This window comes from Jiella avicenniae (assembly GCF_021390325.1).
GTDB classification, from domain to species: Bacteria; Pseudomonadota; Alphaproteobacteria; order Rhizobiales; family Rhizobiaceae; genus Jiella; species Jiella avicenniae.
On record NZ_JAJUWU010000002.1, the window covers coordinates 1 to 54,506 of the forward strand.

The window sequence follows — 54,506 nt, forward strand, 5'->3', positions numbered from 1 at the left end:
ACGGCCCTGCGGGGGCGTTTTGACGACGGGCGGGTTATCTGGGGCGGTGCGCGGGGCTCTGGTCCCCCGGCGATCGGGCATCGGCAATCGGGGCGCCCCGCCGCTATTGTCTAAGTCGCTGCGCGCCTCTACCTGCCAGGAAACATCTCGAACCCGGAGACGACCATGCCGACGAACCGAGCCCCGAACCGCCTTCTCGACGAGTTCGCCCGCGTGATGACCGATGCGGCCGGGACGGCCCAGGGCATGCGCCGGGAGGTGGAGACGCTGTTCCGCACCCAGGGAGAGCGCTTCTTCAATCAGCTCGATCTCGTCCAGCGCGAAGAGTTCGAGGCGGTCCGCGAAATGGCGATGAAGGCGCGGATGGAGAACGAGGCGCTGAAGAAGCGGCTCGCCGACCTCGAGGCGAAGATGGGCGGCGCCGACGGCTCGGGTGTCTGACCCGCTTTTCCACAGGGTTTCGACAGCCTCGCCGGCACCATCCGGCGGATTTCGCGAGTCGGAAACGCCTGCTCGCAGAGTCGCTTAACGGCCGGACGATCGACGATTCGGTGCGCGAGGATGCGCATCGAGATGAAAATACGGTTAACGGCCTTAGCGTGAAGACTCCCCGACTGTATGCTGATTCTCAAGGGTGATTCGTCGGCGGCGGCGAACAAATCACCCTGCGGGCGGCTGCCGCGGCGGGCGGCTGCCCGCCCATCTTTCATACGGGGAATCCTTCATGCAGTTCGATGAAATGACGATCTTGCGACAATCGAACCCGGTCGACGTGATCGAGTGGGTGGCGACGTCGCGCGAATGGGCGTTCGAGCGCTCCTGCGACGACGAACTCGCCGTCGCGGTCACCGGCGTGTGGACCGACTATTCGGTCTCCTTCTCCTGGCTCGACGACATGGAGGCGCTGCACATCGCCTGCGCCTTCGATCTCAAGGTCCCGCCGCACCGGCAGGCGGAGATCCAGATCCTGCTCGCGCGCATCAACGAAAAGCTGGTGGTCGGCCATTTCGACCTCTGGCGCAAGGAAGGCGCGGTGATGTTCCGCCATTCCCTGCTTTTGTCGGGCGGGCTCGACGCCACCACCGGCCAGGCCGAGCGCATGCTTGCCATGGCGCTGGAAAGCTGCGAGCGGTTCTATCAGGCGTTCCAGTTCGTCATCTGGGCCGACAAGTCGGCGGAGGCGGCGCTGGAGGCGACGATGTTCGAGACGGTCGGAGAAGCCTGAGACGATGATCGATGCGCGCATTCTCCTTCTCGGCGGCGGCAACATGGGCTCGGCCCTTCTCGGCGGCTGGCTGGAGAAGGGGCTCGACCCTTCGAAGGTCACGGTCGTCGATCCGGCGGTCGGGCCGGCGCTGCAGCCGCTGATCGAGAAGGGTGTCGTCCATCGCGCCGGCGTGCCGGAGGGGGCGTTCGACATCGTCGTCCTCGCGGTCAAGCCGCAGATGATGACGGCAGCGGTGCCGCCCTTGAAGGCGGCGATGCGGCCCGAGACCCTGGTCGTTTCGATCGCGGCCGGCACGACGATCGCGGCGATCGAGGACCTTCTCGGCCCGCATCCGGTGGTGCGGGCGATGCCCAATACCCCGGCGCTGATCGGCCGCGGCATCACCGGCGCCTATGGCAACGAGCGCACCGGCGAGCGCGATCGCGGCGCCGCGACCAGCCTGCTGGAGGCCTCCGGGCCGGTCGAATGGGTCGAGGCGGAAGCGCTGATCGACGCGATCACCGCCGTTTCGGGCAGCGGCCCGGCCTATGTCTTCCACCTCGCCGAATGCATGGCGAAAGCCGGCGCGGCGCTCGGCCTGCCGGCCGATCTCGCGATGCGCCTCGCCCGCCACACGGTGGCGGGGGCGGGCGAGTTGATGATCCGTTCCAACGACGAGCCGGCGCAGCTGCGCAAGAACGTCACGTCCCCCAATGGCACCACCCAAGCGGCGCTCGACGTCTTGATGGGCGAGGAGCGGCTTGAAAAGCTGATGGACGAAGCGATGCGGGCGGCGCGGGATCGGGCGGAAGCGCTCGCCAAGGGCTGATCGCCGATGGCGCGAGAAAGCGTTGAGTTTTGAGATGACGAGAACAGGCCATGGCAGCTAGCGAGCGCGCACCCGAAGTCAGCTTCGACGATTTCATGAAGGTCGACATCCGCGTCGGCACCATCGTCGAGGCGGCGCCGTTCCCCGAGGCGCGCAAGCCGGCGATCAAGCTGATGATCGATTTCGGCGGCGAGATCGGCGTGAAGAAGTCCTCCGCCCAGATCACGGTGCACTACACGCCGGAAGAACTCGTCGGCCGTCAGGTGATCGCCGTCGTCAATTTCCCGACGCGCCAGATCGGCCCGATGCGCTCCGAGGTGCTGACGCTGGGCGTGCCGGACGAGAACGGCGAGGTCGTGCTGCTCGGGCCGGGACACGAGGTGCCGAAGGGCGGGCGGATGTTCTGAGGGGCGAACTGCCGGTGATCGTGGAGTGGAATGACCGGGCGTGATCGCGCATGTATATCCCGACTGGATATACTGCCGGAGTGACTGCCATGGCCAGTTCGACCATCTTCACCAGCAATCGCAGCCAGGCCGTGCGCCTGCCGAAGGCGGTGGCCTTTCCCGAGAGCGTCCATCAGGTCGATATCCTCAAGATCGGTGACAGTCGGATGATCGTGCCTGGAGGCAGACGGTGGGACGATCTGTTCCTCGCCGGCCCGCGCGTCAGCGAGGATTTTTTGGAGGAGCGGGAGCAGCCCCCGGCGGAGGAGCGCGAGCCGTTCTGATGCTCGCCTACATGCTCGACACCAATATCTGCATCTATGTGATGAAGACCTATGCTCCCCATGTGCGCGAAAAGTTCAACGCCCTGGCTGAGCAACTCTGCATATCGAGCATCACGCTGGGAGAGTTGCATTACGGCGCCCAGAAGTCCGCGAGACGGGAAGAAAACCTGACGGCGATCGAGCAATTCGGGGCGCGGTTGGATGTGCTGCCATTTGCCGACAAGGCGGCTGCTCATTATGGGCAGCTCCGTGCCGAATGGAAACGGGCTGGAACGCCGTGTGGCCCGCACGACATGCAGATCGGAGCCCATGCGCGCAGCGAGGGGCTGATCCTCGTCACCAACAACCGGCGGGAATTCGACCGGATGCCGGGTCTGCGGGTGGAGAATTGGGTGTAGCAGGCGGGCCGCGCCGAGCGTCTCGCACTTCGAGGCTCGCTTCGCGAGCACCTCACGATGAGGGGCTACCGACAGGTCGCCGATCATTGTCGGTCCGCCTCAGCTGTAAGCCCGAAGCCGCCGTTGAACGAACGAAGCCCCTCATCCCGAGGTGCCACCGCAGGCGGCCTCGAAGGGCGCGAGGGGCCTCACCCGCAATCGTCACACGTGCAGCGCCTTGCCGAGCGCCCCCAGCGCCGCTTCCTGAAAGCTCTCGCCGAGCGTCGGGTGGGCGTGGATCGTGCCGGCGATATCCTCCAGGCAGGCGCCCATTTCCAGCGCCAGCGAGAAGGCGGCGGAGAGTTCGCTGACGCCGGCGCCGACGGCCTGAATGCCGAGGACGAGATGATTGTCGGCCCGGGCGACGACGCGGACGAAGCCGTCCTCGCGCCCGAGCGACATCGCCCTGCCACTGGCTGCGAAGGGGAAGCGGCCGACGGTGGTTTCGATCCCTGCCGCCCTGGCATCGGTCGGCGACAGACCAACGGAGACGATCTCGGGATCGGTGAAGCAGACGGCGGGAATCGCCCGGTGGTCGAAGACGCGGCGGTGGCCGGCCGCGATCTCGGCGACCATTTCGCCCTCCGCCATCGCCTTGTGGGCGAGCATCGGCTCGCCGGCGACGTCGCCGATGGCGTAGACGCCGCGCATCGCCGTGCGCCGTGTCTCGTCGGTGCGGACGAACGCCCCGTCCATGTCGAGCACCAGTTCCTCCCGTCCCCAGCCTTCGGTGACCGGCCGGCGCCCGACCGTGACGAGGACGGTGTCGCAGGGGATGCGTCGCTCCTCGCCCTCGGCGGTCTCGACGAGGAGGTCGCCGTCTTCGCCGGCAAGGCCTTGTGCCTTCGCCCCGGTCATCACCGTCACGCCGAGATGGGCGAGGCGCTGGCGCACCGGCTTGACGAGATCGGCGTCGTAGAGCGGCAGGATCTCGCCTGCCGCCTCGACGATCGTCACCACCGAACCGGCCTTGGCGAAGGCGGTGCCGAGTTCGACGCCGATATAGCCGCCGCCGACGACGGCGAGGCGTTCGGGCGGCGCTTGCAACGAGAGGGCTTCGGCGGACGAGACGACCTTGCCGCCGAAGGGCAGGGCTTTGAGTTCGACGGGCTCCGAGCCCGTGGCGATCACCACCGTCTCGGCGGTGATCCGTTGCTCGCCGGTCTCGCCGCTGACGATCACCGTCTTGCCGTCGAGAAAACGGGCGCGGCCCTCGACGAGCTTGACGCGGGACTTCTTGAACAGGCCGGTGACGCCGTTGTTGAGGCGGTTGACGATGCCGTCCTTCCAGCCGATCACCTGCGCCCAATCGAGGCCCGGCGCTCCGGCGGTGATCCCGGGAATCGCGCGGGCGGCAGCTGCTTCCTTCATGAGGAAATATTCGTCCGCCGCATGGATCAGCGCCTTCGACGGGATGCAGCCGATGTTGAGGCAGGTGCCGCCGGGCTTGCGGTCGTCGACGACCACCGTGTCGAGGCCGAGCTGGCCGGCCCGGATCGCCGCGACGTAGCCGCCCGGACCGGCGCCGATGACGAGGAACTGGCAGGTGATCTCGTTCATGCCGCCTCCTCGACGAAGATCATCGCCGGATTTTCCAGAAGCGCCTTGATGCGCTGGACGAAAACGGCGGCGTCGTGGCCGTCGATCACCCGGTGGTCGAAGCTCGAGGAGAGGTTCATGCGTCGCCGGGGAATGAACCGCGCCCCGTCCCAGACCGGACGGACCTCCATCTTGTTGACGCCGACGATGGCGACCTCCGGGTGATTGACGATCGGCGTCGTCGCAAGGCCACCCAGGGCGCCGAGCGAGGTGATGGTGATGGTCGAGCCGGAAAGTTCCTCGCGCTTCGCCGAGCCGGTCTTCGCGGCCTCGGAAAGCCGGGCGACCTCGGCCGCGCAGTTCCAGACGTCGCGGGCTTCGCAGTGGCGGGCGACGGGCACCATCAGTCCGGCGCCGGTCTGGGCCGCGATGCCGATATGGACGCCGCCATACTGACTGAGGATGCCGGCTTCGTCGTCATAGAGGGCATTCATCGCCGGCTGCTCGCGGACCGCGATCACCATGGCCTTCATCAGGAAGGGCAGGAGGGTGAGTTTCGGGCGGTCTTCCCGCCGGTCCTCGTTCATCGCCGCTCGCAGCTCTTCCACCGCCTCCATGTCGATTTCGTCGACATAGGTGATGTGGGCGATGCGGCGGCTCGCCGTTTCCATCTTCTCGGCGATGCGCCGCCGCAGCCCGGCGATCCTGACCTCGGTGACCGTGGTATCCGCGTGGCGGCCGCGACCGGCCGGCGCCTCGGCGCCGCCCTCGAGATAGGCGGCGAGGTCGTCGGCGGTGATACGGCCGGCGGGGCCGGAGCCGGCGACACGGCGCAGGTCGACGCCCGCCTCCATCGCCCGGCGGCGGACGGCGGGGGAGGCGAGGGGCTTTTCGCCGGGCTTGCGGGCAGCCTGGGAGGTTGACGAGACCTTTGCGGCTGGCGTGATCTCCCCCCTTGAGGGGGGTCTGGAGGACGGGCGAGACCCGTGGCTCGCCCTGGCGGGCGGCAGCCCAGAGGGGGGTGTGCCGGCGCCACGGTTCCGCGCGTCGAATTCAGGACGCTTGTGCCCTTCGGCGCCCCCCTCTGCCCTGCCGGGCATCTCCCCCTCAGGGGGGGAGATCGGCGGCTTGGAGGGCGTCACATCTTCTGAAGCGGCCGAGTCGCCCGAATTCTCGTCCGGCTCGCTCGTCCCGCCCGGACCGTCGACGTCGAGCCGTACCAGCGGCGAGCCGACGGCAAGGGTGTCGCCGACCTCGCCGCCGAGCCATGTCACCGTGCCGGCCGCGGGCGAGGGGATGTCGACGGTCGCCTTGTCGGTCATCACGGCGGCGAGCGTCATGTCCTCGGTGACGGGATCGCCGACCGTGACGTGCCATTCGACCAGCTCGGCCTCGGCGACGCCTTCGCCGACATCCGGGAGCTTGATGGTGAAGGTGCCCATCTCAGCCCTCCAACACGCGCTTCATCGCCCCGCCGACCCGCGCCTGGCCGGGAAAATAGTCCCACTCCTGGGCGTGCGGATAGGGCGTGTCCCATCCCGCCACGCGAACGATCGGCGCTTCGAGGTGATAGAAACAGGCGTCGGCGACGACGGCGACGAGTTCGGCGCCGAAGCCCGAGGTCAGCGTCGCCTCGTGGACGACGAGGCAGCGGCCGGTCTTTTTCACCGAAGCTTCGATCAGCTCGACGTCCAACGGAACGAGGGTGCGCAGGTCGACGATCTCGGCATCGATGCCGAGCGCGTCCGCCGCGGCTTCGGCGACATGCACCATGGTGCCATAGGCCAGGACGGTGAGAGCCGAGCCCTCGCGGCGGATCGCGGCCTTGCCGAGGGGGATGGCGTAACGGCCCTCCGGCACCTCGCCGAGCGGATGCTTCGACCAGGGCGTGACCGGCTTGTCGTGGTCGCCGTCGAAAGGCCCGTTGTAGAGGCGTTTCGGTTCGAGGAAGATCACCGGATCGTTGTCCTCGATCGCCGAGATCAACAGGCCCTTGGCGTCGTAGGGATTGGACGGCACCACCGTCTTCAGCCCCGAGACGTGGGTGAACAGCGCCTCGGGCGACTGGGAGTGCGTCTGGCCGCCGAAGATGCCGCCACCGGTCGGCATGCGCACTACCAGCGGGCAGGTGAAGTCGCCGGCCGAGCGGTATCTCAGCCGTGCCGCCTCAGAGACGATCTGGTCGTAGGCGGGATAGACGTAGTCGGCGAACTGCATTTCGACGACCGGGCGAAGGCCGAAGGCGGCCATGCCGATCGCCGTGCCGACGATGCCGCTCTCGTTGATCGGCGCGTCGAAGCAGCGGTTCTTGCCGAAGGTCTCCTGCAGGCCCGCGGTGCAACGAAAGACGCCGCCGAAATAGCCGACGTCCTCGCCGAAGACGACGACGTCCTCGTCCTCCGCCATCTTCACCGCATGGGCATCGCGGATCGCCTCGATCATCGTCATGCGGGGCATGGTGACGGTCCCCGCTCAGCTGAGCCGCAACTGGTCTCGGAGAGGCCAGGCTTTCCCGCTTCGTCATCCCGGGCTCGACCCGGGATCCATGCCTCTGCGCCGATCTCACCAGAATCGGTCACGGGCAAAACGCCTGTTCCGCCACCGTAACGGCGGCCTTGCCGGCTTGGAATGGAGCCCGGCTCAAGGCCGGGATGACGAAGGGAGAGTACCGAGGCCCCCTCCGGCGATGCCGAGGCGAATGGAGGCCTGGCGTCGGCAGGCACACGCTCGGAGCAGTACGGCATCGTCATCTCAAACCCCCGCCTTCTGCCGCTGGCGCCGGAGATGGGGCGGCATCACCTCGTAGACGTCCTCGAAGATGTCGCGGACCGAAGGCTTCGGCCCCGTGTGCAGCGTACCGTGGCTTTCGGCCTCCTTCTGGGCGGCGAGGATTTCCGCGTCGACTTCGGCCTCGGCCTGGACGTGGCGCTCCTCGCTCCAGGCGCCGCGCAGGACGAGATGGTTCTTCAGCCGCTTGATCGGGTCGCCGAGGGGCCAGGCGTCGCTCTCCTCCTTCGGCCGGTAGGCGGAGGGATCGTCCGAGGTGGAATGGGCGGCGGCGCGGTAGGTGACCCATTCGATCAGCGTCGGGCCGAGGTTGCGCCTCGCCCGCTCCACCGCCCATTTCGCCGCCGCATGGACGGCGAGATAGTCGTTGCCGTCGACCCTGAGCGAGGGAATGCCGAAGCCGAGGCCCCTCGCCGCGAAGGTGCCCGAGCCGCCCTTAGCGATCCCCTGGAAGGTCGAGATCGCCCACTGATTGTTGACGATGTTGAGGACGACGGGCGCCTTGTAGGTCGAGGCGAAGACCATGCCCGAATGGAAATCGCTCTCGGCGGTCGAGCCGTCGCCGATCCAGACGGCGGCGATGCGGTCGCCACCCTTGATCGCCGAAGCCATCGCCCAGCCGACGCCCTGCACGAACTGGGTCGCGAGGTTGCCCGAGATCGAGAAGAAGCCGTGCTTGCGGGCGGAATACATCACCGGCAGCTGCCGGCCCTTCAAAGGATCGCGGCGGTTGGAATAGATCTGGCACATCATGTCGACGAGCGGATAGTCGTCGGCGATCAGAAGGCCCTGCTGGCGATAGGTCGGAAAGTTCATGTCGCCGGGCTCGAGCGCCTTGCGGAAGGCGCAGGCGATCGCCTCCTCGCCGAGACACTGCATGTAGAAGGACGTCTTGCCCTGGCGCTGGGCCATCAGCATGCGCCGGTCGAAGGCGCGGACCCGCATCATCGTCTTCAGGCCGGCGAGCAGTTCTTCGTCGGTGAGCGTTCCCGCCCACTCGCCCACCGCCTCGCCGGCGCGGTTCAGCACCCGGACGATCGAATAGGCCATGTCCCGGATCTCGGCGGGATCGACGTCGACCGGTGGCCGGCGCACCGAGCCCGCCTTGGCGATCTTCACGCCGGAGAAATCCGGCGTGCCTCCCGGCCGCACCTCGGGCTCGGGAACATGCAGCTTCAGTCTCCCGTCCATGTCGGCCCTCCCTCACTTGCCTGCGGGCTCAACTAGATCGCCGGGTGGGGATAGACAGCGCTCCTTCGCCCGATGTCGAAATTTCCGGGTATCGAACCTGCGGCGACCGAAGACGACAAATTGTCGCGATGCCGAAGGTTCAAAACTGGTGATAAAGCCACGCATTCCAACAATATTCGTCTTGCACAACACTGGGTCGTCATGCTCATTGTTGAACTTCAATCGTCAGCCGGCGTCACGCCTGCCAGACTGGTTTGCCCATGGCAGGACACGAACCATATAAAAATCGACCGCTGGTGCCGGTGGGAGGTGTGCAGTGCGATGATGTTCTTACCGGATCCTCAGGGAGCCTTGCGACTTTCGCAAGATATCAACGAGCGTCTTGCCGATAGTCTCGATGCGATGGCCAAGGCCGTCTCGAAAGCTGGCGTCTTGTCGCACAAGGCGCTCACGGTCGGGCGATCGATCCGGGCACGGCGCAGGATCGCACCGGATTATTTCGCGCGGTACTTCGAACTCCTGAAGGCGGTCGAGGCCGACGATATCCCACGCTCCATCCGGCTGTTGGAGGATATTTCCGAGGCCGTCGAGCACGACCCGGAGCAAGCGCCCACCGCCAATCGACGCCACGCCGGCGTCGGTTCGCCCGAAGTCTTCTCCTGGGCGGATCTCGATCCGACGCGGCGCCAGCGCTACGCCGGTTTCTTCGAAGCCGGAGATGCCGACACGCTCTCGCTCCTTGCGCCACCGGTCGAGGACGTCGAGCGGATGCGCGGGGAAATCGACACGGCCTTGCAACGGCTCGACCGCCACCTTCCGGCCTTCGGTGCCGAGATTCGCGTGCTCTTGAGCGAAATCGTGATGTGCCGGGGTGAAGAACGGGAGAGCAGCTTCGCCGGCGCCTCGACCTTCTACATCTGGGGCGCGGTCTTCATGAACCCGGCGGCTTACCCGGACAGCCTCGCGGTGCTCCAGGGGCTGGTGATCGAGAGCACCCATGCTCTTCTGTACGGATTGTCGGAGGGCGGCTCCTTCCTGCGCGATCAGGCGCCGAAGGTCGCCCGTCTTGTTGGCGGCCAGGAACCCGATCCGGTCGACGAGACGTTTCACGCCGCCGTGGTTTCGGCGCGCCTGCACTACGTTCTGCAGCAACTGACGGACAGGCGCGCCCTCGACGGGGCCGAGGCCTTACGCGCCCGCCAGCTTTCGGCCCACTCGCTCAATCGCTTCGTCGAGTGCAACGCGGCGCTGGGAGACGAGAGCCGGTTCGCCGATGTCGGTTGCGCCATGCTGCAGGAAACCCGGCAGCAATTGCAGGTCTCGTCTTCGAGGGCAGCCTGAGGACACAGCCGCATCGTCGGGGCGATGCCACATTCTGAGACGCTAGTTCGCAGGCCCCGGGGCCCGACTGCGAACGATGCCTCATCGGCTGCAGCGCCATTCGGGAAAGCGGATTGGCGGTAAAAATTACGTTAGGGAATGAAAACGCGACATTATCCGGCTCGCTGGCCTTCATCGCGCTATAAGACTGGTCCATAGTGAGTCCTTGGTGGTCGAAGAGACGGAACGTCCAAGGCACGAGACCTGAGCGCTGCCGGGAACACGCAAGGGGCAACGGAACGGAGAAGAAAATCATGTCGTTGTTCAAGCTTTTTCGGCGCTCTGGTTCGGGGATGGACGAGGAACGTCCGGATCCGACGCGGCGCAGACTGTTGACCGGGCTTGGCGTCGCCGCCTGCGCCGCTTCAGTCGGAGTCCTGTCGTTCGATACGCGGGCCGAAGCGGCGACGTCGCCGTTGGAAGACGGGGACCTGCTCGACAGGCTCGACGCACTCGCGGATGGTGAGGCGGACGAGATGGAAGTCGCGCACTACACCGGCTACCGGCACAACCATTACCGCCGCCGGCGTCGCCGGCATCGCCGGGGCAGCTGTAGGGATCGCTGGTTCCGGCGCCGTCATCCCCGCGCCTGCGGGATCCGGACGCGGCGCCGGCATCGGCGCAGGTATCGCCGCGACTGCTACAGGGTCGGCCACGTGACGGTCTGCCGCTGAGGGGCCCACGCCTGAAACCTTGATGGAATGTGGCTCGGCCGCCGTGGCGCCATCGGGTGCCGCGGCGGCCGTTTGCCGAGCATCGACGAGGGCGTGGCGACGGGCCGCCGGCCGTTCATGCCGCCGGGCCGATTGCGTTCTTGACATGTTCTCTTCATGCGCCTACCCGCGATGGGAGCGGGCGCCGACGGGTGGCCCGAAAACATACGGGACGCCTGGTCCCGGCGGGGCGGCGCAGATGATCGGCAAACTCAAGGGGAGCATCGACGAGATCGGCGAGGACCATCTGATCGTCGACGTTCACGGGGTCGGCTACGTCGCCTATTGCGGGGCGCGGACGCTCGCCTCGCTGGGCGGCCCCGGCGAGGCCGTCGTCCTGTTCATCGAGACGATCGTGCGAGAGGACATGATCCGGCTCTACGGGTTCGCGACGACGGCCGAGCGGGAGTGGTTCCGGCTGCTCCAGACCGTCCAGGGGGTCGGGTCGAAGGTCGCGCTCGCCGTCGTCGGGACGCTGTCGCCCGGCGATCTCGCCAACGCCGTCGCCCTGCAGGACAAGGCGATGGTGGCGCGGGCGCCCGGCGTCGGGCCGAAGGTCGCGGCGCGCATCGTCGCCGAACTCAAGGATCGCGCGCCGGCGTTTTCCGGCCCCGGTGCCGAAGCGAGCTTCGGCCTCAAGCGGGACGTCGGCGGCGGCACGGCGGCCGCCCCGATCGCCGATGCGGTCTCGGCGCTCGTCAATCTCGGCTACTCGCGCGATCAGGCGGCGAACGCCGTCGCCACCGCAGTTGCGGAGGCGGGCGAGGGCGCCGAGAGCGCGAAGCTGATCCGGCTGGGGCTGAAGGCGCTGAGCCGGAATTGAGTTGCAGGGATTTGAGAGACCATGCTTACCATCGGCTTGGACACAAGGAGATGGCGATGTTCGAGGTGATAGTCGATGCTGAAGGCCGGGTGACCATTCCAAAGCCGATCCGCGATACTCTGCATCTTGAGGCAGGAGACCGACTAGCTTTCGTCGAGGTGGATGGCTCCGTCGTCCTGCAACCGCGCAACGGTAGCGTTGCAGCGATTTATGGCGCGCTGTCCTCCTATGCTATCCCGGAAACCACCTTGGACGATTACGACGCCGCTGTCGGTGAAGGGATTTCCGATCACGTCGAGGGCCGGGAAAAAGGAATACGCCAAGGCCGATCGGCGTGACGCATGCGAGGCATCGATACCAACGTTCTTCTGAGAGCAGCTCTTCAGGACGATCCGATTCAGTCACGCAAGGCGATCGCGTTTCTTTCCAAGTTGACGACCAAGGATCCCGGTTACGTGTCACTGTCCGTCGCGCTCGAGTTCCATTGGGTTCTGACAACGCGGTACAGAATCCCGCGCAAGATCGCCGCTTCGATTTTTTCGCGACTGCTAGCTTCCGAGACGATCCAGTTCGCGGAATTCGGCACGCTCGTCGAAGCCGTGCATCGGATGGAAACGCTGAATGCCGATTTTGCCGACGCCGTCATTGCTAGTCTGGGACGACGGGCTGGCTGCCAGTCATCGGTGACTTTCGACCGCAAGGCGGCGAACAGGCTACCAGAGATGGAACTCCTCGAATGAGCGACACCGCGCGCCTGATCTCGCCCGACAAGCGCGGCGAGGACGTCGATGCGACGCTGCGGCCGCAGCGGCTCGACGACTTCGTCGGCCAGGCCGCCGCAAGGGCCAATCTCAAGGTGTTCATCGAGGCGGCGAAGGCCCGGGGTGAGGCGCTCGACCACGTGCTCTTCGTCGGGCCGCCGGGCCTTGGCAAGACGACGCTCGCCCAGATCATGGCCAAGGAACTCGGCGTCAATTTCCGCTCCACCTCCGGCCCGGTGATCGCCAAGGCCGGCGATCTCGCCGCGCTCTTGACCAATCTCGAAGAGCGCGACGTTCTGTTCATCGACGAGATCCACCGGCTTTCCCCCGCCGTGGAAGAAATCCTCTATCCGGCGATGGAAGATTTCCAGCTCGACCTGATCATCGGCGAGGGCCCGGCGGCGCGCTCGGTGAAGATCGACCTGTCGAAATTCACCCTCGTCGCCGCGACGACGCGGCTCGGCCTCCTGACGACGCCGCTTCGGGACCGTTTCGGCATTCCCGTGCGGCTCAACTTCTACACCGTCGCCGAACTGGAACACATCGTCACCCGCGGCGCCCGGCTGATGGGCCTGCCGATGGGAAAGGACGGCGCCGAGGAGATCGCCCGAAGGTCGCGCGGCACGCCGCGCATCGCCGGGCGGCTCTTGCGCCGGGTGCGCGACTTCGCCCATGTCGCCGGCGCCGAGACGGTCGACCGCAAGGTCGCCGACGCGGCTTTGACGCGGCTCGAGGTCGACAGTCTCGGCCTCGACCAGCTCGACCGGCGCTATCTCGACCTGATCGCGCTCAATTTCGGCGGCGGCCCGGTCGGCATCGATACCATCGCCGCGGCGCTCTCCGAGCCGCGCGACGCCATCGAGGACATCGTCGAGCCCTACCTGCTGCAGCAGGGTTTCCTGCAGCGCACGCCGCGCGGCCGGCTGCTCACCCAGCATGCCTTCCGCCATCTCGGCTTGGCGGTCCCCGCTGCCTATCAGGGGGTGCAGGCGAGCCTGTTCGAGGAAGGCGGCGAGGGCTGACGCGATGGCGGGCCGCGATCGCATCCGGTTCAGCCGCGACCCTTCGAATGGGGTCGAGGCGATCTCGGCCCGGTTCTTCGGCCATGCCTACGACATGCATCATCACGACGACTGGCTCGTCGGCGTGACCGATCACGGCGTCCAGGATTTTTTCTGCCGCGGCGCGCGGCGGCAAAGTACGCGGGACCGCATCATCCTGATCGAGCCCGGCGAGATGCACGACGGACAGGCAGTCACCGAAGACGGCTTCGCCTACGAGATGCTCTACGTTCCTCAGGCCGTGATGCGCGAAGGGCTCGGCGATCACGCCCGGGAGGAGGGCGGCTTTCGCCAGACCCTGTCGGACGATCCGTTGCTGGCGGGGGCGATCCGGAGCACGTGCGCCGCCATTGCCGAGCCGAGAGGTCGGCTTGCGCGGGAGGCCGGGCTCGACCGCGTGATCGACCGGCTTCGCGCCCATCTCGGCTTTTCCGGACGAACGGGTTCGCCGGCCGAGGCGGCGCCGGTGATCGCCCGGCGCGCCCGCGAAAGACTGCACGACGAAATGGCCGCCGAGATCGGCGCGGACGATCTTGCCGCGGCGTCCGGTGCGGCCAACCGGTTCGCGCTCGCCCGTGCCTTCCGCGCCGCTTATGGCAGTTCGCCGCATGCCTATCTGGTGCGGATCCGGCTCATCGAGGCGCGGCGGCTTCTGGCGGAGGGCGAAAGTCCGGCTGCCGTGGCCGCCGCCTGCGGCTTTGCCGACCAGAGCCATCTCGGTCGCTGGTTCCGCCGCGCCTTCGCCATCACGCCGGGAGCCTATCGCGCCGCCTGCACGGGCGTTCCAGACGAACGGGTCGTCTGAGACGTAAGGCCTCGTCGGGGCCGCATTCGACGAGAAGGGCAGAGCGGTGACATTCGAGACCAAAGTGGCGATTCTCGTGAAGGAGGATCTGGCGATGTGGCAGAAGCTGAACGTCACGGCGTTTCTGGCGACGGGCATCGCGGGCGCGGCGCCGGCGGCGATGGGCGAGCCTTACGAGGATGCCGCGGGGCGGCGGCATGCGGCCCTCCTGGGCCAGCCGGTGATGATTCTTGCGGCCACCCGAGAGGTGCTGCAGCGCGCCTTTCACCAGGCGATCCAACGGGGACTGCAAAGGGCCGTCTATGTCGAGGCGATGTTCTCGACCGGGCATGATGTGGCCAACCGAGAGGCCTTCCTCGCCGAACCGGCCGACGCGCCGGATCTCGTCGGCATCGCCCTGTTCGGCCCGCGGAAAGACGTCGACAAGGCGGCGAAGGGCGCGGGGATGCATCCCTGATCCGGCTCCGCGGCAGGCTTCCTTTATCGCTGGGCCGCTGCCAGCGTTTGCGCCTGTTGCCGCAGGTCGGCGGCGCATTTGTCGAACGGCTGGGTGCCGGGCGTGAAGCCGAAGCGCGCGCATTCCGCTTCGGCCGTGGACGGCTTCCGGACGGCCGTCGAGGTGGCGGTTGATGTAGCGGCGGAGGTGCAGCCGGAGAGAGCGGCGACGGCAGCGAGGATCAGAAGCGATTTCATTGCGATTCCATCACGACGAACTGAAGGCTGAAGCCAGCCGGTCCTTGACGACCATGACATAGCGTTCCGTCACGCCGGAAAAGGGCAACCGTCGGCCGGCCGGGTTCGGCCGGGCGTTTCGAGCGGGGCGCGGCGGAGATCGGCGGACCGACGAAGAGAATGGGTCGAGGATGGCGCGAAACCGCCGGTGCGCGAGGCCGGCCCGGCGGCGCATGCGAGTGAAGGCGCGGCCAGACGATCGGCGCTGAGGCTGTCAGCCGGTCGCCAGCACCCGGGCTGCAGCCGCCTCGACCGTCGCCAGCGATGCGCCCGAGAGCGCCTCGCGCGACATGTCGAGGAACCGGCTCGCCTGAAGGTGCACCGCCCGTCGCTGGTCCTCGGTTCGGCAGGCCGGCATGAGTTCGCCGAGACAGGTGAGGAAATGCTGGCCGGCGATCATGTCCGAGGCGGCGTATTGGCGGAGATGGCCGAAGCCGATCTCGATGAAGCTGGTGAAGTCGCCCGCCTCGATGATCGCCCGCAACCGTCCGTCCGCGTCGACGATGTAGGGATCGCCGGGAGGGCGGGCGGCGATCGCGGCCATCGCGGCCTTCAGCCAGTCGAGGCAGGTGATCGCCGTGTAGGGATCGTTCACCCCGGGCGAGAGTGCCCGGCCGGCGATCTCGACCAGTTCGTCGAAGAGGAAGTTGATGTCCTGGCGCGGGCTGCGGCTGTTCCCGGCCGCGATGGAGGAAAGGAGCCGATCGCGGATGTCCTCGCCGCAGCGTTCCGCCGGCCAGACCTGAAACAGGGTCCGTCCGTGATGGACGAAGACGCCTGGACTGCAGGTGAGCCGGACGACGACGTCGGCCGCTTTCGCCGCCTCGATCAACGACCCGCGATCGATGATCTGCAGGTAACCGGTCCTGTCGGATGCGATTTCGCCGAAGGGCCGGGCGCCGTCGTCGCCGGACCCTTCCTGCCGTTCCCACGCAACCCGCTTTCCGGCCTTCCGGTCGCCCTCTCCGCGAAAACACGGCGGCACCTGCCAGCGGACGTTGTCGTCCTCCTCCGCGCTGCGGTTGGGCTCGGCCGGGAACTCCTGGTCGATCCGCTTGAGCAGTCCCTGACCGACCCCGGCGATGACGTTGGAGATGTGGATGTTCGAGGGAACGTGATGGATGAAATAGATCAGAACGCCGATCGAGAAGATCGCCAGGATGATCGCACCGAAGATCGCGAGGTTCGGCACGAACATCTGACCGAAGACGCTTTCGTCGCCGCCGTCGCGCACGCTTCTGAGCACCAGCATCGAATAGACGAAGGTGGCGACGAAGACGCCGAGGGTGACCTGATTGCCCCGGTCGTTCATGAAATTGGTCAGGAGCCGCGGACCGAAGCTGCCGGAGGCGAAGACCACCGCCGCCATGGTGACGGAAAACACCGTGCCGGCGACGCCGATCATCGAGCCGCCGATGGCCGAGAGAATCGCCCGCGCCCCGTCCGGCTGGGTGGCATAGAGAAACGGGCTCGAACCCAGCGCGTCGTTCGGCACGAGGCCGTCGAGCTCGATCAGCACGAAGGCGAGGATCGCCGCGACGATCGCCATGACGGAGGGAATGAACCAGTAGCTCGCGCTGATCCGCTCGTAATATTGCAGGATGAGTGCGCGCATCGGTTCCGGTCGCAAGTTCTTCGGGACAGGCGCATCTATGGGAGAGCGGGGGAAGAACCAGTGCCGGGCCGCCGCGTCAGGGACCCCGGGAGCAACGGACGGCGGTACGCAGGGAGAACGCCATGGCAAAGTTCGTCGTCCTCTCCGGCTGCTCCGGAGGCGGGAAGACCACGCTGCTCGACGAACTGGCGGGGCGCGGCCACCGCGTCGTCGAGGAACCGGGACGGCGCATCGTCGCCGAGGAACGGCGAGGGGACGGATCGGCCTTGCCCTGGGTCGATCTCGCGGCCTTCGCGCGCCGGGCCGTCGCGCTGGCCCGAAGCGATTGCGAGGCGGCGTCCGCCTTCGACGGCATCGCGTTTTTCGATCGCGGTCTGATCTATGCCGCAGCGGCTCTCGAACATGCGACGGGCGAGACTTGCCTGACGGAGATTGCGGCGGGCGCAAGCTTCCACCGCCGCGTCTTCATGACGCCGCCCTGGCCGGAAATCTTCGCCCGCGACGACGATCGCAGACACGGACTGCCCGAAGCCGTGGCGGAATATGAACGGCTTCTGGCCGCCTATTCCGGCCTCGGCTACCGGATCGACGTCTTACCGAAGACCACGGTCCGGGACCGCGCCGACCACGTTCTCCGCGCTCTGCAGCGGGACTTTCTGCTCGCGGCCGACGCCACCGCCGACGCCGGCAGGCCCGTCACCCCGCATAGGTGACGAGGAGGTCCTTCGCGTCGATCTGCGAGCCTGCCTTGACGTGGACGGCCTCGATCGTGCCGTCGCGCTCGGCGTGGATCGCGGTCTCCATCTTCATGGCTTCGATCGACAGGAGGACGTCCCCGGCCGTGACCTCCTGGCCCGCCGCGACGGCGAGCGTCGAGACGACGCCCGGCATCGGCGCGCCGACATGGTTGGCGTTCGTCGGGTCGGCCTTGGGCTTCACGCCGTTGCCCGAGGCGCCGTGGGCGCGGTCCGGCACCTTGACCCGGCGCGGCTGGCCGTTCAGTTCGAAGAACACCGTGCGCATGCCCTTCTCGTCGGTCTCGCCGAAGCCGAGGCAGCGGATGACCAGCGTCTTTCCGCGCTCGATCTCGACCAGAACCTCGTCGTCCTGGGCGATGCCGTAGAAGTAGTTCGGCGTCGGCAGCATCGAGACCGGGCCGTATTTCTCCGCCGCCAGCGCGTATTCCGTGAAGACCTTCGGATACATCAGATAGGAAGCGAATTCCGCGTCGCTCACCTTGCGTTCGATCTTCGTCTCGATGGTCTGGCGCTCGTCCGCAAGGTCGGCGTCGGGGATCAGCGAGCCGGGGCGCACGGTGATCGGCGTCTTGTCCTTCAGCACCTTCTTCTGGATGTCCTTCGGCCAGCCCGAGGGCGGCTGTCCGAGATCGCCGTGCATCATCGAGACGACGCTGTCGGGGAAGGCGAGTTCGCGTTTCGGGTCCATCACGTCGGCGACGGTGAGATCCTGGGAGACCATCATCAGCGCCATGTCGCCGACGACCTTGGAGGAGGGCGTGACCTTGACGATGTCGCCGAACATCGCGTTGACGTCGGCATAGGTCTGGGCGACCTGATGCCAGCGGCTTTCGAGGCCGAGGGAGCGGGCCTGCTCCTTCAGGTTGGTGAACTGGCCTCCCGGCATCTCGTGGAGATAGACCTCCGAGGCAGGCCCCTTCAGGTCGCTTTCGAAGGCGGCATACTGGGCGCGCACCGCCTCCCAGTAGAAGGAGATCCGCCGGATCGCCGCCGCAGACAGGCCCGGATCGCGATCCGAACCCTTCAGCGCCTCGACGATCGAGCCGAGGCAGGGCTGCGAAGTGTTGCCGGAAAGCGCGTCCATCGCCGCGTCCACCGCGTCGACCCCTGCCTCGACGGCGGCGAGCACGGTGGCCGCGCCGATGCCGGAGGTGTCGTGGGTGTGGAAGTGGATCGGCAGGCCGACCTCCTCCTTCAGCGCCTTGAACAGGACGCGGGCAGCGGCGGGCTTCAGAAGACCGGCCATGTCCTTGACGCCGAGAATGTGCGCGCCGGCGGCCTCCATCTCCTTGGCGAGGGCGACGTAGTATTTGAGGTCGTACTTCGACCGCGCCGGGTCGAACAGGTCTCCGGTGTAGCAGATCGCGCCTTCGCAGAGTTTGCCGGCTTCCTGTACCGCGTCCATCGAGACCCGCATGTTCTCGACCCAGTTGAGGCAGTCGAAGACGCGGAAGAGATCGACGCCGCCCTTGGCCGCCTCGGCGACGAAACGTTTGACGACGTTGTCGGGATAGTTGGTGTAGCCGACGCCGTTGGAGCCTCTCAGCAGCATCTGCAGCAGGATGTTCGGCGCCTTCTCGCGCACGAGGGCGAGCCGCTCCCACGGATCTTCGGTGAGGAAGCGCATGGACACGTCGAAGGTCGCGCCGCCCCAGCATTCCAGGGACAGAAGCTGCGGCAGGCCGCGGGCATAGGCCTCGGCGATGGCGACGATGTCGTAGGTGCGGGCACGGGTCGCGAGCAGCGACTGGTGGCCGTCGCGCATCGTCGTGTCGGTGATCATCACCTCGGGCTTGTCGCGCAGCCAGTCGGCAAAGCCCTTCGGCCCCAGCTCGTCGAGCTTCTGGCGCGAGCCGGGCGCGATGGGCGCGTCGAACAGCGGCGGCACCGGCGGGGCGTGATCTTCGCTCGGCTGCGGCCGGTTCTTCGTCTCGGGATGGCCGTTGACCGTCACGTCGGCGAGATAGGTCAGAAGCTTGGTCGCCCGGTCGCGGCGCTTGACCTGCTGGAACAGCTCCGGCGTCTCGTCGATGAACTTGGTGGTGTAAGAATTGTCGCGGAACTTCTCGTGGCCGATGATGGCTTCGAGGAAGGTCAGGTTGGTGGCGACGCCGCGGATGCGGAACTCGCGCAGCGCCCGGTCCATGCGGGCGATCGCCTCCTCAGGCGTCGGCGCCCAGGCGGTGACTTTTTCGAGCAGCGGATCGTAGAACCGCGTGATCACGGCGCCGGAATAGGCGGTGCCGCCGTCGAGGCGGATGCCGAAGCCGGTGGCGCCGCGATAGGCGGTGATGCGGCCGTAATCGGGGATGAAGTTGTGCTCGGGGTCTTCGGTGGTGATCCGGCACTGCAGCGCGTGGCCGTTCAGCTTGATGTCGGCCTGTGCCGGAACGCCGGATTCGGGCGTGCCGATCGCCGCGCCGTCGAGAATGTGGATCTGCGCCTTGACGATGTCGATGCCGGTCACCTCCTCGGTGACGGTATGCTCGACCTGGATGCGCGGATTGACCTCGATGAAGTAGAAGGCGCCGGTGTCGGCATCCATCAGGAATTCGACGGTGCCGGCGCCGACGTAGTTCGTCGCCTCGGCGAGTTTGCGGGCATGAGCGGCGAGTTCGCGGCGCTGTTCGTGGGAGAGATACGGCGCCGGGGCGCGCTCGACGACCTTCTGATTGCGCCGCTGGATCGAACAGTCGCGCTCGAACAGGTCGACGACGTTGCCGTGGGTGTCGCCGAGGATCTGCACCTCGACGTGGCGGGCGCGCTCGACCAGCTTTTCGAGATAGACCTCGTCCTTGCCGAAGGCGGCCTTGGCCTCGCGTTTGGCCTCCGTCACCTCGCGCTCAAGGTCCTTCTCGGCGCGGATGACGCGCATGCCGCGCCCGCCGCCGCCCCAGGAGGCCTTCAGCATGACCGGAAAGCCGACCGCGGCGACCATCTCGCGGACCTTCGCCATGTCGTCGGGAAGCGGCTCGGTGGCGGGGACCACGGGCACGCCCACCTCGACGGCGAGGTTGCGGGCGGCGACCTTGTTGCCGAGCCGGCGCATCGTATCCGCCGAGGGCCCGATGAAGGTGAGCCCGGCCTCATGGCAGGCATCGACGAATTCGGGGCTTTCCGACAGCAGGCCGTAGCCCGGATGGATCGCATCGGCGCCGGACAACCGCGCGACCCGGATGATCTCCTCGATCGACAGATAGCTCTCGATCGGCCCCATGTCCTTCGCAAGATGCGCGCCGTGGCCGACCTGATAGCTCTCGTCGGCCTTGAAGCGGTGCAGCGCCAGCTTGTCTTCCTCCGCCCAGATCGCGACCGTCTTCAGGCCGAGTTCGTTGGCGGCGCGGAACACGCGGATGGCGATTTCCGAGCGGTTGGCGACGAGTATCTTGCGGATGGCCACGGAATGCGTCTCCCGAACAGGTCCGATGGGGCCGCCGACTTATAGTCACGTCCCGCCGATGCACAAGATTGCGGCGCGTCGCGCGATTTCGCAAGTGCGAAACGTTTACGGCGGTAGCCTGGCTCGGGCAGGTGGAGCGGCCGGACTAACGGTTGCGGACCAGCGGCGTCTTCTCCGGCCAGACGGTCTTTTCCTTTTCGCGCACGAAGGTGAAGAGGCCCGAGACGGCGACCAGCGCCATGCCGGCCATGGCGATCCCGTCGGGAAACTCCTCGAAGAACATCGCGCCCATCACCGTCGCCCAGACGATCTGGCTGTATTGCGTCGGCGCGACGCGGGCGGCGGAGGCAAAGCGGGTCGCGAGCACCAGGAGCAGATGGGCGACGCCGACCACGAGGCCGCCGAAGACGAGCAGCGGCCAGAGATCGCGCGAAGGCGCCACGTATTCCGGCAGCATCAGGACGCCGTTGACGAGGATCGCGGCGAAGAGGACGGCGCCGATCAGCGTCACCCGCCGCTCGCTCGGCCCGAGGACGCGCAGCACGATGACGGTGATCGCCCCGCAGACCGCGACGCCGACGGCGGCGAAATGGCCCGGAAGGACCTCGCGAAACCCAGGCCTGACGACGAGGAGGACGCCGAGGAGACCGCCGAGGACGGCCAGCCAGCGCCGCCATCCGATCTCCTCCTTCAGCACCAGCCAGGAGAACACCGTGACGAAGATCGGCAGGAGGAAGATCAGCGCATAGGCCTCGGCAAGCGGCAGGGTGGTGAAGGCGACGACGCCGAGAATGCCGCCGAGCGTGCCGCTCGCCATGCGCACGAGGAGAAGCCCGGGCCGCTTCGGGACGAAGACGTTCGACCAGGTGTCTTCGGGACGCTTGGTGAAGAGGGCCGGCAGCAGCGCGATCAGCGACAGGAAGAACCCCACCTCGAAGACCGGCAGACGCCCACCGACCGCCTTGATCGTCGCATCGCCGCAGGCGAACGAAAAATAGGCCGCGAAGGCCAGAATGATGCCGGTCTGCATGGGAGGTTGTCCGCGCGGGAAACGGGGTTCGGCGATAGCGCCGAACCGGCCGCCGGAGCAAGCGGAGTTTGCCGCGCGCGCAAGATTGCGTCGCTGCTGTGTCGTTTCGGGAAGGTGACGAATGACCTGCAGACACGAAAAAGGGCAGCGAGGGGGGAGCTGCCCTTTTTCGTCTGCATGCTGCGATCGAGGGGGATGATCGCTTGGGGGTGCCTGAATAATGCGCCGGTCGAGGGGTGGTTCCCGGGCGACGAATCTTTTTTTCGAGGCCGTCCGATTTTTTTGCTCGCGTCGGCGGGCGGAGGAGCAGCGGTGCCGAGACACTTCACGCCAGGACGCCGCATCGGCGGGACAGGGGCATGACGGGCGCGATCTCGATTACCGAAATGTAACCCACCGTCATCTGCCGCATCGCATTTTGATCTTGGCGTGCTGCGGGGGCGACGTGCATAGTGGCCGCGGGACGCTTTTGCCAAGCGAAGCCGCTGGAGGATCTTTTGGTCGCGACGTTTCATTCGCTGGTCGACGGGGATCGGGATCTGCAGGGCTGGCCCTGCCGGATGCATGTCTGCGGCCAGTCGGAAGCGCGGCGGTTTCAGGCCGATCTCGCGGCGACGCACGTCCTGTCCGTCGTCACCCCCGGCCGTTCCTATCTCGGACCGCGGGACGTCGCGCCGGACCACCACCTGAAAGTCGAGTTCGACGACGTCGAGGATGCGGGCCGCGCCGGTGCCCCGAGCCTCGAACTCGTGCGTTCGATCGGCGAATGGACGGCCACCCTGCCGGACGACGCGCGATTGTGTCTGCACGGTCTGCAGGGCGTACGGCGCGCTCCGGCGGTCGCCCTCGGCATTCTCGCCGCACGGGTGCCGCCCGCCGACGCGGTCGCCGCCCTGGCCCGCTTCTGTCGGCATGCACCGGATCCGAACCTCCTCGTCGTGCGGTTGTTCGACGAGGCGCTCGGCCTCGGGGGCGCGTTGCTGGCGGCCTGCCAGACCCGCTTCGCCGGTTGCGGCTCGGCGCTGCGGCGACGCGACCAGTCGGAAGGACAGGACTTCAACTTCGACATGCTGGCGCTCGACGGGGAGCGGGCCAGGGGCGGCTGACCTCGTCTGCACTTCGGCCTCTGCCGTCCACCGCGGGCCGGCGCGGTCCGTCATGCGTCCGTCGTGCGGGTCCTGACCGTTCCGCCTCGGCCGGCCGCTGCCGCCGCGATGTCGCGCCTGCGGTAACCTTACGCCACGTCCCGATTTCAATCACGTCTTTGGCAATTGATTCAGCGAGCTGTTCGACTTAGGCTTTTTCGGGGCGAAAAAACGACGACGTTTTGGCAGGAGTGGTGTTGTGAAAAAGTTTGCTCTGGCGATCGCGTTGACGGTCGCGTCCTGTTTTGCGGTGGTCACGGGTGCCGAAGCCGGCATCGTCGCGAAGGTCGATCTCTCGTCCCAGACGCTGACCGTCATCAGCAACGGCAAGGTGATGTATCGCTGGCCGGTGTCGACGGCGCGCCGAGGCTATCGCACGCCGACCGGCAGCTGGAAGCCGAAGCGGATGCACCGCATGTGGTATTCGCGCAAGTACGACATGTCGCCGATGCCCTATTCGGTGTTCTATTCCGGTGGTTACGCCATTCATGGCACGGGCGCGGTCAGCCGGCTCGGTCGCCCGGCCTCGCATGGCTGCGTGCGGCTCCATCCGGCCAATGCCAAGGCGTTCTACTCGCTGGTCAAGCAGGCCGGCATGGGCAACACGCGGATCGTCGTCCAGCGCTGAGCCGCGTCGACGACGCCTGAAAACCGACACCGGCCCGCCCGGAACTTCGCCCGGTGGGGTGGTGTCGGCATTCCCGCTGGGAAGACCCGCATGCAGGCGCCCGGTTTCGCCGGCGCGGCCCCGGCGTGATCGGATGCCGGCGGGATCGGCGGAGGTCCGCAGTGCTTGGTGAAGTGCCGGGCGAAACGTCGAAAAGTGGAACGCGGTTTTCGGCGCCCCGGCTCCCGATCGAACCGGCCGAGAGCATCGGCGATGCGACGTGATCGCCGGATGCTTCGAGCGGGCGGCTACAGCGCCTTGCGCTTCTTTCGCTTGCCCGCGATGGCCCAGCGGTCGTGGAACCACATCCACTGGTCCGGATGCTCGCGCACCCACCCTTCGACGACGTCGTTGAGCGCCTGGCAGCTCGCCTCGACGTCGATTTCGCCAGAGGCGTCGCGGGGCAGGTCGAGCCGCGGCTGGAGTTCCAGCCTGTAGCGGCTGTTCGGCAGGCGGATGCAGCGGGCCGGATAGACCTCGGCGCCATATTGGCGGGCGAGCTTCGGCAGGAGCGGGTTGGTCTTCACCGGCAGGCCGAAGAAGGTGGTCTTCACACCCTTTCGGAACTTCTGGTCGACGAGGACGCCGACCGAGCCGCCGCCCTTGAGGATGCCGGCAAGCGACCAGACGGCACCGGCCTTCGACGGGATCAGATGGCCGCCGGCGGTGCGCCGCGCCGCCTGGACGCGCCGGGCGACATAGACGTTGTTCGGCTGGCGGAAGAGGGCGGTGAATTCGAGACCGTAGGCGGCAGCCCCGATGGGCAGAAGCTCGAAGCAGCCGAGATGACCGGTGAAGAAGACGAACGGGCCTTTGCGGTCGCGCAGTTCGATGAAGGTCTCGATGCCGGCGACCTCGATCCGCCCCTCGTTCGGCCGATCGGGGTCGAAGTCGAAGAGATCGTCGAGATAGACGAATTCGGCGGCGATCCGGCCCATCTGGCCCCAGTTCGCCAAGGCGGTCGCCTCGATCCAGGCCTCGTCCTTCTCGGGATAGGCGCGGGCGAGGTTCTTCTTCGCCAAGGCATGTCGCGAGGACAGGGGGCCGAGCAGCCGCGCCGCCCGGTCGGCGAAGGCGAGGCCCGCCGGCGCCGGGAGAAGCCGCAGCACCCTCAGCACCGCAAACAGCGACTTGGCGACGAGGAAATCGCCGGCGCGCTTCGCCCTGAGCGCCAGTTTCAAGACGCGCGGGTTCATGCAGCGGTGGCTTCGCCGCCTCCGCCAGCCTGATCCGAAGCGCCGTCGTCGAGCCTGAGGATGATCTTGCCGAACACCTCGCGGCCCTCCATGCGCTTCAGCGCGAGGTCGATGCCGTCGAATCCGATCTCGGTGTCGATCACCGGATGGACGAGGCCGCGCGCGATCTTCTCCATGGCGTTCGCCATGTTTTCCATCCGGCAGCCGAAGGAGCCGAGAAGCTTCAACTGCTGCTGGAAGAGCTGCATCAGGTTGATCTGAGTCGAGACGCCCGAGGTCGAGCCGCAGGTGACGAGCCGCCCGCCGCGCTTGAGGCAGAGCATCGAGCCCGCCCAGGTGTCGGCGCCGACATGCTCGAAGACGACGTCGACGCCCTTCTTCTTCGTCAGCTTGCGGGTGACGCCTTCGAAGCGGTCGGCCCGGTAGTTGATGACGTGGTCGGCGCCGAGCGCCTTGGCCTTTTCCGCCTTGTCGTCCGACCCGACGGTGGTGATCACCGTGCAGCCCATGCGCTTGGCGAGCTGGATCGCCGCCGAGCCGATGCCCGATCCCCCGGCGTGAACGAGGATGGTCTCGCCGGGCTCGAGCCTGGCATTGTCGAACAGCATGTGCTCGACGGTTCCGAAGGTGACCGGCGCGAGCGCCGCGCCGACGGCGTCGCAGCCGGGCGGGGCGGGGACGAGCAGGCGGGCCGGGACGTTGATCTTCTCCTGGGCGAAGCCGTCGAGATGGAAGCCGTAGACCCCGCCGACGTTTTCGCAGAGATTGTCGCGGCCGGCCCGGCAGTGCCGGCAGAGGCTGCAGGTCTTGGCGCCGTAGATCGACACGAGCTGGCCCGGCAGGATGTTGGCGACGCCCGGGCCGATCGCCTCGACGACGCCGGAGGCTTCCGCGCCGATGGTCAGCGGCAGCTTGCGCTTGGCAAAGGCCATGCCGCGCCAGCCCCAGACGTCGATGTGGTTCAGCGCGACGGCTGCCACCTTCAGCGTCACTTCGCCGGCGACCGGCGGGGGAGGAGGGGAAACGTCGACGGCTCGAAGGTCGCGATCGGCGACGAGCTGGAGTGCGCGCATGAAAGATCGGTCCTGAAATATGCTCCGGTCGTCTTCAGGCGCCGGGGGCGCGGCCGAGGACGAGGCAGGCGTTCTGCCCGCCGAAGCCGAAGGAGTTGGAAAGAACCGTGCCGATCTCCTGCCGCCGTGCCGTGTTGGGAACGACGTCGAGTTCGATGGCCGGGTCCGGAGTGTCGTGGTTGATCGTCGGCGGCAGGATGCCCTCCTTCAGGGAGAGGATCGAGAACACCGCCTCGATGGCGCCGGCGGCGGTCAAGGTGTGGCCGATCATCGATTTGTTGGAGGAGATCGGCGTCTGCTTCAGCTGCTCGCCGAAGACGGCGGCAAGGCCGGTCGCCTCCATCCGGTCGTTTTCCGGGGTCGAGGTGCCGTGGGCGTTGATGTAGTCGATGCCCTCCGGCGAAAGTCCCGCATCGGCGAGCCCGGCCTTGATCGCCGCGATGATCGGCGAGCCGTCCGGCTTGGAGCGGGTGCGGTGGAAATCGTCGGCGCGTTCGCCGCAGCCGAGGATGAGACCGTGGATCGTCGCGCCGCGCGCCTTGGCCGAAGCCAGGGATTCCAGCACCAACGCCCCGGCGCCTTCGGCCATGACGAAGCCGTCGCGATCCTTGGAGAAGGGCTTGGAGGCCTTCTCCGGCACGGCGTTGTTGGTGGACAGCGCCGAGAGCAGCGAGAAGCGGATCAGCGATTCCTGGGTGATCGAGCCGTCGGTGCCGATGGTGATCGCCCTGTCCGTCTCGCCGCGGCGGATCGCCTCGACGCCGAGCTGGATGGCGCTGGCGCCGGAGGCGCAGGCGGTCGACAGCGTGATCGGCAGGCCTCTCGTCCCGAGCCGGTCGGCCAGCAGTTCGGAGATCCGGCTGCACTGGGTGAGGTGATAGATCGACGGATCGGGATGCTTGCGGGCGATCTGGAGCAGCCGGTCGTAGCCGGCGGCGTCGATTGCGCTGCCGTCCATCGCGTCGAGCTTCAGCCGGTGCTGCCATTCCATCTCCACCGGCGGCGCGGCGAGGAAGAGCGGGGCGCCGAAATCCTCGTCGTCGAGCCCCGCCATCCGGATCGCTTCCGAGCCGGCGGCCTCCGCCATGGCATAGGAAAGGCCCGTCGACGTCTCGCCCATTTCGCCCATGAAGTCGACGCTGCCGGAGATCGTCGTCCTCAGGCCTTCGGTCGAAAAGCGATCGATGCGGTGGATGCCCGAGCGGCCGGAGGTCAACGCCTCCCAGTTGGTCTCCACGCCCTTTCCGAGCGAGGAGACTATGCCGACACCGGTGACTGCGATGATCGGCCGGCCGAGAAAATCGGTGTCGCTGGTGCTCATGGACAATTCCTCGAATCGATCGGACTTGCGACTTTGCGGACGTGACCGGCCGGCTGCCTCACGGCGACATGGCCGGCCCGACCATCACGAACCGGCACCTTCGATGGCCTCGAGGTGACAGACGCCCTCGCCGTGGAGATGGCCGATACTGGTGACGACGACGTGGCGCGGCGCGCTCTCGGCCGGCCGCTCCTCGCCGCTGTCGAAGGGCGGGATCGCGCTCCGGCGGGCGAGAGCCCCGGCGGCGAGGGCGACGCCGGCGGGCATCTGCGCCTCGAAGGAATGGCCGAGCATCGTGCCATAGGCGCGCACCGGCGCGTTTGGCAGGCGCTCGGCGAGCACGCTGCGCTCGATGTCCACGAGGTCGCCGAGCCCGGTGGCGCCGGACAGGACGAGGATGTCGTCGCCCGCCTGCGAGACGTCGGCGAGGAGCTCGGCGAAGCGCCTTTCGGTCCGCTCCCGCTCCCGGCGGCCACGATCGCCGGTCGCCGAGACCAGCTTGGCATAGGCCCGCGCGGCGCGCCTGGCGGCATGCTCCGGCGATTCCAGGACGAGGAAGGCACCGACGCTGCCGATCGCGATGCCCTGATGGTCACCGGAGCGGGCGAAGACCGGCCGCCATTCGTCCTTCAGCATCAGTTCGGCGAGATCGAAATTGAGGATCAGATCCTTGCGCTCGGCCGAGAAGGCGCCGCCGACGAGGCAGATCTCGCTCTGGCCGGAGGCGATGCGGGCCCTGGCCGAATAGAGCGCCGAAATGCCGGCCGCTTCTTCGCCCATGAAAGTGCGGGACGAGCCGGTGACCTTGTGGACGATCGAGATGTTGCCGGCGAGAAGGTTGGAAAGCTGGGCGAGAAACAGCGTCGGCCTGAGTTCGGTCGACAGCGTCTCGTTGATCACCGCCCCGACGTCGTTGGCGCCGCGCGCGCGCTCCATCACCATCGCGTCGACGGCCGCGTCCCGCTCGCCGCCGCCGGCCGCGACGATCATGTCGATCTCGCCGCGCACGGCTTCGTCCATCGGGATTCCGGCGTCTTCCAGCGCCAGCCCGGCCGAATAGGTGCCGAGCTTCTGCCAGGTCTCCATCTGGCGCTGGTCGCCCTTCTTCGGGATCTGCCGGGACCAGTCGATCGGCGGCAGCCCGTGGACGAAATACGGCGCGTATCCCTCGCTCTTGATGTTGGGCTGCAGACCCGGGCCACGCGCGAAGAAATCGAGATGCGTGCCGATGCCCTCGCCGAGGGAGGAGACCAGACCGATCCCGGTGATCAGAACGTCCCTTGGCGTGTCAGTCATGAGAAGCTTCCGTAAGTCTCGACGCCCGCGGACGGGCAGGCAACGTCATCGACGCCGACGCACCGGGGCTGAAGCCGTATCGGGCGCCGTGCGGGCGTCTCCGCACGATGCACGGCGTCGGCGGTGGGCCGCGGTCAGCCGGCGGCCTTTGCGGCACGCAGTTCGTCGATCTTGGCGCAGAGGTTCTTCAGGACGAAGTATTCCTCGGTCGGAACTTGTCCCTCGTTCACTTCCTGCGTCCACTTTTCCAACGGGATCTTGATCCCGAATTCCTTGTCGATCGCAAAGACGATGTCGAGGAAATCGAGGGAATCGATGCCGAGATCCTCGATCGTGTGGCTTTCCGGGGTAATCTCCGCGCGGTCGATCTCGCTGGTTTCGGCGATGATGTCGGCGACCCGGTCGAATGTTGAGGACAAGGACCCATCCTTATGCGCTTGGTCTGTTCGGATTGGCGCGATGCTATAGGGAAAAGGCAGCCGAAAAGCAAAGTCTCTTCGGCCCACCGGCGGCGAAGCCCCGATGGGCCCCGTCGCCGCGCGATTTTGCCGAGGCCATCGAACCCGGCACCGCCGTTTGAAATGCCCGCCAATCTCAACAGTCTCGACTTGAAAGTCGAAGAAAAACTGCGCAAAGCTGGAGTTGCGCCAGATCCAATCCAACCCCAGCGCTTGCACGAGGGGGCGGCAACGGATCGAGTCGAGTGGCGACGAATTGGAAAGGCGGCGGAAATCAGAACCGACCGGCCCGACACGAGGCAGCATTCGTCGAAGACAAAAACAATCGGAAGGAACGGGCGATGGGAGGACCGACGCATCGAAACCAACCTGGTCTCGTTTCGAACCGATTGATTCGCGCAGCCACGGCGCTCGGCCGCATCACGTCGCGGGTTCATAAGCGGGAAGAGGGGCTGACCTCTCCCGAATTCGCCGTGCTTCTCGCCCTCGGCGGCGACAGTGCGAAGCTGACCTCGTCCGACATCGTCGAACTCACGGCCATGGACAAGACGAAGGTGAGCCGGGCCGTCGCAGCGCTCGATCAGCGCGGCTGGGTCAAGCGGGAGCGGGCGACCTCGGACCGCCGCTTCGAATATCTGACGCTGACTGAGGCGGGCGGAGTGGCGCTCGGACATCTCATGCCGAAGATCTTCGAAGCCGAAGCCGCCGTTTTGAAGGCGCTTTCGGAAGAAGAGCGGAACGGCCTCGAGGCGGGCCTGACGGGCCTCGACCGCGCCATCAGCCACTGATCGTGCGGCGGCCGCGGGCGGAGCTGCAGCGGTGGATCACGGTCGCCGCCGGCTGGCGGGGAAGAGGGATTTCCTCGACCCGATGCCGATGGCGCTCGATGCCGACGGGGCCGGCCTTGATCGATCGGCGTCTTCGCATCTCGAACGCGTTTTCATACCGGCGAGGGCGGTCCGGCGGCCATGGGCGAACGGCTGGCCGAGGACCGTCGCCGCTCGGACCTGGGATGGCGAGAAGGACGATCGCGGCGAGAGCCAGGACGATCCGACGGGCATGACGGGTCTCCATGGCCATTGAAGAGCAGCGGCGAGCCATGGCGCCGAGGTCGTTGACCCGTCTCTTTCCGTGCCGTCGTGCCCAAGGGTCGCCGTGCTCATAATCGCGGCTGCAAAGGGCGGGCTGAAGCTGCTATTCTGCGGGTCGCTTCCGAAGCCCGACGAGATAGTCCGTGAGCCAAGCCGCGCAGAAGCATTGGACGATCGAGGAGTTCCTGGTCTGGCAGGAGGGCCGGCCCGGCCGTTACGAGTTCGTCGGCGGCCAGCCCGTCAAGATGATGACCGGCGCGACGGCCCGCCACGACACCATCGTCCTGAACGTTCTTGCCGAGCTGCGCCAGCGCCTCAAAGGCAATCCATGCAAGGCCTTCACGGCGGATTATTGCGTCAGGACGCGGCACGACCAGATCCGGCGACCCGATGCCGGGGTGGACTGTGGCCGTCGCGACCCCAACGACCTGGTCGCGAGCCAGCCGGTCCTCGTGGTGGAGGTGTTCTCGCCGTCGACGCGCGATTTCGACCGGGCCGCCAAGCTCGTCGAATACAAGGCCGTGCCCTCGATCCGGACGATCCTCTATGTCGAGCCCAACCGTCCGGAGGTCTATGTCTTCGAACGGTCGGACGAGGCCCTGGGTGGCTGGCTGGACGAGAGACGGGTCGTCGGTCTCGGCGAGGCGATCGCGATCCCGACGCTCGGCATCGTGCTGCCGCTCGCCGAGATCTTCGACGGAGTGGACTTCGTTCCGGGTCCGCTTCTCGGCTAGATTAAGATCCCGAAACGCGGGCCGGTTTTCCGAAGCGATCGAGCGCCCGAAGGACGATGGAGCAGGTTGGCGAGCGGAGCTCGTCTCATCGTGCTCCGTCGGTCGGTTCTCCCACCACCACGATGTGCAGGCTCCGCGGCCCGTGGGCGCCGAGAAGCAGCGTCTGCTCGATGTCGGCGGAGCGCGACGGGCCGGTGACGAAATTCACCGAGCGGGGCATGACCCCCTTGCCGTGACGCTCCCTGATCCGCGTCAGCACCGCCTCCATGTCGCCGGAAACGTCGGCGGCGTCGAGGACGACGAGGTGGTATTCCGGCAGGAAGTTGAGGCTGGTCGGATTGTCCGGTCCTGAGGTCAGAACCAGGGTGCCGGTCTCGGCGATGGCGCCCGTCGCATGGGACAGGCTGGCGAGATCGTCGCCCTCGCTCGGCCCGGTCGTCACCGTCAGCGCGGTGCCTGAGAAGTCGAGGCCGGCAAGCCGCGGGTCGCGCCCCATCCTGATCTCTGCAGGAAGGTTTCGCTCGCGCAGGAAGGCAGCGACTTCTTCCGGGACGTCGGCATAGGCCTCGAGCCGCGTCACCGTCGCGTCGGCCCGGGTCGCCATGGTGACGAAGAGGTCGAGCCGCTCGGCGGGGGGCAACTGCCCGCGTTCGGGAACGATCCCCTTCGGCGCGCCGGACAGCCGGGCCGCGACGGCCGCGCGCCGCGCCGCGTCGTTGGCCGGGTTCGCGCCCACGGCGCGGCGAATGCGCCCCATCACGGCGTCGCGCGTCGATCCGCTCATCGGCTCGTCTCCTGCCCATGGCCGCTCTGCGCGTAGGCCTGCATGAAGGTGCGCCCTTCCGGCGCGGGAAGGTCTCGCCATTTGGTCCAGCCGCCGGCGAGCGGCAGCGAGCGGAATCGGCCCTTGCGCCCGGCCAGAAGCTTCAACGCCGGCATGGCGAAGGAGACGGCCGCCCGGTAGAGCTTCGGCCGCCGGGCGAGAAACGCCCAGACGCCGAGCCCGGTGCGGGCCGCCACCGGCTGCAGATGGCTCTCGAATTCCTTTTCGCGCCAGTGCCGCATCATCTTCGGCAGCGGGATGCGCATCGGACACACCGCCTCGCAGCGGCCGCAGAAGGTGGAGGCGTTCGGCAGATGGCCGGCCTTGTCGACGCCGATCAGCGACGGGGTCAGGACGGCGCCCATCGGGCCGGGATAGACCCAGCCGTAGGAATGGCCGCCGACCGCATGGTAGACCGGGCAGTGGTTCATGCAGGCGCCGCAGCGGATGCAGCGCAGCATCTCCTCGAACTCCGTGCCGAGCATGTTGGAACGGCCGTTGTCGAGGAGGATGACGTGATACTCCTCCGGCCCGTCCTCGTCCTCGGGCCGCTTCGGGCCGGTCGACAGGGTCGTATAGACGCTCATCTCCTGGCCGGTCGCCGAGCGGGCGAGGACGCGCAGGATCTGCGCGGTATCCTCCAGCGTCGGCACCAGCTTTTCCAGCGAGGCGAGCACGACGTGGCACTTGCCGAGTAGCTGGGTGAGGTCGCCGTTGCCCTCGTTGGTGACGATGACCGAGGTTCCGGTCTCGGCGATGAGGAAATTCGCGCCGGTGACGCCGATGTCGGCCTCGCCGTATTTCATCCTCAGGATCTGCCGGGCTTCCGACAGCAGCGTTTCCGGCTTCACCAGGTCCCGCTCCGGGTCGAGATGAACGTGGAACTTGCGGAAATCGGCCTCGACCTGGTCGCGATTGATGTGGACCGCAGGCGCGATGATGTGGCTCGGATGCTCGCCTCTGAGCTGGATGATGTATTCGCCGAGATCGGTCTCTACGGGCAGGATGCCGTTTTCCTCCAGGAAGGCGTTGAGCCCGATCTCCTCGGAGATCATCGTCTTGCCCTTGGTGACGGTCTTGGCCTTTCGCCGTCTGGCAATGTCGAGGAAGATCCGCCGCGCGTGGTCGGCGTCTTCGGCGAAATGCACCTTGCCGCCGGAAGCCTCGACCTTCGCCACATAGGCCTCGACGTAGAGATCGAGGTGCTTCAGCGTATGGTTCTTGATCTTCACCGCCTCGTCGCGCAGCGCGTCGAACTCCGGCAGGGCGTCGGCGGCCTTCTGGCGCTTGCCGATGAAGCCTTTCTCGACGTGGCGGAGCGCCCGCTGGAGGTCGACGTCGGCGAGCGCCTTGACGGTGTTGGCCTTGAAGGTCTGGGAGGTGATCTGCATGGAGGGGCCTATTCGGGCAGGAAGTCGCGATCGCGAAGCTGTTCGGCGGTATAGGGGCATGTTTCGGGGAAGGTCGAAAGCGGGAGCTCGGTCTCATGCGCCGCCGAGCGTCTCGCGCGCCTGTAGGCGTCCGCAAGATGCATTGCCGATGCCACCCTGAACTCCGAGCTTTCGGCCTCCCGTCCGGCGATCCCGATGCGCTCGTGATCGATCGTGCCGACCCAGGATCGGGACCGTCTTTCTCGTTGAAATTGCCATTTCGATAGGTGTTGCATCAGGAGGATATAACTCGAGACATGGGCACGGCGACGACTTTTGCTCATCCGTCAGTCGTCGTGGGCATCGCTTTTCGGCATTGCATTGACGTCCCGCAGAAATGCCAGATCGTAAGGGCATTCGACAGGAAGCCGCTCGCGGGGCAATCCGGTGACGATCATCGTCAGGCGAACGGCGTCCGGGAAGACACTCTCGACGGTTCGGTCCGCACCGTCGCGCAGCGACCGGGATTCCTTCTCCCCTTCCTCGATCTTGAATCGCGCATCGAGAATGACTTTTGCGTTCTCACGCGTCCGGGAGGCAGGGTCCACTTCCCATTCGAGGAGTGCCGCCAGCAGATTGCGGTAGCCATCCTCGATGAGATCCCGGACCTCGCGCCCGACGTCCTCCAGCTCTTCGATGACGTTGGGCAGGTCCAGCTCGGAAAACCGTCCGCTCCGCAGCAACTCCGCCTGCTCGAACGCCCACAAATAAACGTCGTCCTCGTAGTCGGACGGTTCAGAGTAATAAGGCTTGTCCTTGGCAAGGCTCATCGTCTCACTCCGGCAGGAAGTCGCGATCGCGAAGCTGTTCGACGGTATAGGGGCATGTTTCGGGGAAGGTCGAGAGCGGCAAACCGGTCTCGTCGGCAGCGTCTTTTCGCGCCAGACGATAGGCTGCGGTCAGGATCGTCCGGGTTTCCCGTTTCAGGCTCGGACTGTCTTCCTCGTCGGATTCGATGTTCGTCCGCTGCGTCCTGATCGTGTCCGTCCATGATCGGGAACGGCGTTCCGCTTGATACTGCCATTTCAAAAGGTGCTGGATGAGCACCCGGTAGCTCGACTTCAAGGCACGCCATTCGGACCGTCCCACGCTCTCGATCTCCTCGATGACGTTCGCGAGGTCGATTTCCCCGAAGCGCTGCTGGCGCAGAAGATCGGCCTCGCGCTTCGACCAGGCATAACCGTCCCTGTCGTAGAGGTCGTCGGCGGGATCGACCTTGGGTGCATTGCTCATCGTCTCACTCCGGCAGGAAGTCGCGGCTGCGAAGCTCTTCGGCGGTATAGGGACAGGTTTCAGGGAAGGTCGAGAGCGGCAGGCCGGTTTCGTCGGCCGCGTCTTTTCGGGCTGTCCGGTAGGCCTGGTCGATCAGTGGCAGAGGGCGCGCGGCGAGCGATAAATTTTTCGCCTCGTCGATTTCCAGCGTGCCGCGCTCCCGGTTGATCGTGTTACGCCAAGATCGCGTTCGCCGTTCCGGTTGATGCTGCCATTTCAGGAGATGCATGGCGATGAGGCGGTAGCTTGAAACGATCGCCCTGAGTTCGGATCTCCCCACGCTCTCGATCTCCTCGACGACGTTCGCGATGTCGATCTCGGCAAAGCGACCCTGGCGCAGAAGGTCTGCCTCGCGCTTGGACCAGGCATAGCCGTCCCGGTCGTAGAGATCGTCGGCAGCATCGACCTTGGGTGCATTGCTCATCGTCTCACTCCGGCAGGAAGTCGGGATCGCGCAACTGGTCGAGCGAGTAGGGGCAGGTGTCGGGGAAGGTCTCGATCGGCAGACCGGTTTCGATCGCGGCCTGACGCCGCGAATCGGGGTAGATGTCGGCGACGATCTCGCCCGCCCGCGCTTTGAGGCCGGGATTGCGCTTCTCACGCCGGCGAAGTTGCGCACGCGCGTTCAGGATCGTTCCCGACCACGACCGTGACCGCCTCTCAGGCTGAAACTGCCATTTCAGAAGATGGAAGATCAGCAGCGCATAATAAGATTCCAGCGCATGGAGCTGCCCGTTTCCCAGGCTCTCGATCTCCTCGACCAGGTTCTCCAGATCGGCATCGGCGAGGCGGCCGGTGCGCAGGATTTCGGCCTGTTCGAAGGCCCAGGCGGCGAAGTCCTCGTCGTATCGCACCGGCCTCCCGGTGGCCGGGGTGTTTTTGGCAAGGCTCATGACGTCGCCTCCCGTTCGAACGCACCCGCGTAAATCTCTGCATCGGCGCCGGAAAAGCAGCAGAGCACGATCCGGTCGAACTTGCCAGTTTCGGCGGCGGCGAGGCTTTCGGCAGCGGCGATCCTGGCCGCCCCTTCCTTCGGGAAGCCGTAGATGCCGGCGGAGATCGCCGGGAAGGCGATCGACCGGTCACCGCTTTCTTCGGCGAGCCGGAAGGAATGGCGGTAGGCGCCGGCCAAGAGGTCGTCCTCGCCTTTCGTGCCGTCCTTCCATCGCGGGCCGACGGCGTGGATGACGTGGCGCGCCTTGAGGTCGAAGCCATCGGTGATCCGCGCCTCGCCGGTCGGGCAGCCGCCGATCGCCCGGCAGGCCTCCTGAAGCTTCGCCCTGCCAGCGGCGCGGTGGATCGCGCCGTCGACGCCGCCACCGCCCTTCAACTGCTGATTGGCGGCATTGACGATCGCGTCGACCTCGAGCGTCGTGATGTCGGCGGTGACGACCTCGATCGTCGTCCGGCCGCGCCGGATCGTCGTCAAAGCTTGCCCCCGATCGGCGGCTTGTCGGTCATGCCCGCCAGGACTTCGGCGACGTGTCGCACCTCGACGCCGACATTCTCGCGCTTCATCTTGCCGTCCATGTTCATCAGGCAGCCGAGATCGCCGGCCAGCAGCAATGCGGCGCCGGTCGAGGCGACGTGCTTGGCCTTCTTGCCGACGATGGCGTTGGAGACGTCGGGATATTTGATGCAGAAGGTGCCGCCGAAGCCGCAGCAGACGTCGGCTTCGGGCAACTCCTTCAACGTCAGTCCCTCGACGCTCTTCAACAGCCGTCGCGGCTGCTCGCGAATGCCGAGCTCGCGCAGGCCCGAACAGGAATCGTGATAGGTCACCGTCGCGGAGAGGGCGGCATCGACGGCGGTGACGCCCCGGACGTCGGTGAGGAAGCTGACGAGTTCGAAGACCTTGGCCGAAAACCGGGTCGCCCGTTCGTGCCATTCGGGCTCGTCGGCGAAGAGTTCCGGATAGTGCTTCTTCAGCGTCGAGGCGCAGGAGCCCGATGGCGCGACCACGTAGTCGTGACCTTCGAAGGTCTCGATCACCTGCCGCGCGATCGCCTGGGTGTCCGCCCGGTCGCCGGAATTGTAGGCCGGCTGGCCGCAGCAGGTCTGGGACGCGGGGACGACCACTCTGCAGCCGGCGTCTTCGAGCAGCTTGATCGCCGCGAAGCCGACGCTCGGACGGAACAGGTCGACCAGGCAGGTGACGAACAGCGCCACGGTCGGCGCCGTTGCCGAAGGGCTCGTCGAGGAAAGGCCGTCTGTCATGCCGTTCATGGTCAAGGCACTGAAACTCCACTGTCATCTGCGACCGTCACCGCGCGGACGAGGGCTCGGTCGACCTTCGTCGAGACGTCCGACTCATGTAGCGATCCTGAGCCCGATTTGGAACGATCGCAAATTGGCGTTTTCTCCCGACCCGCCATCCTGTAGCAAAGGCGGTCTCTCGGGAGGGGGCTCGATGACGTCGATCACGTTCACACGACAGTCGCTCGAACGGTTCGAGCAGGATCCGCGTCGGGCACTCGTGCTCGGGGAGTTGCACGCCCGCCCGTTTCCCCTGATCAAGCTGCCGCGGGCGCTCGTCGTCCTCGCCTTCATGAACGCCGACCACGGCGCCCGCGACCATCAGATCCTCTCCGACATGTCGGTGCGCCGCGGGGTGCCGCCGCCGGCCAAGGACGCGCGCACCCACGCCTTCCCCTTCGGCAAGGGCAAGCTGCGCTGGGAACGCCACACCGAGTTCTGCACCTATTCCTGGGAAGGGCCGGTGCCGGAGCGCTTCGGCGATCCCGTCGCGGGCCATCCCTTCGGCGCCGATTTCGAGGCGCCCGGGCCGCTGATCGGCGGTGTCCACCTCGAGATGCGGCCGAACGACGCCGAGGGGCAGGCCGCCCTCGAGATCTTCGACAGGACGAGCTTCTGCTTTTCGGTGATGGAGGCGGGGCTCGCCCATGCGGCGACCGATTTCCGCCAGGACGGCGACGGCCTGACCCGCATCCTCGTCCTCGACGACGGATTGCCGCCGGCCCGCGCCGGGGCGCTGGCGATGCGCCTCGTCGAGATCGAGATCTACCGCACGCTCGCTCTCCTGGGCCTGCCGCTCGCCCAATCCGTCGGGCCGGAGGTCCAGGCGCTGGAGGGCCGGCTGATGCGGATCACCGAGGAGATGAAGGCGGGGCCGGGCCACTCGCGCGAGCTTCTGCAGGAGATTACGCTCGCCGCTGCCGCGGTCGAGGCGTCGGCCGCTTCGGTGCTCTACCGCTTCGGCGCGAGCCGGGCCTATGACGAGATCGTCCGCGAGCGGCTGGCTGCGGTGGTGGAGCAGCCGATCGCCGGCCAAGAGAGCTGGAGCGCCTTCCTGAAGCGGCGCATGGCGCCGGCGATGCGCACCTGCCGGGCGGTCGAAGAGCGTCAGGCCAATCTGTCCGAGAAGCTCGCCCGATCCGCCAATCTCCTGCGCACCCGGATCGACGTCGAACTCGAACACCAGAACCGCGACCTCCTGTCGTCGATGAATCGTCGGGCGCAGATGCAGCTTCGCCTGCAGCAGACCGTCGAGGGGCTTTCGGTGGCGGCGATCGGCTATTACGTCGTCGGTCTTTTCGGCTATCTCGCCAAAGGACTGGAGCACGAGGGCTTTCCGGTCTCCTCGACCGTCCTGACCGCGCTCTTCGTGCCGATCGCGCTTTTTGCCGTCTGGATGGTGGTCGGGCGCATCAGGCGCCGCCACGTCCGCCCGGCCGAGGACGGCGAGCATTGAGTGTGCCGCAGACGCGTCGACGAGCCGCGCTCGTCCCCGCCCGGCGCCGATCGGTGGACGATCGTCGCTGCCCTGCGTAAGTTGAGGCGAAGATTGGGAGATCGCCGATGTCCGTGATGATGCCGAAGCCGTCCGAGGCCATCCTTTCCCGCCGCCGGGCAATCGTCGAGGCGTTGCGCGCCATCGTGCCGGGCGAAGGGGTGGTCGATGCGGCGAACGAGATGGCGGTGTTCGAGAGCGACGGCTTGACGGCCTATCGCCAGCTCCCGCTGGTCGTCGTCCTGCCATCCACCGTCGATCAGGTCGCCGCGGTGCTGAAATACTGCCACCGCGAGGAGATTCCGGTGGTGCCGCGCGGCTCGGGGACCTCGCTGTCTGGTGGGGCGCTGCCGCTCGAGGACGGCGTGCTGCTCGTGCTGTCGAAGTTCAACCGGGTGCTCGAGATCGACTACGACAATCGCTGCGCCGTCGTGCAGCCCGGCGTCACCAATCTCGGCATCACCCATGCCGTGGCCGGCCGGGGCTTCTACTACGCGCCGGACCCGTCCTCGCAGATCGCCTGTTCGATCGGCGGCAACGTGGCGGAAAATTCCGGCGGGGTGCATTGCCTGAAATACGGGCTGACGGCGAACAACGTGCTCGGCATCGAATTCGTCACCATCGAGGGCGAAGTCGTTCGCCTCGGCGGCATGCATCTCGACGCCGAGGGCTACGATCTTCTCGGCCTGATGACCGGGTCTGAGGGGCTGCTCGGCGTCGTCACCGAAGTGACCGTGCGCATCCTGCAGAAGCCGGAGACAGCGCGGGCCGTGCTGATCGGCTTCCCGACCTCGGAGGAGGCGGGGGCGGCGGTCGCGGCGATCATCGCCAAGGGGATCATTCCGGGCGGGATGGAGATGATGGACCGGCCGGCCATTCTCGCGGCCGAGGACTTCGTCCATGCCGGATACCCGACCGATGTCGAGGCGCTCTTGATCGTCGAACTCGACGGGCCGGGGGCCGAGGTCGACCATCTTCTGGCCGAAGTCGAGGCGGTCGGCAGCGCCAACGGCGCCGTCACATGCCGGGTCTCGCAATCGGAGGAAGAGCGGGCCAGTTTCTGGGCGGGACGCAAGGCGGCCTTCCCCGCCGTCGGGCGCATCTCGCCGGACTACTACTGCATGGACGGCACGATCCCGCGCAAGGAACTGCCGAAGGTTCTCGCCGGCATGAAATCCCTGTCCGACAAATACGGCCTCAGGGTCGCCAACGTCTTTCACGCCGGCGACGGGAACCTCCATCCCCTGATCCTCTACGATGCCAACGAAGAGGGCCAGCTCCACCGGGCGGAGGAGTTCGGCAACGACATCCTCAGGCTTTGCGTGGAAGTCGGCGGCGTGCTCACCGGCGAACACGGCGTCGGCGTCGAGAAGCGCGACCTGATGCCGGAGATGTTCGACGAGACCGACATGAAGCACCAGCAACGGGTGAAATGCGCCTTCGACGACAAGCACCTGCTCAATCCGGGCAAGGTCTTCCCGCAGCTTCACCGTTGCGCCGAGTTGGGACGCATGCATGTCCACAAGGGGCAGGTGGCCTTTCCGGATCTGCCGCGGTTCTAGAAGGAGAGCAAGCGATGAGCGCGATCGAAACCTTGCCCTCGATGAGAGAGGCCGGTCCCATGAATGAAGCCCGCTTCCTCAAATTTCTGGAAGCGCGGTCCGAGGATGAGCGGTGGGAACTGATCGATGGGGAACCCGTCATGATGATGCATCCTCCGAGCCTGAAGCATCAAATCATCGGGCAAAATCTCGAGCAGCTGCTCAACGATGCCCTGGAGGCTAAGTCACCGGACCGTTTCGCGATCCGCGAAGTCGGCCTGGCGGTCCCGGCTCATCCCGGATTTCGACCGCAAGCCGACCTCGCGATCATCGATACGATCGAGGGCAATCCCTATTTCGCCGAGCGCTTCCATCTCGTCGCCGAGGTGCTGTCGGATTCGAATACCCCTGAGTTCATCAGTACCAAACGCCTGCGTTACGCCGATCACCCGGACTGTTTGTACGTTCTGATCATCTCCCAGTCCGATTTCGCCGTCGAGATCTGGTCACGGTCGAAGAACTGGCAGGGGCAGGTGTTGCGGTCTCCCGATGATCGCATCGCACTTCCGGAGTTCGGCTTTTCCTGTGCCGTGCAAGACCTCTACGTCCGGACCGACCTCATGCGTCGGCGTTCATCATGAGCATGCAAGGTTCAACCGTTGAGGCTTCGGAGCAGCGGCTTTCGGTTGAGCCGCAGACTGAAGGCGACATCCGGGATATCGTCGCAGCCGCAGTTTCCGCCGAGGAGCCGCTGGCGATCGAAGGCACGGGATCCAAGCGTGGGCTCGGTCGCCCGGTGCAGGCGGCGCGGACGCTGTCGCTCGCCAAGATGAGCGGCATCACCCTTTATGAGCCCGAGGAACTCGTCCTTACCGCCAAGGCCGGGACGCCGATCGCCGAGATCGAGGCGCTGGTCGACGCGCATGGACAGCGGCTCGAATTCGAGCCGATGGACTACGGCCCCCTGCACGGGCTCGACGCCGCCCAGGGGACGCTCGGCGGCGTGATCGCCTGCAACCTCGCCGGCCCCCGCCGCCTGAAGCAGGGCGCGGCCCGGGACCACGTCCTCGGCGTCCGCGCCGTCTCCGGGCGCGGCGAGATCTTCAAGTCCGGCGGTCGGGTAGTCAAGAACGTCACCGGCTACGATCTCTCCAAGGGTCTCACCGGCTCCTACGGTACGTTGGCGGTGATGAGCGAGATCACCATCAAGGTCCTGCCGACATGCGAGACCGAGACGACGCTGGTGCTGCGTGGCCTCTCCGATGCCGAGGCGGCGGGCGCCATGGCCGCTTCGATGGGCTCGCCGGCGGAAGTGTCCGGCGCCGCGCATCTGCCGATGTATGTCGCCGCGCGCGTCGCCGAAGGGGCGCTGGGCGAGGAGGCCGCGACGGCGATCCGCATCGACGGATTCGGCCCCTCCGTCGAGGCGCGTGCCGCCCATCTCGGACGGGCGCTGGAAAAGGTGGGCAAGGTCGATCGGTTGGACCGGGAAGCGTCCCGGCGGCTGTGGCGCGACGTGCGCGACGTCCGCCCCTTCGTCGACGGGACGCGGAAGCCGGTCTGGCGCCTGTCTGTCACGCCGACGAGAGGCCACGAGATCGTGATGAGCCTGAGAATGCAGGCGGCGATCGACGCCTTCTACGACTGGCAGGGCGGCCTCGTCTGGCTGCGCATGGAGGCGGGTGAGCCGGAGGCCGATCTCGTCCGCGAGACGATCCGGCGCTTCGGCGGCGGCCATGCGACGCTGGTGCGCGCGCCGGAAAGCGTCCGGGCGGCGACAGCCGTATTCCAGCCGCAGCCTGGGCCGCTGGCAGCGCTGTCGCGGCGGCTGAAGGAACAGTTCGATCCGAAGAACGTGCTCAACCCGGGACGGATGGCGTAGAATGCCGCCAAAGAGGGATCTGTTATGGACGTGGGCGAAATCATGGGACGCGATCCGGACATCATGTCGGGAGCGCTTGTGTTCAAAGGCACGCGTGTACCGGTCGAGGCTCTGTTCGGAAATCTCGCCTCTGGCATGTCGCTGGCGGAATTCTTGGATAACTTTCCGACCGTGACGCGTGAGCAGGCCGAGGGGGCGCTTCTCGTGGCGAGCGAGGATCTCGAGCGTTTGGTCGCTTGAGCCGACACGCAATCCTCGATGAGCCGGTGCCTCGTGACCTCATCGCTGCACTGGCCGCATTCGGCTGTATCGTCGCGCCGTTCCCAGACACATGGAAAGGCTTGAAGAACGGCGATCTCTTGGCTCGTCTCGAAGTCGAGACGATCTCCGTCTTGATCACTTGTGACAGAAACATGCGATTTCAGCACACCATTGGAACACGGCCGTTTGCCCTCGTCGTGCTGCCAGATCAGCGCCTCGCGCGCTTGTTGCCGATCTGTCGGCAGATATCGGAAGCCGTAAGAATCGCTGCGCCAGGTCGCGTCATCATTTTAGATCGCACCGGTCAGTTCGACGTCCTCGAGCCGTAAAGACAGAACCATGCAAACCGCCTTCACCGCCGACCAGCTCGAACAGCCCGACGTCGCGCATTCCGAGCAGATCATCCGCAAATGCGTCCATTGCGGCTTCTGCACGGCGACCTGCCCGACCTACGTCACCCTCGGCAACGAGCTCGATTCACCGCGCGGGCGCATCTACCTGATCAAGGAGATGCTGGAGAACGACCGGCCGGCGGACGAGAAGGTCGTCACCCATATCGACCGTTGCCTCTCCTGCCTCGCCTGCATGACCACCTGCCCGTCGGGCGTGAACTACATGCATCTCGTCGATCATGCCCGGGCGCATATCGAGCGGACCTACCGGCGGCCCTTCGCCGACCGGATGATCCGCACGATCCTGGCGATGACCTTGCCCTATCCGGCGCGGTTCCGGGCGAGCCTGACGCTGGCGAAGCTCGCCCGGCCCTTCGCCGGCGTGTTCGACGCGGTCAAGCCGTTGAAGCCGCTCGGCGCGATGCTGAAGCTGGCGCCGGCGACGCTGCCGGCGAAATCCGCCGTGAACGAGGCTGGCGTGCGCAGGACGGAGGGTGAGCCGGTGAAGCGCGTCGCTCTCCTCAGGGGCTGCGCCCAGTCGGTGCTGGATCCGAAGATCAACGAGGCGACGGTGCGGCTGCTCACCCGCCTCGGCGTCGAGGTGGTGGTGCCGGAGGGCGAGGGATGCTGCGGCGCGCTGGTCCATCACATGGGCCAGGAGGAGCCGGCACTCGATTTTGCCCGCCGCAACGTCGACGTCTGGATGGGCGAGATCGAGCAGGGCGGGCTCGACGCCATCGTCATCACCGCGTCCGGCTGCGGCACGACGATCAAGGACTATCACCACATGCTGCGGCTCGACCCGGCCTATGCGGAAAAGGCGAAGCGCGTCTCTTCGCTGGCGAAGGACGTCACCGAGTTCCTTGCCGACCTCGAACTGCCGGTGCCGCGCGACGTCGGCCCGATCGTCGTCGCCTATCACTCGGCCTGTTCGATGCAGCATGGCCAGCGCGTCGTTCGCCAGCCCAAGGCGCTGCTTTCGAAGGCCGGCTTTGCGGTCCGCGACGTGCCGGAGGGACATCTGTGCTGCGGTTCCGCCGGCACCTACAACATCCTGCAGCCGGAGATCGCCGACCGCCTGAAGACGCGCAAGGTAAAGAACATCGAGAGCGTCTCGCCGCAAGTGATTGCCACCGGCAACATCGGCTGCATGACGCAGATCGGGGGCGGGACGAAGATCCCCGTTGTTCACACGGTGGAGCTGCTCGACTGGGCGTTCGGCGGGGAAAGGCCGGCACAGCTCGGCTGATGGGGCGGGGCCTGGCGGGCCTGTTCCAGAAACCGCATGAGCCCGGTCTCGGGCGCGGTCAGCTGCTCGCGCCGGCGGCCCTGCAGGAGATCGGCGGGGAGCATGCCTGCCTCGTAGGCCTCGACGATGGCCGGATGGACGTAGGACGAGCGGGCAACCGCAGGCGTGTTGCGCAACCGCGCGGCAACCGCGCGCATCGCCGCCGCGACGGCGCGCTTCTTCTTGTTCGGCGTGTCCGCCTCGCCCGCCTCCTCGATGAGGAAACGCAGCGCCTCGGCGGAGCCGTGGAAGGTGCGGAAGTCCTTGGCCGAGATGGGCGCACCCGAGGCTTCGTGGAGATACTCGTTGAGGGCGTTGGCCGTCAGCTCGCGCTGCTTCTTGGTCTTGCCGGGATAGCGGAAAAGCCTCTGCCCGCGGCCCTGGCGCATCTTCTTCAGCGACGCGACGAGCGGGCGCTCGGCGATTTCGATCCGATGCTCCTTGTTCGACTTGCCGACGAATTTCAGCACCGCGACCTTGTCGACGATCTTCAGGTTCTGACGACGCAGGGAGGCAACGCCGCGCCCGCCGTCGGCGGCGTATTTCTCGTGGCCGGGACGCATCGCCGCGACGTCGACGAGGCGGGTGGCGACGGCGGCGGTCATCCGCCGGTCGGCCTTGCGGCGGCGGAGATCGCGTTCGATCTGGCCGCGCAGCTTCGGCAGCGCCCGGCCGAAGCGCAGAAGCCGCTCGCTCTTCACGGCGTTGCGTACGTTCACCCAGGCGTCGTGATAGCGATATTGTAGGCGGCCCTTCTCGTCGCGGCCCACGGCCTGGATGTGACCGTTTTCGAAGACGCAGATCTTCACCCCCGTCCAGGCGGGCGGGATGGCCAGCGCCTTGATGCGGCGCCTGATCTCGCGGTCCTGGATGGTTTCACCATCGTCGAAGCAGATCCGGAAGCCGCGGCCGCATTTGTGTCGCTGGATCCGGAAGGTCTGGGGGTCGACCATTTCGAGCCCGTGACGCTCGGCATGGAGGGCGAGATCGTGATGCATCGGCTTTCCGGACCCGGCGCTCGGCAAATTTCGGTTGCGTGGAGATCCGCTAACGCGACGACGCGAGCCCTCGTTCCGATGCGCCCCTGCGACGATTTCGACTCCTCGATCAAACACTTGTCAGGGAACCGTCCCGAGCCCTCCAGGCTTTGCCGCGGCGAATGCGACGACGTCGAAAGGATGGCACCATGACGCAATTTCGGAAGGGCCAGCATGTCGCCTGGTCGTGGGGAAACGGCGAAGGCAAAGGGCAGGTGAAGGAGCACTTCAAGGAAAAGGTGACCCGCACCATCGCCGGCAGCGAGATCACCCGCAACGCCAGCGAGGACAATCCGGCCTATCTGATCGAACAGGAGGACGGGTCCGAGGTGCTGAAGTCGGAATCGGAGCTGAAGAAGGCCGGCTGATCGCCGGTGCCTGTCGAAGGACGAGCGCCATGGCCGGCACTCGTCTCCTCGCTACCACCACGGCCAGGTCAGGACGCCGGCGGCAACGACGACATAGCGAGCCAGCTTGCCAATCCCGACGAGGACGAGGAAGAGGACGACGTTGACCCGGGCGATGCCGGCGATCACCGTGAGTGCATCGCCGCCGATCGGCGCCCAGGCGAAGAGCAGGGTCCAGACGCCGTAGCGCTGGAAGAGGGCGGAGAAGCGCGCGACGTGCCGGGGCGAGACGGGGAACCACCGACGGTCCTGGAAGCCGATCAGGAAACGTCCGCAGACCCAGTTGAACAGGGAGCCGAGGGTGTTTCCGGCGGTTGCGAGCGCGATCAGCGCCCAGGGATCGACCGTCCGCTCGACGAGGGCGGCGGCGAGCACGACCTCGGACGCCCCCGGCAGCAGCGTCGCCGCCAGAAAGGCCGACCAGAACATCGCCGCGGCGGAGAGAAACTCGCTCGTCATGGCCCCCCTGATAGACCAACGGGCGGGGTCGCTGAAACATTCCACATCGTCGCTCCCGCTCGTGACGCTGCACGAAAGAGGCAACTGCCGAGCGGTCACACGCCTGACATGGATGGATGGCTCCATCGACGCATGACGATCATCGCGAGCCTGGATGTCTTCGTGCCGATGCCGCAATTTTCCGGAGACGAGGGAACGGTATCAGTTCGCCGGAAGAGGCGACCCGATGGTCTTGTCGCCCGCAGCCGCGGGATCGAGCGCTAGATGAAGCATGACGCGACTGCAGTCCTCGACACCGGTCACGACATCACCCTCGGCGAGGCGACGAAGACCTTCGCGCGGATTGCCTGCCTCTCCTTCGGCGGGCCGGCCGGGCAAATTGCGGTAATGCACCGCATCCTCGTCGAGGAAAAGCGCTGGATCGGCGAGGACCGGTTTCTGCATGCGTTGAATTTCTGCATGCTGCTGCCGGGGCCGGAGGCCCAGCAGCTCGCCACATATTGCGGATGGCTCCTCAATCGCACCCTCGGCGGCCTCATAGCCGGCCTGCTGTTCGTCCTGCCCGGCTTTCTGGCGATCATGGGGCTCAGCGTCGTCTATGCCGCCTATGGCGAAACGGCCGTCGTCGCCTCGCTGTTTCTCGGGCTGAAGGCGGCGGTGCTCGCCATCGTCATCCAGGCGGTGCTCCGGATCGGCGGGCGGGCGCTGAAGAACGGCTGGATGGTCGCCATCGCCGTCGCCGCCTTTCTCGCCATATTCCTCTTCGCCGTTCCCTTTCCGGCGATCGTCGCGGCCGCGGGCCTCCTCGGCTTCGCCGGCGGACGGGCGGGGCATCCGGCCTTTGCCGGCACGGGGAAGACCGACATGACGCAGACGAGCGCCGGTCCGGCGCTCGGGACCCGTTTCGGCACCTCGCGGCCGTCTGCCGGATCGGCCTTTCGGACCGCCGCCGTCTGCCTCCTCGTCTGGCTGCTGCCGGTGGCTGCGCTGCTTCTCGCCTTCGGTCCGGACGACGTCTATCCGCAGATCGCGGTGTTCTTTTCCAAGATGGCGGTGGTGACCTTCGGCGGCGCCTATGCCGTCCTCGCCTATGTCGCGCAGGAGGCCGTCGGCACCTATGGCTGGATGCAGCCCGGCGAGATGCTGGACGGCCTCGGCCTCGCCGAGACGACACCAGGCCCCTTGATCATGGTTACCCAGTTCGTCGGCTTTCTGGCCGCCTTTCGGCAGCCCGGCTCGCTCGATCCCTATCTCGCCGGCGTGCTCGGGGCGTGCCTCACCACCTGGGTGACGTTCGCGCCGTGCTTTCTCTGGATCTTCGCCGGCGCGCCCTTCGTCGAAAGCCTCAGGAGCAATCGGGCGCTGTCGGCTGCCCTGTCGGCGATCACCGCGGCGGTCGTCGGAGTGATCCTCAATCTCGCCGTCTGGTTCGCCCTGCACGTCCTGTTCGCGAGGGTGGAGGAGGTGGCGCGCTTCGGGCTCTCGCTCGACGTCCCGGTGCTCTCCAGCCTCGATCCCCTGGCGTTCGCCTTGTTTCTCACGGCGATGGCGGCGATCTTCGTCTTCAGGCTCGGCATGCTGCCGACGCTGGGGCTGTGCTCCGCCGGCAGCGTCGCGGCATTCCTCCTCGGTTGACGAGGCGGGTTGCGACGATCAGAGCGGCTGGCCGGCACCGTCGTCGCCGCCCTGCGGAGCCGGGGGCGCGGGGTCCGTCTCGGGCGAAGGCTGCTGCTCCACCGACGGGGCATCGGGGCCCTTGATCGTCACGCCGTTGATCTTCACCGAGCCATCCGCCGCCGTCTCGATCAGCCACTCGGTCTTACCGTCGGCGAGCTGCCGGCCGAAGCCCTTCGCCATCGAGCCGAAGGCGAAGCCCTGCAGCGCCTGCGGATCCTTGGCGCCGGCATCCTGGAGCGACTTCAGCGCCGCGTCGAGGCCGGAGGCGACGATGTCGAACCGGGTCTCGGGGGTGGCCGCGTCGAAGGTGATCTCGCCGTCGACGGTGACGTCGTAGTCGCGGGCGGCGAGCCGAACGTTCTCCAGCCGCAGACGCGGCCGCTTCTGCTCGAAGCTCGCGAGGATCTCCCGGCCGGCATCGTCCGAGAGCGGCTGGTCGGCCGAGAGATCGAGGCGAGAGATGATGATGCGAGCCGGCGTTTCGAGATCGACCCCGGTTCCGACGACGTCCATCGTCAGGTCGTTCGGGATCAGCGGCTTCGCCCAGTCGGGGATCTGCGGGAAATCGTAGTTCATGCCGCTGGTGGCGACGCGGTATCGATAGGTCCCGTCGGTGACGAGCCCGTCGCCCGAGACGGCGACGTCGAAACGGCCGATCGCGGCGGTGCCGAACGGCGTCTTGACGCTGACGTCCTCGAGGCTGGTGTTGCCGGCGATCCGGCTCCAGAGCGGCATCGCCTCGCCGATCAGGTGCTTCAGTTCGGCCTCGGACTGGCGCAGCGTATCGTCGGCGGCCTTGCGCATGAGGAAGGCGACGAGATCGGTGATCGAGCGCGCCTGCAGATCCGCGGCCTCCGTCGTGACGGTGTAGGAACCGGCGGAAAAGACCACGTCGATCAGCTTGTCGGGCTGCGCCGGATCGGCCGCCGTGCGGAACGTCTCGGTGAAGCCGTCGACGACCTGGGAGAGGCTGTAGTCGACGCTGCCGTCCGGCTTCGGCCGACCCGTCGACTGAAAGCGCATCGGCCCCAGGGTGGCGAGGACCTCGCCGTTCGGCTGGGCCTGCGTGAGCTGCATGTCGTCGACCGTTCCGGTCGCCGTCAGGAAGCTGCGGATCTCGGGCGCCCAGATCCCGGCGATCCTGATGCCGTTCATCGCGTAGTCGGTGTCGACCTTCGCGCCATTCGCGTCGATGCCGTAGGAGACGGCCATCGCGCCATCGCCGTCGACCTGCCAGTTGCCGTCGCTTCGCTGGCTGACGACGACGGAATAGGGGGTGACGTCGGTCTCGGCCCGTCCGCCGCCGGGCAGCGCGGTCGAGAATTTGCCCTCGGCCGCGAGGGTGATCCGATAGCCCTTCGGGTCCGGCTCGATGGTGACGAAGCCGTCCTTGAACGGCAGCGGGCCGAGATAGTCCTTCAGGGCCGCCGTCAGGGCGGCGGCGCCGAGGGACGTCCCCGTCTTGTCGGAGACGTCGCCTTGCGCATGCGCTACGGCAGGGACGAGCAAGGGGAGGGCGGCGAGAGCGGAGTGAAGGCGCATCTTGTCGAAGGTCCGGACGTGGTTTCAGTCGCAGTGATGCGAAGTGGAAGGCCGAGACGGCATGTGTCGCGGCAAACTGTGACCTTGGGAAGACCCGGCGAGACGCTCATCCCCCCGTTCCGGCGGTTTCGACAGGTCCTACTGCGTCGCCGAGACCGCGCCGCGAAGCGTGGGCGCCGGGTCGGCGGAGGCCCGGGCCGCGACCGCCGGATTCACATAGGCGTCCCAGCAGGGAGAAAGTGCGATCTTGGTCTTGGCCTGCAGCGCAGGTTCGTAGAGGGAGCGCAGCCGCTCGTTGGCGCCGGTGATCGGGCAGCGCGGATAGAGGATCAGGTCGGTGGCCCGAACGGCGGAAATCACCGCGCCGTCGGGGTCCGGAACGGCACGGTAGGGATCGGCGCCGATGGCGATCGCGTGCGGCGCCTGCCGGTCCAGCAGCCAAGGGAAGGGGTTGACGAAATTGAGGCTCATGATCGTCTCGAAGCGGACGTCGTGGCTCGCCTCGAACGCCTTGATCGCGCCCGCCGCCTCGTCCACCGCCATCAGCCAGGTGAGCTGGAAGTCCGGCTCGCTGTAGAGGGTGAAGTTCGGCAGCTCGCCGGCTTCGGCGATCGCCTCGTAGGTGCCCGGATGATCCCGATAGATCGCCTTCATCACCTTGGCGTGGTGGATGATCTCCGGCCGCTGGGTGACCTGGCCGAGCGGGCCGAGATGCTCGTTCGCCAGCCTTTCGTATTTCATCTGCCCGACGAAGGCGCGGGTCGCGCGGCTCGTCACCTCGACGAAATAGGGAAGCGAAGAGGCGGCGATCAGGAGCGCGACGAGGCCGAGCCGCATGCCGAAGACCGCGCTGCGGCGCGTCCAGGCCATCAGCAGCACAGGCCACAGGAAGACGAAGCCCTGGCCGCCGGTGTTCTGGGTTTCGACGAAGAGCGCGGCGAAGGTCGCGGCGGCGATCCACACCAGGGGCCGATCGACCAGCCGCGCGAGCGGCGCCCAGCCGGGAGACCGGACTAGCGCTCCGGCCGCGCCGGCGATGTCGCGTCCGTCGAGGACGGCGAGGGTGAGCATCAGGGCGCAGAGCGGGCCGAAGACGGTGAAATGGATCGAGGCGGCCTGGAGGAAGCGCGGCAGGAGGCTGCCTTCGTTCATCGAAAGCAGTGCCGCGATGTCGCCGACATAGGCCGAGACGACGCCGAGGAAGAGTTCGAGCACGGCGAGGACCGCCAGGAAGGTCGCGGCCGCGGCGAGCGCCACGCGCAGCTCGATCCGACGCGCCGCGAGCGCCACCACGCAGAGGAGCCCACCGGCGAAGAAGCCGGTGACCTTGGTCAGGAACAGCGCCAGCATCGTGCCGACGACGACGGCGAAGACCACGCGCCGCGAAGCCGCGAAGACGAGCCCGGCCGCGAGGACGTAGAGGATCTCGGTGATCTGCCGGTTGTAGATGCCGAACCCGTCGACGCTCGGAAACGAGTAGTAGGAGGTGACGTTGAACGGCAGGAGCTGAAAGACCAGGAACGGCCCGAGCAGCGCCAGCGCGAGGCCGCGCGAAAGCTTGTCGACGTCGGCGACGACGAGGGCGATCAGCGGCCCCGTGACGAGGAACAGCGACCATTGCGCGACGAGAAGCGGCTGGCCCTTCGGGAAGACCCATTCGACGAGGGCGAACAGCCAGTAGCCGAGCGGCCCGACCGGGGTGAAGAAGTCGACCCCCGGCACCTGCCCGCCGAAGATGCGGTTGGCCGCGTCGAAATAGATGAAGAGGTCCCAGTACATCGCGCCGATCGGGACGGTCAGCGGCAGGAGGAGCAGCGCAATCAGCAGGACCGAGACGGCCGCGAGGAGGAGGAGCGGCGAAGCGAAAGGCGCGAAACGTCGCGCCGGATTTGCCTGGACGGCGGTCGTGGTGAACGTCACGGTCAACGGTCCCGCGTTGCGATGGATCGCCGCATCATGCCTCGGCCGACTTAAGAAAGGCTGATGATACTGTCGCAAATCCTGTCCTTGGGGCACCTCGTCGGTCGCAGCTTCTGCGGCCGGCCGGTGTGACGGCTTTGTGAATTGCGCGCCGAAGTCTTCGGCGTAGCTTGTTGCAATGCAAGAGCGGCATTGCACTCTTGGGGTCGGCGGCAGCCGGAGTTCTCGGTCAGCCATGCCAGCACCGCCCCGTTCCAGAGACGGACGGCCCGGATCGCCATCCCGGCCGCTTGCCCGGCTGGTCCGCTCCTTCGTGGTTCGCGCCTTCGCCCTGACCGCTCTCCTCGCCGCGCCGTTGCCGGCCCTTGCGATCGAGCGCGGACTGTCGGATTTCGGCGCCGGCACCCAGGCCGCCCCGGACGGGACCGCCGTCGACGTCGAACTCGTCCTCGCGGTGGACGTTTCCTGGTCAATGGACCAGTCCGAACAGGCGATCCAGCGCGACGGCTATGCCGCCGCCTTCCGCGATCCGAAAGTGCAGGAAGCGATCTTCGACGGGGTCAACGGGCGCGTCGCGGTCGCCTATGTCGAGTGGGCGGGAACGGCGTCCCAGACGGTCGTCGTCCCCTGGACCCTGATCGACAGCAAGGCCGCCGCCGATGCCTTCGCCTATCGGCTGACCACCGAACTTCCCGATCGGGAACGCCGCACGTCGATTTCCTCCGCGATCGACACCATCGTGCCGATGTTCGCCGGCAACGGCTTCGAGGGACTGCGGCGTGTGATCGACATTTCCGGCGACGGTCCGAACAACCAGGGCCGCATGGTGACGGCGGCGCGGGACGGCGCGGTCGCGGCGGGCATCACGATCAACGGCCTGCCGCTGATGACCACGGGGAACGGCTTCTCCTGGGGCTCGATTCCCGATCTCGACCGCTATTATTCCGATTGCGTGATCGGCGGGCCGCGCGCCTTCGTCATCCCGGTGAACGACTGGTCGCAGTTTCCCGAAGCCGTCCGGCGCAAGCTGATCCTCGAACTCGCCGGCGGCTGGCCGATCGATCAGCGAGAGGTTCGGCCGGTCGTGAGGACCGATGCGCGTCCGCCGACCGACTGCCTCGTCGGCGAAACGATGTGGATGGAGCGCCAGCAGCGCTGGATGGACGACGCACGCTGAGCGCCGCGCCGCCTCTGCGCGTCGGCAGATCGCTTGACCCCCGTTCCCGCCCGGCGGTTCCGGGAACATCTCGTGCCGGCGCCGGCACCGGCATTCGTGCGCGAAAGGCGTACCTTGCCGCGGGCTCGGACGGGCGCTGCGCGCGTCCTCACGCCGGCGACGCGGCCTTCTTCAGGCGGTTGGCGCGTTCCTGCTGCGGCGACCGGTCGTAGAGTTCGCGGTAGCACTTGGCGAAATGCGAGGCCGAGACGAAGCCGCAGGCGATGGCGATCTCGACGATCGGCAGTTGCGACTGGCGCAGGAGATGCCGGGCGCGGTCGAGCCGCATCTCGAGGTAGTAGCGGGCCGGCGAGAGCCCCATCTCGCGTTCGAACAGCCGTTCGACCTGCCGGCGCGACAGGCCGACGTGATAGGCGATCTCGGCCAGCGACAGGGGGTCGGCGAGGTTGGCTTCCATGATCTCGATCGCCCGCACGACCTTGGCATGCTGGACGCCCAGCCGCGCCTTCAGGGGCAGCCGCTGGCGGTCGTGGGATCCGCGGACCCGGTCGGTGATCACCTGTTCGCAGACCCGGTTGACCGCCCCGTCGCCGAGATCCTCGCGGATCAGCGCGAGCATCATGTCGAGCGCCGCCGTTCCGCCGGCGCAGGTATAGATGTTGTGGTCGATCTCGAAGAGATCCGCATAGACCTCGACCATCGGGAAGGCCTCGGCGAAGCCGGCGAGATTCTCCCAGTGGATGGCGCATTTGCGCCCCGAGAGAAGGCCGGCGCGGGCGAGAATCCAGGCGCCGGTGCAAAGGCCCCCGACCGAGATGCCGCGCTGATGGGCCTCCCTGAGATAGGAGAAGACGGGCTTGTCCTCGAACTCCTCGACGAAGATCCCGGAACAGGCGAAGATCATCGACGGCCGGCTTCCCGAGACGAGGTTGCGGCGCTCGGCGTCGAGGGAGGAAGAAACGGCGCAGGCGATGCCGTTCGAGGCGGCGACGGCCGCGCCGTCCGTCGAGGCGAGGCGCCAGCGATAGATCTCCCGGCCGACGATGCGATTGGCGATCCTCAGCGGTTCGATCGCGTTGGCAAAGGCGATCATCGAGAAGTTGGGAACGAGCAGGAACAGGATCGTCCGCTTCGGACCGTCCCCGGCGGCGCCCACCATGACCGTCTCGCTCGCCGCGCCACTGTCATCCAAATAGCTCATCGGCCCGGCCTTCGACCCAAATCGCGACGATCATCATGCCCTTGCCCGGCGACGGTGACGAAAATTCGTCGCCTATGCAATGTCGATGGCCGGGGATGGTTTCGATGGCGGCTTTGAGGATCGCCCCTCGCCGGTCATGCGGGCTTCGATCCGACGGAAGCAGGTGGTCGCGACAGCCTGCGGTGGTTGGCGCGGACCCGCTTCGAATAGGGCCGCAATCCGGCGCTGACGATGGCGTCGATCCGGTCGGCACCGTGTCGCCCCGTCATCGCCGCGATCACCGCCTCGCAGGAGGCCCTGGCGATGGCCGTCTGCACGGCAATCACGGATTCGGCCGTTGCCAGGATCTTTTCGTCCACCATGCGGATGGCCTCGGCCTCGTCCCTGGCGGTCGGCACGGTCGCCATGGCGAAGCAAAGGCGTCCGAGGCGGCTTGCGATCACCCAGGGAGACAATGTCGCCAGAGTAACGAATTCGGCGGTGCTTCTGCTTGCCCGGAAGCCTCGGGCGGGGGCGAACGGATCGAACGGGCTCATGGAACGGACCTCGCGTTTCGGGATGAACTCGAAACCGGCGGAAAAGTCGCGCCCGCCGCGGGATGTTTTCCCCGGACGAGGCGGCGCCCTCAGAACAATTGCAGGACGGCGAAGGCGGCGGCGCCGTAGAAGCCTCCGAGAACGACGATGCCGATCAGGCCGGTGACCAGCGCGGCGGCGAGCCACAGCCCGTCGCGGGTGCTGATCGCGACGCCGACGAGAGCCACCGATATGCCCGGAATGAGGTTGGTCAGCGGAAACGGAATCGCGACGATCGTCGCCATGACGAAGGAGTACCAGCCGAGGATCGGCAGAAGGAGGCGCTCGGGTTCGAGCCAGTAGCGGTGCCGCGCCAGCCGCTCGATGCGCCGCAGCATGGGGCCGATCTTGGTCATCACCAGCGCGATGCGATCCGGGCTGAGCCGCATCCGGCCGATGAAGTTCGGCAGCCACAGCCGGCGACGTCCGATCGCCAGCTGGAAGGTGAAGAACATCAGCGGCAGGCCGATGAAGAAGGACGCCGGCGGTGGTAACGGAACGAGGTTCAAGCCTCCGAACAGGATGAAAAAGGCCCCGAAGGCGCGTGCGTCGAAGGCCTGCGACAGTTCCCCGATGGTGGGTTCCTCACGGCGCGTGTGGCTGAACGTGCGGAGAATGGCCGAAATCCGCCTCTGGCGCTTGCCACCTTGCCGGCGGATCGCGCGGCGCAGATTGGAAAAACCACCAGGGGGCACGGACGAGACTCTGTGATGCGACACGGTGAAAGCTGCCCAAACGAGGCACGTAGCCTGCCGGTGCGACTCGAGGCCCTGCCAGGGGCGGGGTCTCGAACGGCCGACATTGCGCTCACTATGCCCATTCCCCCGTTAAGTCGAGGTTTCCCGCGCCGACCGGCGACGCAAAGAAACGCGATGTTGCCGAGCCGCCGCCGGGCGGCCAGCCTCTACCGCGGATTCAGATCCAGCACCTCGACCGAATGCGGCGGCATGCACCGATGAACGAATCGCTCGTCGACGAGCGTCTCCTCGGCGTCGGCGAAGCCGTCCGACCACCGCATGTCGACGGTCCGCCGGGAAAACTCGTAATCCTTTGAATCCCGGCTCGCGGCCTTTCGCCGATTGATCAGGTGAA

59 protein-coding genes (1 of these 59 running past the window's edge) are annotated in these 54,506 nt (G+C 66.8%); 29 read left to right on the plus strand and 30 right to left on the minus strand.

Translation table 11 applies throughout. The features are described 5' to 3' along the window. Nucleotides 1–165 precede the first annotated feature (165 nt). From LZD57_RS01995 to vapC, 6 genes are all read left to right on the plus strand, one after another. Nucleotides 166–441 (plus strand): accessory factor UbiK family protein, encoded by a 276-nt coding sequence (locus tag LZD57_RS01995; RefSeq protein ID WP_233717453.1) that lies wholly within the window; start codon nt 166–168, stop codon nt 439–441. 283 nt (nt 442–724) lie between these two features. Then, nucleotides 725–1,225 carry a type III secretion system chaperone family protein gene (locus LZD57_RS02000; RefSeq protein ID WP_233717454.1) on the plus strand — a complete coding sequence of 167 codons (501 nt, stop codon included), beginning with the start codon at nt 725–727 and terminating at the stop codon, nt 1,223–1,225. Nucleotides 1,226–1,229: 4 nt separating this feature from the next. Continuing rightward, nucleotides 1,230–2,036, plus strand: a complete 807-nt coding sequence (proC, locus tag LZD57_RS02005; RefSeq protein ID WP_233717455.1) for a pyrroline-5-carboxylate reductase — start codon at nt 1,230–1,232, stop codon at nt 2,034–2,036. Between the two features lie 50 nt (nt 2,037–2,086). Next, complete coding sequence (locus LZD57_RS02010) at nt 2,087–2,443, plus strand: tRNA-binding protein (protein WP_233717456.1); 357 nt, start codon at nt 2,087–2,089, stop codon at nt 2,441–2,443. Nucleotides 2,444–2,532: 89 nt separating this feature from the next. Then, a complete protein-coding gene (gene vapB, locus LZD57_RS02015; protein WP_233717457.1) occupies nt 2,533–2,766 on the plus strand; it encodes a type II toxin-antitoxin system VapB family antitoxin in 234 nt (77 codons plus the stop codon). Continuing rightward, a complete protein-coding gene (gene vapC / locus LZD57_RS02020) occupies nt 2,766–3,164 on the plus strand; it encodes a type II toxin-antitoxin system tRNA(fMet)-specific endonuclease VapC (RefSeq protein ID WP_233717458.1) in 399 nt (132 codons plus the stop codon). The genes vapB and vapC overlap by 1 nt, the downstream gene beginning before the upstream one ends. A gap of 201 nt (nt 3,165–3,365) precedes the next feature. Here vapC and lpdA read toward each other — a convergent pair whose 3' ends face one another. From lpdA to LZD57_RS02040, 4 genes are all read right to left on the minus strand, one after another. Further along, the gene (gene lpdA / locus LZD57_RS02025; RefSeq protein WP_233717459.1) at nt 3,366–4,763 is read right to left on the minus strand and encodes a dihydrolipoyl dehydrogenase; all 1,398 of its coding nucleotides are present in this window, start codon (nt 4,761–4,763) and stop codon (nt 3,366–3,368) included. Continuing rightward, a complete protein-coding gene (locus LZD57_RS02030; protein ID WP_233717460.1) occupies nt 4,760–6,184 on the minus strand; it encodes a dihydrolipoamide acetyltransferase family protein in 1,425 nt (474 codons plus the stop codon). The genes lpdA and LZD57_RS02030 overlap by 4 nt, the downstream gene beginning before the upstream one ends. A 1-nt stretch (nt 6,185) precedes the next feature. Continuing rightward, complete coding sequence (locus tag LZD57_RS02035; RefSeq protein WP_233717461.1) at nt 6,186–7,199, minus strand: alpha-ketoacid dehydrogenase subunit beta; 1,014 nt, start codon at nt 7,197–7,199, stop codon at nt 6,186–6,188. A 294-nt stretch (nt 7,200–7,493) separates the two neighbouring features. Continuing rightward, on the minus strand, nt 7,494–8,720 hold the full coding sequence (locus LZD57_RS02040; protein ID WP_233717462.1) for a 3-methyl-2-oxobutanoate dehydrogenase (2-methylpropanoyl-transferring) subunit alpha: 1,227 nt from the start codon (nt 8,718–8,720) through the stop codon (nt 7,494–7,496). A gap of 72 nt (nt 8,721–8,792) precedes the next feature. On the opposite strand from LZD57_RS02040, the gene LZD57_RS02045 reads away from it, so the two are divergent. The 8 genes from LZD57_RS02045 to LZD57_RS02080 all read left to right on the plus strand — a co-directional run bounded on the left by LZD57_RS02045 (nt 8,793) and on the right by LZD57_RS02080 (nt 14,720). Beyond that, on the plus strand, nt 8,793–10,061 hold the full coding sequence (locus LZD57_RS02045) for an aKG-HExxH-type peptide beta-hydroxylase (protein WP_233717463.1): 1,269 nt from the start codon (nt 8,793–8,795) through the stop codon (nt 10,059–10,061). A 293-nt stretch (nt 10,062–10,354) separates the two neighbouring features. Further along, nucleotides 10,355–10,774, plus strand: coding sequence for a hypothetical protein (locus LZD57_RS02050; protein WP_233717464.1), 420 nt, complete (start codon nt 10,355–10,357; stop codon nt 10,772–10,774). 238 nt (nt 10,775–11,012) lie between these two features. Further along, nucleotides 11,013–11,636 (plus strand): Holliday junction branch migration protein RuvA, encoded by a 624-nt coding sequence (ruvA, locus tag LZD57_RS02055; RefSeq protein ID WP_233717465.1) that lies wholly within the window; start codon nt 11,013–11,015, stop codon nt 11,634–11,636. Nucleotides 11,637–11,692: 56 nt separating this feature from the next. Then, entirely contained in the window at nt 11,693–11,974 is a 282-nt protein-coding gene (locus tag LZD57_RS02060; RefSeq protein ID WP_233717466.1) for an AbrB/MazE/SpoVT family DNA-binding domain-containing protein, read from the plus strand. A gap of 3 nt (nt 11,975–11,977) precedes the next feature. Next, the gene (locus LZD57_RS02065) at nt 11,978–12,376 is read left to right on the plus strand and encodes a PIN domain-containing protein (RefSeq protein WP_233717467.1); all 399 of its coding nucleotides are present in this window, start codon (nt 11,978–11,980) and stop codon (nt 12,374–12,376) included. Next, complete coding sequence (gene ruvB, locus LZD57_RS02070; RefSeq protein ID WP_233717468.1) at nt 12,373–13,419, plus strand: Holliday junction branch migration DNA helicase RuvB; 1,047 nt, start codon at nt 12,373–12,375, stop codon at nt 13,417–13,419. Before LZD57_RS02065 ends, ruvB begins: the two co-directional genes overlap by 4 nt. A gap of 4 nt (nt 13,420–13,423) precedes the next feature. Then, complete coding sequence (locus LZD57_RS02075) at nt 13,424–14,263, plus strand: AraC family transcriptional regulator (protein ID WP_233717469.1); 840 nt, start codon at nt 13,424–13,426, stop codon at nt 14,261–14,263. 46 nt (nt 14,264–14,309) lie between these two features. Next, nucleotides 14,310–14,720 (plus strand): DUF2000 family protein, encoded by a 411-nt coding sequence (locus LZD57_RS02080; protein ID WP_233717470.1) that lies wholly within the window; start codon nt 14,310–14,312, stop codon nt 14,718–14,720. 23 nt (nt 14,721–14,743) lie between these two features. On the opposite strand, the gene LZD57_RS02085 is transcribed toward LZD57_RS02080, so the two are convergent. Further along, on the minus strand, nt 14,744–14,956 hold the full coding sequence (locus LZD57_RS02085) for a hypothetical protein (RefSeq protein WP_233717471.1): 213 nt from the start codon (nt 14,954–14,956) through the stop codon (nt 14,744–14,746). A 253-nt stretch (nt 14,957–15,209) separates the two neighbouring features. Beyond that, entirely contained in the window at nt 15,210–16,610 is a 1,401-nt protein-coding gene (locus tag LZD57_RS02090; RefSeq protein ID WP_233717472.1) for a DUF2254 domain-containing protein, read from the minus strand. A 122-nt stretch (nt 16,611–16,732) separates the two neighbouring features. On the opposite strand from LZD57_RS02090, the gene LZD57_RS02095 reads away from it, so the two are divergent. Further along, the gene (locus tag LZD57_RS02095) at nt 16,733–17,323 is read left to right on the plus strand and encodes an AAA family ATPase (protein ID WP_233717473.1); all 591 of its coding nucleotides are present in this window, start codon (nt 16,733–16,735) and stop codon (nt 17,321–17,323) included. Here the strand turns inward: LZD57_RS02095 and pyc are convergent. Beyond that, entirely contained in the window at nt 17,307–20,768 is a 3,462-nt protein-coding gene (gene pyc, locus LZD57_RS02100) for a pyruvate carboxylase (RefSeq protein ID WP_233717474.1), read from the minus strand. The genes LZD57_RS02095 and pyc overlap by 17 nt on opposite strands. 145 nt (nt 20,769–20,913) lie before the next feature. Next, a complete protein-coding gene (locus LZD57_RS02105; RefSeq protein ID WP_233717475.1) occupies nt 20,914–21,798 on the minus strand; it encodes a DMT family transporter in 885 nt (294 codons plus the stop codon). Between the two features lie 497 nt (nt 21,799–22,295). On the opposite strand from LZD57_RS02105, the gene LZD57_RS02110 reads away from it, so the two are divergent. After that, on the plus strand, nt 22,296–22,904 hold the full coding sequence (locus LZD57_RS02110) for a phosphatase (protein ID WP_233717476.1): 609 nt from the start codon (nt 22,296–22,298) through the stop codon (nt 22,902–22,904). Between the two features lie 238 nt (nt 22,905–23,142). Further along, the gene (locus tag LZD57_RS02115) at nt 23,143–23,571 is read left to right on the plus strand and encodes a L,D-transpeptidase (RefSeq protein WP_420844722.1); all 429 of its coding nucleotides are present in this window, start codon (nt 23,143–23,145) and stop codon (nt 23,569–23,571) included. Between the two features lie 287 nt (nt 23,572–23,858). On the opposite strand, the gene LZD57_RS02120 is transcribed toward LZD57_RS02115, so the two are convergent. The 5 genes from LZD57_RS02120 to LZD57_RS02140 all read right to left on the minus strand — a co-directional run bounded on the left by LZD57_RS02120 (nt 23,859) and on the right by LZD57_RS02140 (nt 28,915). After that, nucleotides 23,859–24,806, minus strand: coding sequence for a lipid A biosynthesis lauroyl acyltransferase (locus LZD57_RS02120; RefSeq protein WP_233717477.1), 948 nt, complete (start codon nt 24,804–24,806; stop codon nt 23,859–23,861). Continuing rightward, nucleotides 24,803–25,879 carry a zinc-binding dehydrogenase gene (locus LZD57_RS02125; RefSeq protein WP_233717478.1) on the minus strand — a complete coding sequence of 359 codons (1,077 nt, stop codon included), beginning with the start codon at nt 25,877–25,879 and terminating at the stop codon, nt 24,803–24,805. Before LZD57_RS02125 ends, LZD57_RS02120 begins: the two co-directional genes overlap by 4 nt. A 34-nt stretch (nt 25,880–25,913) precedes the next feature. Continuing rightward, the gene (locus LZD57_RS02130) at nt 25,914–27,200 is read right to left on the minus strand and encodes a beta-ketoacyl-ACP synthase (protein ID WP_233717479.1); all 1,287 of its coding nucleotides are present in this window, start codon (nt 27,198–27,200) and stop codon (nt 25,914–25,916) included. Nucleotides 27,201–27,284: 84 nt separating this feature from the next. After that, nucleotides 27,285–28,496, minus strand: a complete 1,212-nt coding sequence (locus LZD57_RS02135) for a beta-ketoacyl-ACP synthase (protein WP_233717480.1) — start codon at nt 28,494–28,496, stop codon at nt 27,285–27,287. A gap of 134 nt (nt 28,497–28,630) precedes the next feature. Next, nucleotides 28,631–28,915: an acyl carrier protein gene (locus LZD57_RS02140; RefSeq protein ID WP_207255818.1), complete on the minus strand. Its 285-nt coding sequence runs from the start codon at nt 28,913–28,915 to the stop codon at nt 28,631–28,633. 428 nt (nt 28,916–29,343) lie between these two features. Between LZD57_RS02140 and LZD57_RS02145 the strand changes: the two genes are divergently transcribed. Beyond that, the gene (locus LZD57_RS02145) at nt 29,344–29,742 is read left to right on the plus strand and encodes a MarR family winged helix-turn-helix transcriptional regulator (protein WP_233717481.1); all 399 of its coding nucleotides are present in this window, start codon (nt 29,344–29,346) and stop codon (nt 29,740–29,742) included. A gap of 446 nt (nt 29,743–30,188) precedes the next feature. After that, nucleotides 30,189–30,779, plus strand: coding sequence for a Uma2 family endonuclease (locus LZD57_RS02150; RefSeq protein ID WP_233717482.1), 591 nt, complete (start codon nt 30,189–30,191; stop codon nt 30,777–30,779). Nucleotides 30,780–30,864: 85 nt separating this feature from the next. On the opposite strand, the gene LZD57_RS02155 is transcribed toward LZD57_RS02150, so the two are convergent. The 9 genes from LZD57_RS02155 to LZD57_RS02190 are packed head-to-tail and all read right to left on the minus strand — an operon-like array spanning nt 30,865 to nt 36,530. Further along, the gene (locus tag LZD57_RS02155) at nt 30,865–31,563 is read right to left on the minus strand and encodes a LutC/YkgG family protein (protein ID WP_233717483.1); all 699 of its coding nucleotides are present in this window, start codon (nt 31,561–31,563) and stop codon (nt 30,865–30,867) included. Next, nucleotides 31,560–32,993, minus strand: a complete 1,434-nt coding sequence (locus tag LZD57_RS02160) for a LutB/LldF family L-lactate oxidation iron-sulfur protein (protein ID WP_233717484.1) — start codon at nt 32,991–32,993, stop codon at nt 31,560–31,562. Before LZD57_RS02160 ends, LZD57_RS02155 begins: the two co-directional genes overlap by 4 nt. Before the next feature lie 8 nt (nt 32,994–33,001). Beyond that, a complete protein-coding gene (locus LZD57_RS24205) occupies nt 33,002–33,316 on the minus strand; it encodes a DUF29 family protein (protein WP_420844723.1) in 315 nt (104 codons plus the stop codon). A gap of 3 nt (nt 33,317–33,319) precedes the next feature. After that, entirely contained in the window at nt 33,320–33,802 is a 483-nt protein-coding gene (locus tag LZD57_RS02165) for a DUF29 domain-containing protein (RefSeq protein WP_233717485.1), read from the minus strand. A 4-nt stretch (nt 33,803–33,806) separates the two neighbouring features. Then, nucleotides 33,807–34,265 (minus strand): DUF29 domain-containing protein, encoded by a 459-nt coding sequence (locus LZD57_RS02170; protein WP_233717486.1) that lies wholly within the window; start codon nt 34,263–34,265, stop codon nt 33,807–33,809. A gap of 4 nt (nt 34,266–34,269) precedes the next feature. Continuing rightward, entirely contained in the window at nt 34,270–34,728 is a 459-nt protein-coding gene (locus LZD57_RS02175; protein WP_233717487.1) for a DUF29 domain-containing protein, read from the minus strand. A gap of 4 nt (nt 34,729–34,732) precedes the next feature. After that, nucleotides 34,733–35,197 carry a DUF29 domain-containing protein gene (locus LZD57_RS02180; RefSeq protein WP_233717488.1) on the minus strand — a complete coding sequence of 155 codons (465 nt, stop codon included), beginning with the start codon at nt 35,195–35,197 and terminating at the stop codon, nt 34,733–34,735. Continuing rightward, a complete protein-coding gene (locus tag LZD57_RS02185; RefSeq protein ID WP_233717489.1) occupies nt 35,194–35,733 on the minus strand; it encodes an O-acetyl-ADP-ribose deacetylase in 540 nt (179 codons plus the stop codon). Before LZD57_RS02185 ends, LZD57_RS02180 begins: the two co-directional genes overlap by 4 nt. Further along, nucleotides 35,730–36,530 carry a (Fe-S)-binding protein gene (locus LZD57_RS02190; protein ID WP_233717510.1) on the minus strand — a complete coding sequence of 267 codons (801 nt, stop codon included), beginning with the start codon at nt 36,528–36,530 and terminating at the stop codon, nt 35,730–35,732. The genes LZD57_RS02185 and LZD57_RS02190 overlap by 4 nt, the downstream gene beginning before the upstream one ends. A gap of 184 nt (nt 36,531–36,714) precedes the next feature. On the opposite strand from LZD57_RS02190, the gene LZD57_RS02195 reads away from it, so the two are divergent. From LZD57_RS02195 to glcF, 7 genes are all read left to right on the plus strand, one after another. Further along, nucleotides 36,715–38,016: a DUF3422 family protein gene (locus LZD57_RS02195; protein ID WP_233717490.1), complete on the plus strand. Its 1,302-nt coding sequence runs from the start codon at nt 36,715–36,717 to the stop codon at nt 38,014–38,016. A gap of 107 nt (nt 38,017–38,123) precedes the next feature. Then, nucleotides 38,124–39,617 carry an FAD-linked oxidase C-terminal domain-containing protein gene (locus LZD57_RS02200; RefSeq protein ID WP_233717491.1) on the plus strand — a complete coding sequence of 498 codons (1,494 nt, stop codon included), beginning with the start codon at nt 38,124–38,126 and terminating at the stop codon, nt 39,615–39,617. A 14-nt stretch (nt 39,618–39,631) separates the two neighbouring features. Continuing rightward, nucleotides 39,632–40,237, plus strand: a complete 606-nt coding sequence (locus LZD57_RS02205; protein ID WP_233717492.1) for a Uma2 family endonuclease — start codon at nt 39,632–39,634, stop codon at nt 40,235–40,237. Beyond that, nucleotides 40,234–41,478: a glycolate oxidase subunit GlcE gene (glcE, locus tag LZD57_RS02210; RefSeq protein ID WP_420844724.1), complete on the plus strand. Its 1,245-nt coding sequence runs from the start codon at nt 40,234–40,236 to the stop codon at nt 41,476–41,478. The genes LZD57_RS02205 and glcE overlap by 4 nt, the downstream gene beginning before the upstream one ends. A gap of 24 nt (nt 41,479–41,502) precedes the next feature. Then, nucleotides 41,503–41,718 carry a DUF433 domain-containing protein gene (locus LZD57_RS02215; protein ID WP_233717493.1) on the plus strand — a complete coding sequence of 72 codons (216 nt, stop codon included), beginning with the start codon at nt 41,503–41,505 and terminating at the stop codon, nt 41,716–41,718. Continuing rightward, nucleotides 41,715–42,068, plus strand: coding sequence for a hypothetical protein (locus LZD57_RS02220; RefSeq protein ID WP_233717494.1), 354 nt, complete (start codon nt 41,715–41,717; stop codon nt 42,066–42,068). Before LZD57_RS02215 ends, LZD57_RS02220 begins: the two co-directional genes overlap by 4 nt. A gap of 10 nt (nt 42,069–42,078) precedes the next feature. Next, nucleotides 42,079–43,380: a glycolate oxidase subunit GlcF gene (glcF, locus tag LZD57_RS02225; protein ID WP_233717495.1), complete on the plus strand. Its 1,302-nt coding sequence runs from the start codon at nt 42,079–42,081 to the stop codon at nt 43,378–43,380. On the opposite strand, the gene LZD57_RS02230 is transcribed toward glcF, so the two are convergent. After that, a complete protein-coding gene (locus tag LZD57_RS02230; protein WP_233717496.1) occupies nt 43,320–44,417 on the minus strand; it encodes a DNA topoisomerase IB in 1,098 nt (365 codons plus the stop codon). The two genes, glcF and LZD57_RS02230, sit on opposite strands and share 61 nt — an antisense overlap. 188 nt (nt 44,418–44,605) lie before the next feature. On the opposite strand from LZD57_RS02230, the gene LZD57_RS02235 reads away from it, so the two are divergent. Further along, on the plus strand, nt 44,606–44,824 hold the full coding sequence (locus LZD57_RS02235; RefSeq protein WP_233717497.1) for a hypervirulence associated TUDOR domain-containing protein: 219 nt from the start codon (nt 44,606–44,608) through the stop codon (nt 44,822–44,824). 51 nt (nt 44,825–44,875) lie between these two features. Here the strand turns inward: LZD57_RS02235 and LZD57_RS02240 are convergent, their stop codons facing one another. Then, nucleotides 44,876–45,322, minus strand: a complete 447-nt coding sequence (locus LZD57_RS02240) for a YqaA family protein (RefSeq protein ID WP_233717498.1) — start codon at nt 45,320–45,322, stop codon at nt 44,876–44,878. 264 nt (nt 45,323–45,586) lie between these two features. Between LZD57_RS02240 and chrA the strand changes: the two genes are divergently transcribed. Continuing rightward, nucleotides 45,587–46,957 (plus strand): chromate efflux transporter, encoded by a 1,371-nt coding sequence (gene chrA / locus LZD57_RS02245; RefSeq protein ID WP_233717499.1) that lies wholly within the window; start codon nt 45,587–45,589, stop codon nt 46,955–46,957. 18 nt (nt 46,958–46,975) lie between these two features. On the opposite strand, the gene LZD57_RS02250 is transcribed toward chrA, so the two are convergent. Next, nucleotides 46,976–48,541, minus strand: a complete 1,566-nt coding sequence (locus tag LZD57_RS02250; protein WP_233717500.1) for a hypothetical protein — start codon at nt 48,539–48,541, stop codon at nt 46,976–46,978. Between the two features lie 138 nt (nt 48,542–48,679). Next, nucleotides 48,680–50,461, minus strand: coding sequence for a hypothetical protein (locus LZD57_RS02255; RefSeq protein ID WP_233717501.1), 1,782 nt, complete (start codon nt 50,459–50,461; stop codon nt 48,680–48,682). A gap of 235 nt (nt 50,462–50,696) precedes the next feature. On the opposite strand from LZD57_RS02255, the gene LZD57_RS02260 reads away from it, so the two are divergent. After that, the gene (locus LZD57_RS02260) at nt 50,697–51,638 is read left to right on the plus strand and encodes a DUF1194 domain-containing protein (RefSeq protein WP_233717502.1); all 942 of its coding nucleotides are present in this window, start codon (nt 50,697–50,699) and stop codon (nt 51,636–51,638) included. Between the two features lie 148 nt (nt 51,639–51,786). Here the strand turns inward: LZD57_RS02260 and LZD57_RS02265 are convergent, their stop codons facing one another. The 4 genes from LZD57_RS02265 to LZD57_RS02280 form a co-directional block, all read right to left on the minus strand. Next, a complete protein-coding gene (locus LZD57_RS02265; protein ID WP_233717512.1) occupies nt 51,787–52,797 on the minus strand; it encodes a GlxA family transcriptional regulator in 1,011 nt (336 codons plus the stop codon). Nucleotides 52,798–52,973: 176 nt separating this feature from the next. Then, nucleotides 52,974–53,246 (minus strand): hypothetical protein, encoded by a 273-nt coding sequence (locus tag LZD57_RS02270; RefSeq protein WP_233717503.1) that lies wholly within the window; start codon nt 53,244–53,246, stop codon nt 52,974–52,976. A gap of 218 nt (nt 53,247–53,464) precedes the next feature. Beyond that, nucleotides 53,465–54,109, minus strand: coding sequence for an exopolysaccharide biosynthesis protein (locus LZD57_RS02275; protein WP_233717504.1), 645 nt, complete (start codon nt 54,107–54,109; stop codon nt 53,465–53,467). Between the two features lie 209 nt (nt 54,110–54,318). Continuing rightward, on the minus strand, nt 54,319–54,506 hold the end of the coding sequence (locus LZD57_RS02280) for a patatin-like phospholipase family protein (RefSeq protein WP_233717505.1). Its footprint extends 961 nt past the window's final position; only the last 188 of its 1,149 coding nucleotides appear in the window; its start codon lies off the right edge, out of view; its stop codon occupies nt 54,319–54,321.

Excerpts from the sequence above, each read along its gene's own strand:
- LZD57_RS02090 (WP_233717472.1), bottom strand. The coding sequence starts at position 16,610 with ATGCGCGCACTCATCCTGCAATATTACGAGCGGATCAGCGCGAGCTAC.
- LZD57_RS02190 (WP_233717510.1), bottom strand. The coding sequence starts at position 36,530 with ATGAACGGCATGACAGACGGCCTTTCCTCGACGAGCCCTTCGGCAACG.
- ruvA (WP_233717465.1), top strand. The coding sequence starts at position 11,013 with ATGATCGGCAAACTCAAGGGGAGCATCGACGAGATCGGCGAGGACCAT.
- LZD57_RS02060 (WP_233717466.1), top strand. The coding sequence starts at position 11,693 with ATGTTCGAGGTGATAGTCGATGCTGAAGGCCGGGTGACCATTCCAAAG.
- glcE (WP_420844724.1), top strand. The coding sequence starts at position 40,234 with ATGAGCATGCAAGGTTCAACCGTTGAGGCTTCGGAGCAGCGGCTTTCG.
- LZD57_RS02105 (WP_233717475.1), bottom strand. The coding sequence starts at position 21,798 with ATGCAGACCGGCATCATTCTGGCCTTCGCGGCCTATTTTTCGTTCGCC.
- LZD57_RS02065 (WP_233717467.1), top strand. The coding sequence starts at position 11,978 with ATGCGAGGCATCGATACCAACGTTCTTCTGAGAGCAGCTCTTCAGGAC.
- LZD57_RS02195 (WP_233717490.1), top strand. The coding sequence starts at position 36,715 with ATGACGTCGATCACGTTCACACGACAGTCGCTCGAACGGTTCGAGCAG.
- LZD57_RS02205 (WP_233717492.1), top strand. The coding sequence starts at position 39,632 with ATGAGCGCGATCGAAACCTTGCCCTCGATGAGAGAGGCCGGTCCCATG.
- vapC (WP_233717458.1), top strand. The coding sequence starts at position 2,766 with ATGCTCGCCTACATGCTCGACACCAATATCTGCATCTATGTGATGAAG.
- LZD57_RS02170 (WP_233717486.1), bottom strand. The coding sequence starts at position 34,265 with ATGAGCAATGCACCCAAGGTCGATCCCGCCGACGACCTCTACGACAGG.
- LZD57_RS02035 (WP_233717461.1), bottom strand. The coding sequence starts at position 7,199 with ATGCCCCGCATGACGATGATCGAGGCGATCCGCGATGCCCATGCGGTG.
- chrA (WP_233717499.1), top strand. The coding sequence starts at position 45,587 with ATGAAGCATGACGCGACTGCAGTCCTCGACACCGGTCACGACATCACC.
- LZD57_RS02235 (WP_233717497.1), top strand. The coding sequence starts at position 44,606 with ATGACGCAATTTCGGAAGGGCCAGCATGTCGCCTGGTCGTGGGGAAAC.
- lpdA (WP_233717459.1), bottom strand. The coding sequence starts at position 4,763 with ATGAACGAGATCACCTGCCAGTTCCTCGTCATCGGCGCCGGTCCGGGC.
- LZD57_RS02125 (WP_233717478.1), bottom strand. The coding sequence starts at position 25,879 with ATGCGCGCACTCCAGCTCGTCGCCGATCGCGACCTTCGAGCCGTCGAC.
- LZD57_RS01995 (WP_233717453.1), top strand. The coding sequence starts at position 166 with ATGCCGACGAACCGAGCCCCGAACCGCCTTCTCGACGAGTTCGCCCGC.
- LZD57_RS02260 (WP_233717502.1), top strand. The coding sequence starts at position 50,697 with ATGCCAGCACCGCCCCGTTCCAGAGACGGACGGCCCGGATCGCCATCC.
- LZD57_RS02230 (WP_233717496.1), bottom strand. The coding sequence starts at position 44,417 with ATGCATCACGATCTCGCCCTCCATGCCGAGCGTCACGGGCTCGAAATG.
- LZD57_RS02250 (WP_233717500.1), bottom strand. The coding sequence starts at position 48,541 with ATGCGCCTTCACTCCGCTCTCGCCGCCCTCCCCTTGCTCGTCCCTGCC.
- LZD57_RS02180 (WP_233717488.1), bottom strand. The coding sequence starts at position 35,197 with ATGAGCCTTGCCAAAAACACCCCGGCCACCGGGAGGCCGGTGCGATAC.
- LZD57_RS02135 (WP_233717480.1), bottom strand. The coding sequence starts at position 28,496 with ATGACTGACACGCCAAGGGACGTTCTGATCACCGGGATCGGTCTGGTC.
- ruvB (WP_233717468.1), top strand. The coding sequence starts at position 12,373 with ATGAGCGACACCGCGCGCCTGATCTCGCCCGACAAGCGCGGCGAGGAC.
- LZD57_RS02120 (WP_233717477.1), bottom strand. The coding sequence starts at position 24,806 with ATGAACCCGCGCGTCTTGAAACTGGCGCTCAGGGCGAAGCGCGCCGGC.
- glcF (WP_233717495.1), top strand. The coding sequence starts at position 42,079 with ATGCAAACCGCCTTCACCGCCGACCAGCTCGAACAGCCCGACGTCGCG.
- LZD57_RS02045 (WP_233717463.1), top strand. The coding sequence starts at position 8,793 with ATGTCGAAATTTCCGGGTATCGAACCTGCGGCGACCGAAGACGACAAA.
- LZD57_RS02050 (WP_233717464.1), top strand. The coding sequence starts at position 10,355 with ATGTCGTTGTTCAAGCTTTTTCGGCGCTCTGGTTCGGGGATGGACGAG.
- LZD57_RS02130 (WP_233717479.1), bottom strand. The coding sequence starts at position 27,200 with ATGAGCACCAGCGACACCGATTTTCTCGGCCGGCCGATCATCGCAGTC.
- LZD57_RS02040 (WP_233717462.1), bottom strand. The coding sequence starts at position 8,720 with ATGGACGGGAGACTGAAGCTGCATGTTCCCGAGCCCGAGGTGCGGCCG.
- LZD57_RS02030 (WP_233717460.1), bottom strand. The coding sequence starts at position 6,184 with ATGGGCACCTTCACCATCAAGCTCCCGGATGTCGGCGAAGGCGTCGCC.
- LZD57_RS02155 (WP_233717483.1), bottom strand. The coding sequence starts at position 31,563 with ATGAGCGGATCGACGCGCGACGCCGTGATGGGGCGCATTCGCCGCGCC.
- LZD57_RS02010 (WP_233717456.1), top strand. The coding sequence starts at position 2,087 with ATGGCAGCTAGCGAGCGCGCACCCGAAGTCAGCTTCGACGATTTCATG.
- LZD57_RS02265 (WP_233717512.1), bottom strand. The coding sequence starts at position 52,797 with ATGGTGGGCGCCGCCGGGGACGGTCCGAAGCGGACGATCCTGTTCCTG.
- LZD57_RS02095 (WP_233717473.1), top strand. The coding sequence starts at position 16,733 with ATGGCAAAGTTCGTCGTCCTCTCCGGCTGCTCCGGAGGCGGGAAGACC.
- LZD57_RS02240 (WP_233717498.1), bottom strand. The coding sequence starts at position 45,322 with ATGACGAGCGAGTTTCTCTCCGCCGCGGCGATGTTCTGGTCGGCCTTT.
- vapB (WP_233717457.1), top strand. The coding sequence starts at position 2,533 with ATGGCCAGTTCGACCATCTTCACCAGCAATCGCAGCCAGGCCGTGCGC.
- LZD57_RS02075 (WP_233717469.1), top strand. The coding sequence starts at position 13,424 with ATGGCGGGCCGCGATCGCATCCGGTTCAGCCGCGACCCTTCGAATGGG.
- LZD57_RS02160 (WP_233717484.1), bottom strand. The coding sequence starts at position 32,993 with ATGCAGATCACCTCCCAGACCTTCAAGGCCAACACCGTCAAGGCGCTC.
- proC (WP_233717455.1), top strand. The coding sequence starts at position 1,230 with ATGATCGATGCGCGCATTCTCCTTCTCGGCGGCGGCAACATGGGCTCG.
- LZD57_RS02215 (WP_233717493.1), top strand. The coding sequence starts at position 41,503 with ATGGACGTGGGCGAAATCATGGGACGCGATCCGGACATCATGTCGGGA.
- LZD57_RS02165 (WP_233717485.1), bottom strand. The coding sequence starts at position 33,802 with ATGAGCCTTGCCAAGGACAAGCCTTATTACTCTGAACCGTCCGACTAC.
- LZD57_RS02085 (WP_233717471.1), bottom strand. The coding sequence starts at position 14,956 with ATGAAATCGCTTCTGATCCTCGCTGCCGTCGCCGCTCTCTCCGGCTGC.
- LZD57_RS24205 (WP_420844723.1), bottom strand. The coding sequence starts at position 33,316 with ATGAGCAAAAGTCGTCGCCGTGCCCATGTCTCGAGTTATATCCTCCTG.
- LZD57_RS02175 (WP_233717487.1), bottom strand. The coding sequence starts at position 34,728 with ATGAGCAATGCACCCAAGGTCGATGCTGCCGACGATCTCTACGACCGG.
- LZD57_RS02200 (WP_233717491.1), top strand. The coding sequence starts at position 38,124 with ATGTCCGTGATGATGCCGAAGCCGTCCGAGGCCATCCTTTCCCGCCGC.
- LZD57_RS02270 (WP_233717503.1), bottom strand. The coding sequence starts at position 53,246 with ATGGCGACCGTGCCGACCGCCAGGGACGAGGCCGAGGCCATCCGCATG.
- LZD57_RS02000 (WP_233717454.1), top strand. The coding sequence starts at position 725 with ATGCAGTTCGATGAAATGACGATCTTGCGACAATCGAACCCGGTCGAC.